Source organism: Chitinimonas sp., from assembly GCF_036568685.1.
Classification (GTDB): Bacteria; Pseudomonadota; Gammaproteobacteria; order Burkholderiales; family Chitinimonadaceae; genus Chitinimonas.
On the sequence record NZ_DATCSC010000072.1, the window covers coordinates 1 to 46,311 of the forward strand.

40 protein-coding genes and 1 other RNA gene are annotated in these 46,311 nt (G+C 62.3%); 27 read left to right on the top strand and 14 right to left on the bottom strand.

What is annotated here, in order from left to right:
- Positions 1-124, top strand: a 124-nt coding sequence (locus tag VIM95_RS23390) for an integrase core domain-containing protein (protein WP_414648469.1), incomplete at its 5' end; no start/stop codon positions are given.
- 71 nt (positions 125-195) lie between these two features.
- Here the strand turns inward: VIM95_RS23390 and VIM95_RS11320 are convergent.
- On the bottom strand, positions 196-624 hold the full coding sequence (locus tag VIM95_RS11320) for a hypothetical protein (protein WP_331985700.1): 429 nt from the start codon (positions 622-624) through the stop codon (positions 196-198).
- Between the two features lie 41 nt (positions 625-665).
- The gene (locus VIM95_RS11325) at positions 666-887 is read right to left on the bottom strand and encodes a hypothetical protein (RefSeq protein ID WP_331985702.1); all 222 of its coding nucleotides are present in this window, start codon (positions 885-887) and stop codon (positions 666-668) included.
- A 996-nt stretch (positions 888-1,883) separates the two neighbouring features.
- Here VIM95_RS11325 and VIM95_RS11330 point away from each other — a divergent pair.
- Positions 1,884-2,309 (top strand): hypothetical protein, encoded by a 426-nt coding sequence (locus VIM95_RS11330; protein WP_331985704.1) that lies wholly within the window; start codon positions 1,884-1,886, stop codon positions 2,307-2,309.
- Between the two features lie 351 nt (positions 2,310-2,660).
- Here VIM95_RS11330 and VIM95_RS11335 read toward each other — a convergent pair whose 3' ends face one another.
- The 3 genes from VIM95_RS11335 to VIM95_RS11345 all read right to left on the bottom strand — a co-directional run bounded on the left by VIM95_RS11335 (position 2,661) and on the right by VIM95_RS11345 (position 9,283).
- Positions 2,661-3,701 carry a DUF4917 family protein gene (locus VIM95_RS11335; protein WP_331985706.1) on the bottom strand — a complete coding sequence of 347 codons (1,041 nt, stop codon included), beginning with the start codon at positions 3,699-3,701 and terminating at the stop codon, positions 2,661-2,663.
- A 52-nt stretch (positions 3,702-3,753) separates the two neighbouring features.
- The gene (gene glnE, locus VIM95_RS11340; RefSeq protein WP_331985708.1) at positions 3,754-6,429 is read right to left on the bottom strand and encodes a bifunctional [glutamate--ammonia ligase]-adenylyl-L-tyrosine phosphorylase/[glutamate--ammonia-ligase] adenylyltransferase; all 2,676 of its coding nucleotides are present in this window, start codon (positions 6,427-6,429) and stop codon (positions 3,754-3,756) included.
- A gap of 163 nt (positions 6,430-6,592) precedes the next feature.
- On the bottom strand, positions 6,593-9,283 hold the full coding sequence (locus VIM95_RS11345) for a TonB-dependent receptor domain-containing protein (protein WP_331985710.1): 2,691 nt from the start codon (positions 9,281-9,283) through the stop codon (positions 6,593-6,595).
- Between the two features lie 390 nt (positions 9,284-9,673).
- On the opposite strand from VIM95_RS11345, the gene VIM95_RS11350 reads away from it, so the two are divergent.
- From VIM95_RS11350 to VIM95_RS11370, 5 genes are all read left to right on the top strand, one after another.
- Positions 9,674-13,495, top strand: coding sequence for a YhdP family protein (locus VIM95_RS11350; protein ID WP_331985712.1), 3,822 nt, complete (start codon positions 9,674-9,676; stop codon positions 13,493-13,495).
- A gap of 244 nt (positions 13,496-13,739) precedes the next feature.
- Positions 13,740-14,567: a carbon-nitrogen hydrolase family protein gene (locus tag VIM95_RS11355; RefSeq protein WP_331985767.1), complete on the top strand. Its 828-nt coding sequence runs from the start codon at positions 13,740-13,742 to the stop codon at positions 14,565-14,567.
- Positions 14,568-14,658: 91 nt separating this feature from the next.
- The gene (gene tldD, locus VIM95_RS11360) at positions 14,659-16,101 is read left to right on the top strand and encodes a metalloprotease TldD (protein WP_331985714.1); all 1,443 of its coding nucleotides are present in this window, start codon (positions 14,659-14,661) and stop codon (positions 16,099-16,101) included.
- Positions 16,098-16,574 (top strand): GNAT family N-acetyltransferase, encoded by a 477-nt coding sequence (locus VIM95_RS11365; RefSeq protein ID WP_331985716.1) that lies wholly within the window; start codon positions 16,098-16,100, stop codon positions 16,572-16,574. Before tldD ends, VIM95_RS11365 begins: the two co-directional genes overlap by 4 nt.
- A 243-nt stretch (positions 16,575-16,817) precedes the next feature.
- Positions 16,818-17,435, top strand: a complete 618-nt coding sequence (locus VIM95_RS11370) for a GNAT family N-acetyltransferase (RefSeq protein WP_331985718.1) — start codon at positions 16,818-16,820, stop codon at positions 17,433-17,435.
- A 3-nt stretch (positions 17,436-17,438) separates the two neighbouring features.
- Here the strand turns inward: VIM95_RS11370 and VIM95_RS11375 are convergent, their stop codons facing one another.
- Positions 17,439-18,620 (bottom strand): vWA domain-containing protein, encoded by a 1,182-nt coding sequence (locus VIM95_RS11375; protein WP_331985720.1) that lies wholly within the window; start codon positions 18,618-18,620, stop codon positions 17,439-17,441.
- 134 nt (positions 18,621-18,754) lie between these two features.
- Between VIM95_RS11375 and VIM95_RS11380 the strand changes: the two genes are divergently transcribed.
- From VIM95_RS11380 to VIM95_RS11395, 4 genes are all read left to right on the top strand, one after another.
- The gene (locus VIM95_RS11380; protein WP_331985722.1) at positions 18,755-19,591 is read left to right on the top strand and encodes a ChaN family lipoprotein; all 837 of its coding nucleotides are present in this window, start codon (positions 18,755-18,757) and stop codon (positions 19,589-19,591) included.
- 168 nt (positions 19,592-19,759) lie between these two features.
- Positions 19,760-21,187, top strand: a complete 1,428-nt coding sequence (locus VIM95_RS11385; RefSeq protein ID WP_331985723.1) for a coniferyl aldehyde dehydrogenase — start codon at positions 19,760-19,762, stop codon at positions 21,185-21,187.
- Between the two features lie 10 nt (positions 21,188-21,197).
- A complete protein-coding gene (locus VIM95_RS11390; protein ID WP_331985724.1) occupies positions 21,198-21,749 on the top strand; it encodes a hypothetical protein in 552 nt (183 codons plus the stop codon).
- Positions 21,742-23,370, top strand: coding sequence for a GMC family oxidoreductase (locus tag VIM95_RS11395; RefSeq protein ID WP_331985725.1), 1,629 nt, complete (start codon positions 21,742-21,744; stop codon positions 23,368-23,370). The genes VIM95_RS11390 and VIM95_RS11395 overlap by 8 nt, the downstream gene beginning before the upstream one ends.
- An 82-nt stretch (positions 23,371-23,452) precedes the next feature.
- Here the strand turns inward: VIM95_RS11395 and VIM95_RS11400 are convergent, their stop codons facing one another.
- From VIM95_RS11400 to VIM95_RS11420, 5 genes are all read right to left on the bottom strand, one after another.
- Positions 23,453-23,647 carry a YqaE/Pmp3 family membrane protein gene (locus VIM95_RS11400; RefSeq protein ID WP_331985726.1) on the bottom strand — a complete coding sequence of 65 codons (195 nt, stop codon included), beginning with the start codon at positions 23,645-23,647 and terminating at the stop codon, positions 23,453-23,455.
- Positions 23,648-23,674: 27 nt separating this feature from the next.
- On the bottom strand, positions 23,675-24,307 hold the full coding sequence (locus tag VIM95_RS11405; RefSeq protein WP_331985727.1) for a TetR/AcrR family transcriptional regulator: 633 nt from the start codon (positions 24,305-24,307) through the stop codon (positions 23,675-23,677).
- A 134-nt stretch (positions 24,308-24,441) separates the two neighbouring features.
- Positions 24,442-24,539, bottom strand: an RNA gene (ffs, locus tag VIM95_RS11410) — signal recognition particle sRNA small type.
- A 58-nt stretch (positions 24,540-24,597) separates the two neighbouring features.
- Positions 24,598-25,875, bottom strand: coding sequence for an EAL domain-containing protein (locus VIM95_RS11415; protein ID WP_331985728.1), 1,278 nt, complete (start codon positions 25,873-25,875; stop codon positions 24,598-24,600).
- 114 nt (positions 25,876-25,989) lie between these two features.
- A complete protein-coding gene (locus tag VIM95_RS11420) occupies positions 25,990-27,006 on the bottom strand; it encodes an asparaginase domain-containing protein (RefSeq protein ID WP_331985730.1) in 1,017 nt (338 codons plus the stop codon).
- A 99-nt stretch (positions 27,007-27,105) separates the two neighbouring features.
- On the opposite strand from VIM95_RS11420, the gene smpB reads away from it, so the two are divergent.
- The 4 genes from smpB (at position 27,106) to VIM95_RS11440 (ending at position 31,865) form a co-directional block, all read left to right on the top strand.
- Positions 27,106-27,555 (top strand): SsrA-binding protein SmpB, encoded by a 450-nt coding sequence (smpB, locus tag VIM95_RS11425; RefSeq protein ID WP_331985732.1) that lies wholly within the window; start codon positions 27,106-27,108, stop codon positions 27,553-27,555.
- A 144-nt stretch (positions 27,556-27,699) separates the two neighbouring features.
- The gene (locus tag VIM95_RS11430) at positions 27,700-28,872 is read left to right on the top strand and encodes a GGDEF domain-containing protein (RefSeq protein ID WP_331985734.1); all 1,173 of its coding nucleotides are present in this window, start codon (positions 27,700-27,702) and stop codon (positions 28,870-28,872) included.
- Between the two features lie 74 nt (positions 28,873-28,946).
- Positions 28,947-30,524, top strand: coding sequence for a glutamine-hydrolyzing GMP synthase (gene guaA / locus VIM95_RS11435; protein WP_331985736.1), 1,578 nt, complete (start codon positions 28,947-28,949; stop codon positions 30,522-30,524).
- A 72-nt stretch (positions 30,525-30,596) separates the two neighbouring features.
- Positions 30,597-31,865, top strand: coding sequence for a DUF6445 family protein (locus tag VIM95_RS11440; protein WP_331985738.1), 1,269 nt, complete (start codon positions 30,597-30,599; stop codon positions 31,863-31,865).
- Between the two features lie 8 nt (positions 31,866-31,873).
- On the opposite strand, the gene VIM95_RS11445 is transcribed toward VIM95_RS11440, so the two are convergent.
- Positions 31,874-33,430, bottom strand: a complete 1,557-nt coding sequence (locus tag VIM95_RS11445) for an aldehyde dehydrogenase family protein (protein ID WP_331985740.1) — start codon at positions 33,428-33,430, stop codon at positions 31,874-31,876.
- Positions 33,431-33,723: 293 nt separating this feature from the next.
- Here VIM95_RS11445 and VIM95_RS11450 point away from each other — a divergent pair, with 293 nt between their 5' ends.
- From VIM95_RS11450 to VIM95_RS11495, 10 genes are all read left to right on the top strand, one after another.
- Positions 33,724-33,987: a PepSY domain-containing protein gene (locus VIM95_RS11450; protein WP_331985742.1), complete on the top strand. Its 264-nt coding sequence runs from the start codon at positions 33,724-33,726 to the stop codon at positions 33,985-33,987.
- 87 nt (positions 33,988-34,074) lie between these two features.
- Positions 34,075-34,878 carry a phosphatase PAP2 family protein gene (locus VIM95_RS11455; RefSeq protein WP_331985744.1) on the top strand — a complete coding sequence of 268 codons (804 nt, stop codon included), beginning with the start codon at positions 34,075-34,077 and terminating at the stop codon, positions 34,876-34,878.
- Between the two features lie 7 nt (positions 34,879-34,885).
- Positions 34,886-35,566 carry a response regulator gene (locus VIM95_RS11460; protein ID WP_331985746.1) on the top strand — a complete coding sequence of 227 codons (681 nt, stop codon included), beginning with the start codon at positions 34,886-34,888 and terminating at the stop codon, positions 35,564-35,566.
- On the top strand, positions 35,566-36,900 hold the full coding sequence (locus tag VIM95_RS11465; RefSeq protein ID WP_331985748.1) for an ATP-binding protein: 1,335 nt from the start codon (positions 35,566-35,568) through the stop codon (positions 36,898-36,900). The genes VIM95_RS11460 and VIM95_RS11465 overlap by 1 nt, the downstream gene beginning before the upstream one ends.
- Before the next feature lie 328 nt (positions 36,901-37,228).
- Positions 37,229-37,897 carry a MarC family protein gene (locus VIM95_RS11470; protein ID WP_331985750.1) on the top strand — a complete coding sequence of 223 codons (669 nt, stop codon included), beginning with the start codon at positions 37,229-37,231 and terminating at the stop codon, positions 37,895-37,897.
- 127 nt (positions 37,898-38,024) lie between these two features.
- The gene (locus VIM95_RS11475; RefSeq protein WP_331985752.1) at positions 38,025-39,344 is read left to right on the top strand and encodes a hemolysin family protein; all 1,320 of its coding nucleotides are present in this window, start codon (positions 38,025-38,027) and stop codon (positions 39,342-39,344) included.
- Positions 39,344-40,180, top strand: a complete 837-nt coding sequence (locus VIM95_RS11480) for a ScpA family protein (RefSeq protein ID WP_331985753.1) — start codon at positions 39,344-39,346, stop codon at positions 40,178-40,180. Before VIM95_RS11475 ends, VIM95_RS11480 begins: the two co-directional genes overlap by 1 nt.
- A gap of 8 nt (positions 40,181-40,188) precedes the next feature.
- On the top strand, positions 40,189-40,782 hold the full coding sequence (gene scpB, locus VIM95_RS11485) for an SMC-Scp complex subunit ScpB (protein ID WP_331985755.1): 594 nt from the start codon (positions 40,189-40,191) through the stop codon (positions 40,780-40,782).
- Between the two features lie 81 nt (positions 40,783-40,863).
- The gene (locus VIM95_RS11490; protein ID WP_331985757.1) at positions 40,864-43,080 is read left to right on the top strand and encodes an HDOD domain-containing protein; all 2,217 of its coding nucleotides are present in this window, start codon (positions 40,864-40,866) and stop codon (positions 43,078-43,080) included.
- 206 nt (positions 43,081-43,286) lie between these two features.
- Positions 43,287-43,856, top strand: coding sequence for a phasin family protein (locus tag VIM95_RS11495; protein WP_331985759.1), 570 nt, complete (start codon positions 43,287-43,289; stop codon positions 43,854-43,856).
- 63 nt (positions 43,857-43,919) lie between these two features.
- On the opposite strand, the gene VIM95_RS11500 is transcribed toward VIM95_RS11495, so the two are convergent.
- Together VIM95_RS11500 and VIM95_RS11505 are read right to left on the bottom strand one after the other, a co-directional pair.
- Positions 43,920-44,624 carry a hypothetical protein gene (locus VIM95_RS11500; protein WP_331985761.1) on the bottom strand — a complete coding sequence of 235 codons (705 nt, stop codon included), beginning with the start codon at positions 44,622-44,624 and terminating at the stop codon, positions 43,920-43,922.
- Positions 44,624-45,535 (bottom strand): LysR family transcriptional regulator, encoded by a 912-nt coding sequence (locus VIM95_RS11505; protein WP_331985763.1) that lies wholly within the window; start codon positions 45,533-45,535, stop codon positions 44,624-44,626. The genes VIM95_RS11500 and VIM95_RS11505 overlap by 1 nt, the downstream gene beginning before the upstream one ends.
- 235 nt (positions 45,536-45,770) lie before the next feature.
- On the opposite strand from VIM95_RS11505, the gene VIM95_RS11510 reads away from it, so the two are divergent.
- Positions 45,771-46,064, top strand: coding sequence for a hypothetical protein (locus VIM95_RS11510; RefSeq protein ID WP_331985765.1), 294 nt, complete (start codon positions 45,771-45,773; stop codon positions 46,062-46,064).
- A gap of 99 nt (positions 46,065-46,163) precedes the next feature.
- A partial coding sequence (locus VIM95_RS23395) for a sulfite exporter TauE/SafE family protein (protein WP_414648520.1) occupies positions 46,164-46,311 on the top strand: 148 nt, incomplete at its 3' end.

Genomic DNA, 46,311 nt, shown 5'->3' on the forward strand with positions numbered 1-46,311 from the left:
GCGCGTCGAATACAACACCGAGCGACCACATAGTTCGCTGGGTTACCTGACCCCGACACAGTTCGCAGAGGCTTGCAAACGGGAGCGGGATTTAACAACGGACTCTAAAAGTGGTTCGTACTAAAGATGGGGGCAGGTCACTATCGACCCAATGCGGTCGTTGACTACCTGGGAAAGCGGACGCGACGCCTGCAATTATTGCGCTTCCTGATATAAGAGAAATTCCTCAGCACTTTGCCGGGCAGAGTAAGGCGCGTCTTGATTTTCGGCTATTAACTTTAACTGCTCTAACCACTTGTCCCGGTTTTGCTGCGTTTCACAAGAATTCAGAATTCTATTGACCATCCATACGCTCAAGCTGGTTGGTTTACGTGCAAGCGAGCGGAGCAACTGAGATTGGTATCCATTCATTGCTTCTATTTCGTGAACTAGTGGCCCTGGCGAGCCAAAGTCAGCTTCCGGGAACCGTTCCATGAGCTTGAACATAGGCTCAATGGTTAACTCTCTATCTGGATAGGAGCTGAGATTGCAAAGTAGCTTATTGAGCAGCCAGGCATTATCGTCCTCATCAGACGGTACAAACTGTTCGAGTTCGTTAATTACGTTGCCAATTACTGGAGACATGAGATTGTGGGCCTGCCGCCTAGGTTGGGTGTTGGTGTGAATTACTCATGACCATCTCTATGTTGGATGGGTGTTGGAGTTTCTTGGCAGTTTTTCAAAACCGCATACTTTCCATCCACCTTAGCAACGAGAGATATTGGAAATGAAGTATCGCCTTGATTCAACGAGATGCGAACCTCCAGGTCTTGGTTTTCAAAAGTACGCAGCTCAGAAATTAACTGGGCAACCGTCTTTCCTCGACTTGTCCATTCCGGATTAGCCATGAAAATTTCCAATGTATGTGAATGAGGAAAAAACAGGGCTCATACAATTAGCCCTTTCGTACACATCCGTTTGAGTGACCGCTTTGCGTCAAAGTTGTCGAGCGGCCGCTGTTGGCCGAAGCCTGTCTCAACCTGCCCTGCACCTCAAGGACTGCTTAGCAGGCGATACCTGACCTTGAGCGATCCCTAACCGGGTACCCGATTACATCCTCCATTTGGGGGACGGCAACCGACCCGAAGCGGAAGGTCAACGCCCACCAATTGCGGACACTCAAAGTATAACGTAGGAGGTGGCGTGCGGCCGAGGTGCCGAAGGCACGAAGGGAACCTAAGGCGCAGCTTTGGTCCATCACGTTGACCGCAAGGTTAGCTTCATTTCTGAATACTTCTATACGATTTTCGCATCCAACTTGGATAGCTGGGATTTGGAGCGAAAAGACTTTCCTCGAATCGGGCGACGATATAGGACATTTCTAATTCTTTTTTGGTAACGATGGATTTGTTGGCACGAAAATTCGCAACGGCTGCTTTGTGAAAAGCACAGAATATTGCCCAGGTCATTAATTTGTGCCATTCACTCCATCCATCCGTATGAGACTCTGCACTATTCCAGATGCGGGAAAGCTGCGGGAAATAACCACCGCTCCCGTCTCGGAGTTCACCATCCGAGATATCGATCTGAGCCGGCCAGAAAAGTGTGGCTTGTCTAAATATTCTCGAGAATTTCATGACGGCAGGGAAAAGCTGTGTAAATGATCTGTCTGATGGGCCAGCAAAGCCCTAAATGGCTGCTTTGCGGCAACATCCCGGAACTTCCGCTCATGGCCGATAGCGGCCACCGCACTACTTTGCCACAAAGCGGACGTCGACGGCGCAGCTGTGGGTTTGACCGACCTTTTCCGGCTAGGTAGCCTGAGGGTCTCCCGCCCTGCGGCTGCACACCCACGCGCCAACGGCGCAACCGGGCAAAGACCCCCACCCAGCTCCCCCGATACCATGCAAAAGCGATTCGCAGTTCTCCTTGTCGCACTCCTCTTCGCACAGGCCACCGCCGCCGAACGCATCGCCACCGACTTCCGCTGCATGACCGGCGGCCCGAACGGCACCATCCACCTGGAGTGGCGAACCATCACGGACACGCCGACGAATTGGGTTGTCGCCTACGTCAAATACAAGAACGCCAAAGCGCCCATCACGCTGGCATTCAAATCGATACAGTCCATCGAGATGGCCAAAGACCGGCCTTCGGAAAACACGACCACCTGGCAGGAAATCGTCGGTGGCAAGATCACCGGCGAGTACGAAATCGTCACGCAGGGCGCAAGGGTCTACGGCTTTCGCTACACCAACGCTCGCAACAGCCAGGTCGTGGAATTTGCCGAGGACATCGCCGCATACAAGGACGATCGCTGCCAGTGGTAGTAGCAGCACGCCTAGGCCAATGCGCAATGGATCTCGATTGAGGCCTGGCGGTGACACTCACTGCTGGTTGATGGGAAAATCGGGGCCAAGTCTTGCATTTTGCACTATCTAGATGCGTGCAAATTACGAGACCAGACCCCAATTTATGCTATCTGGAAGCCAGAAAAGTCATGAACATCGCCGAATCGGATTGCATCTGCGATGAATTCCTGGGGCCGGGTATGGTGCTGAAAGATATGCCGCAGGGTGCGAGCTGATGGTGGCAGTAATCTTTGATACTAACAAAAGAAACGCCTTTGGGCGGCTTTTGGTTGGCATATCATCTTGGTCGTTGATGCATGACTAGCTTATTCAGCTTCCCCATACGTCCGCTGATTTCGCATCAAACATTTTTACTTTTGCATGAAACTTGGTCTGAATTGATTCGATGTGTTTGGCATCGTTGTCGGAGTATACCCCAATGTAAATGCTCCACAATTTTGGTGTTGATTTTGACTGATAATGCGTTGCTCTGTTCAGGGTCTCAATTATGTGTTCATCATAGGGGCCGAAATTAAAGCCAAAAGTTACAAGTGACCCATCGATCTGGGATAGTCGATCAAGACAGAAGGAAAGGTATCTATTATGTCTGATGTGATTTAGTTTATCGTCCCCGCTGCCAGCAGTAACAAAGATCGGGTAGCTTCCGTTGTTAAGTCGGTGCTTAATATTTTCCAATAAATATCCGCTTTGGTCGTATTGCTCCTTAATGATGTCTGCACCATTGTCAAATATGTGTAAGGCTCCGTGCAAATAGTGAATATTTTGCTTGGAGGCGTTTGGTCCCCAGATCAAATCTGACAGAATGGCATCTTCGCCCTTGGTGTATTCAATTGGGTTTTCTATTTCCTGGCCAAATCCATCAATTGGATTTTGAACTCCTTGTCGCATGAGGACCCAGTATAAAAGTAGGTCATAGTTTGTCGTAAAGACTTGACCGCCACTGGATAGGAATAGATTTAGGAATTTTGCGCAAGAGATGCATTGTTCTTCTGGGATTTTATATACATGGTCAGGATGTAGTTCGTGAATGGAATTTAGTAGGCCATTTTTTAACTTTTGGCTTGCTATTTTTATTTTTTCCTGCAGTGAAGGATCTGAGTCAAACGCTTCTAAAAGAGCAAGAGTTGTGTCGAGTTGCTGCATGACTAGTTCAAAATTCTTGGTTTTTATTGCGTCAAATAATTTATTTATTAATACATCTTCTTTGGAGATTAGAAAGTCGTAGAGAGCGTTATAAGAAAATATTTTATGGTCGTAGGCCATGCTAAAGCCATTGCCCATAAGGAGAGATGTTGGTCTTTTTTTCTTTTGAAGCGAGGTGATAACTTCTTGAAAGCTCATAAGGTCCATTGCTTCTCCTGGGGTGTATAAGCGGGAGCTTGCTTGAGGTGTGGAAAATTTTTTAATCAAACACCAAATGCCACAAACACCTCACCGCCTCACAAGCCGGTGCCACCGCCGCCAGTGCCTCCTCACTTGGCGCCGTGCCATTCAGCCGTGCCTTGTGCTGCAGATTGCGTAGCTGGCGGTAGGCCTCCTGCGCAGCCTCGGCGAGGTTGGCGGGGATCAGGCTGGCTTCTGCCGTGGCCTTGAGCAGGGCGATATTGCCGCTGTTGGCGAGCAGGGCCGGCAGGCGGTGGGCGTAGGCCAGGACCAGGTATTGCACGATGAATTCCACATCCACCAGGCCGCCACGGCAGTGCTTTACATCGTCATGCGTCGCCGGGTGGGTCTGCAGCATCTTGTCGCGCATGGCGACCACTTCCTCGCCTAGCTTGTTGGCGTCGCGGCGCTGGCTCAGTATTTCGCGGCGGACTGCCTCGAAGCGCTCGCCGACGGCTTTATCCCCGGCCGCATAGCGCGCCCGCGTCAGGGCCTGGTGTTCCCACACCCAGGCGTCTTCCTGCTGGTAGTGCGCAAAGGTGGCGATGCTCGACACCATCAGTCCCGATGCCCCATTGGGCCGCAGGCGCAGGTCCACTTCATAGAGCGAGCCGGCGGCGGTGAGGGTGCTGAGCCAGCTCATCAGCCGCCGTGCCAGCTTGGCGTAGAGTTCGGCGGCGTCCGGGTGCTCGTCGTCGTAGACAAAGATCAGGTCCAGGTCCGAGCCATAGCCCAGCTCCTTGCCGCCGAGCTTGCCGTAGCCGATCACCGCAAAGCGGGCGGTATCGATATGCCGGCCCGGCAGCTCGGCCCAGGCCCGCTCCAGGGTGACCGAGAGGATCAGGTCGGCCAGATCCGAGAGATGGTCAGACAGCGTGGTCAGCGTGTACTGGCCAGCGAGATCCTGGGCGCAGAGGCGGAACACCTGCTGGTGCTGGAAGTGCCGCAGCACATCCATCTCGGCCTCGGTGTCGCCGGCGTGCAGCGCCAGCTCGGCGCGCAGTTGCTCGCCCAGGCGCGGCCAGTCCGGCGGTGAGTAAAGCAGCCGCGCGTCCAATAGCTCGTCGAGCAGGATGGGGTGGCGGTGCAGATAGTCGGCCACCCAGGGGCTGGCGCTGTGCAGCGCGGCCAGCCGGCTCAGGGTCTGCGGGTGTTCGGCCAAGAGCGCGAGGTAGGATTCGCGCCGGGCGATGGCATCCAGAAAGCGCAGGATGCGGCTCAGGGTTTCGTCCGGGTTGGGCTGGCGGGCGCAGACCTCCACCAGTGGCGGGATGAGCGCATCCAGCCGGCGGCGGCTCTTGTCGGCCAGGGTCTGGTAGCGGCCACCTTGGGCTATGGCGGCCAGCAGCCGTTCCATCTCGGCCGGCTGGTGGTAGCCCAGCGCGGCGAGCTTGTCCTGGCCGGACTGCCCGTCGGCGATGCCCAGCCACACGCCGGCCAGCGGGTGCACCGCGTCGCCCTCGGCCTGCGGCAGGGCAAAGATCTGTTCAAAGTGGCGCGATACGGTATTGCGGTGGCCATCCAGCGCGGTCATGAACTGCGGCCAGCCGGCGTAGCCCATGCTCTCTGCGATCAAGGCGCGGTCGCCCTCGCCAGCCGGCAGCATCTGGGTCTGGCCGTCGTCCAGGTACTGCAACCGGTGCTCCAGATCGCGCAGGAACACGTAGGCTGCCGTCAGCTCGGCCACGGTCAGCGCTTCCAGCTGGCCCATGCTCACCAGCTCGCGCAGCACCTCGCGGGTGGGGCGTATGCGCAGGGCAGGGCGGCGGCCGCCGCGTATCAATTGGAACACCTGGGCGATGAACTCCACCTCGCGTATGCCGCCGGGGCCGAGCTTGATATTGTCGGCAAAGTCGCGGCGTATCACCTCGCGCTGGATCTGCGCATGCAGGTCGCGCATGGAGGCATAGGCGCCGTAGTCCAGGTATTTGCGGTAGACGAAGGGGGTGACCAGCTGCATCAGCCCGGCGGCGTCGCCACCCAGGCCGTCCGGCCCGGTGATGGCGCGGCCCTTGATCCAGGCATAGCGCTCCCACTCTCGGCCTTGCGTGAGCAGGTAGTTCTCCAGCGCGGCAAAGCTCGATACCAGCGGCCCGCTGTCGCCAAAGGGGCGCAGCCGCATGTCCACGCGGAACACAAAGCCGTCGGCGGTCACGTCGTGGATCAGCGCGATCAGCCGCTTGCCGGCACGGGCAAACCACTCGTGGTTGGAGATGGGGCGGGGGCCGTCGGTCTCGCCGTCCTCGGGGTAGACAAAGATCAGGTCGATATCGCTCGACACATTGAGCTCGCGCCCGCCGAGCTTGCCCATGCCCACCACGATCAAGCGCTGCACCTCGCCGCTCTCGGCGCCGATGGGCCGGCCATGGCGCTCGTCGGGCCGGGTCACGCACTCCAGCGCGGCCAGGATGGCGACTTCGGCCAGGTCGCTGACGGTGGTGATCACTTCGTCGAGCTGCGCCAGGCCCAAGAGGTCGCGGCTGAACACCCGCGCCATCACCGCCTGCCGCAGCTTGCGCAGCGCCGGCTTGAGCGTGGCGTCGTCCGCGCCCTGCGGCAGCATGGCCTCCATCTCCGTTCGGCTGAAGGGGTGCTGCAGCCTGGTCTCCAGCTCCGCTTGCAGGGCTGGCTGGGCGGCGAACAGGCGCTGCAGGTAGCGGCTATGGCGGATGGCGTTGTCTAAAGGCTGGCTCATGACCTGAACGGCGATCCTCTTGCGGACCGCTTCGTAGCGGTTGGGTGCTCCATCATAGGGCGAGCCGTGTACCGGGCGAAAGGCCCGCTTGGCTCCAAGCCGCATGGAGCATGAAAAAGGGCACCCGCAGGTGCCCTCAATCCGGCTTGGTCTTGCTACGTCATCAAGCGCCAAAGTGGTAGTTGAATTCCACCCAGCCCTGCCGGCCGTGCGGGCTGTAGTTGCCTACCGGGTAGAAGGGCCAGCCACCGCTCAGGTCCTCGCGGACCTTGTCGAACACGTTGTTGACGATCACCGAGACCGAGGCCCGCTGGTTGATCTTGTAGCTGGCGCTCACATTGGCCAGCGCATAGGGCGTCAGCCTTGCGGTCTGGGCCCCGTTGGGGATGCTGCCGTAGCGGGTGACCTGCAGGGTGCTGGCCCAGTCCGCCTTGGACCAGCTCAGGCTGCCGGTGAACTTGCTCGGCCAGTCGGTGTTGTCCAGCGAGTTCAGGTAGTCGGTGTACGGGTCCTTCTCAAACTGGCGGTAACGGTGGCTCAGCACCTTGGTGTAGTTGCCGCTCAGGGCAAAGTCGCCCAGGCTGTCCCACTTCCAGCGGTAGCGTGCGGTCAGGTCGATGCCAGTGGTGCGCTCGCTGGCGGCGTTGATCGGGTTGACCATCACCTCGCGGATCACATTGGGGTTGAGCACGGCATTGGCCGGGTTGCGGTGTACGCGGGCCAGTGCATCCAGGCACAGCACCGAGTTCGGGTCCTTGGCGCCGGTGCGGCAATCGGCCTCGTCACGCAAGATGGTGTCCGAATCGAGGTTGGTCACCAGATCATTGATCGCAATATGCCAGTAGTCGATCGAGGCATCAAAGCTGCGGCTGGGCGACCACACCAGGCCATAGCCGAAGGACTTGCCGTTCTCCGACTTCAAATCCTTGCTGCCGGTCTGCACATAGTTGGCACCGGGCGACATGTCCTTGAACTCGCAGTTGTCCAGCGGCTGGCCGGCCAGCTTGCAGCGGTAGTAGTCGGTGCTCGATGAGTAGTAGCCGCGGGTTTCGGCGGCAAAGATGTAGTTCATGTCCGGTGCGCGGAAGCTGGTGGCGTAGTTGCTACGCAGCAGCAGGCTGCTGCTGGGGCGGTACTCCAGCCCGGCGTTGTAGGTGAACTTGCTGTCGTTGCGGCCGGCAAACTCGTAGTTGTCGTAGCGGCCCGCCAAGGTGGCGTTGAGCTGCTTCAAGAGTGGGATATTGAACTCGGCCCCGGCGGCGTAGCGTGAGCGCTTGCCGCTCACGTCCTGCGCGCCAGCGGTGTTGTAGTAGATGCCCTGGCCCAGCTGCGGGTCGGGCTTGTTGCTAAAGCCCTGGCTGCCAGCCTCCAGCAGGGTGGCCAGCTTGAGCGCACCGGCCGGCAGGTCCAGCAGCTCGCCGTTGGCGCTCAGGCTCAGGGTCTGGGTCCAAGCCTTGTTGCGGCTTTCGGACGGCGCCACCAGGCTGTTGAATTCCGCCGGGGTGAGCGCGCGGTTGAACCGCGCCGGATCGGGGGCGTAGATCGCCACGCCGTCGCTGTCCACGCCCAGCTTGGGGCCGAGGTAAAAGCTGTCTATGCCAGCCAGGAGGCGCTGGCGGCGGTCGGTGCTGATATAGGACGACGCGCTATAGGCCGCCTCGTAGCCCCAGGTGGTGCCGTCGATATCGCCCCGCACCCCGGCGCTCAGGCTGGTGGCGCGATCCTTCCACTGGCGGTTGAAGCGCTCGGCGCTGCCAATCTCCTCGGGCGCAAAGCGGCGGCTCCATACCTCGTAGGCCTGGGTGTTCTGGTTGTAGATGTAGCCGTTGCCGGCCAGGTCCGAGGTCCAGCTCGGGCCGCGGGTATTGTTCTTGGTACGGTTGAGGCCCACCGCCACATCGCCGAACAGGGTGGTATGGGCGTCGAGCGTGTAGTTCAGGCCCAGGTAGCCGTTCTGGCTTTCGTTGCCGGTCTGGGTGGTCCAGTAGTCCGGGCTGGCGCGGCCGCTGGCGCAGTAGCTACCGCTCTTGCCAGTGAACTTCTTCACGCTGCCTTCAAACGCGCTGGCCAGTATGTTGCAGCTATCGCCCGGGTCCACGTAGCGGCCGGTGTCGAGGTTGCGGCGGGACCAGATGCTGGTGGGGTTGGCGCCGTGCAGGGTAGTGTCGGCCATAAAGTCGCGCTGGCGGCTCCAGATCGGGTCGCGCTGGCTGACTTCCAGGCCGTAGATCAGGCTCAGCTTGTCAAAGTCGCTGCCGCCGCTCAGTTGCAGGCGTTGGTTGGCACCACCGCCACGCTCGGTGGTGCCGGCCTTGAGGTTCAGGTCCAGGCCGCTGGCGTGTTTTTTCAGCACGATATTGACCACCCCGGCGATGGCATCCGAGCCATAGATGGCCGATGCGCCGCCGTTGAGTATCTCGATCCGGTCGATCAGGGCCGAAGGGATGTTGGCCAGATTGACGAAGTTGGTGCCGCCCTCATAGGCGATGGGGTAGTCCGCCAGCCGCCGGCCGTTCACCAGGATCAGGGTGTGGTTGGGCCCAAGCCCGCGCAGGCTGATGGCATTGGCAGCCGGGGTAAAGGTATTGCCAAAGTCGGCACCCTGGGTGAAGCCGGTATTCTGGGTCTGCCCGCTCAGCGCATCGAAGACATTCTTGTAACCCTGCTTCTCGATCTGCTCGGCGGTGATCACGGTCACGCTGGTCGGCCCCTCCTGGCTGGCGCGGGCAATGCGGGAACCGGTGATCACCACCTTGTCGGCGGCGGGTTCGGCGTTGTCGGCCAGGGCGGTCAGGGGTAGGGCGGCGAGGGCGAGTGCGATCGTACTCAGTCGGTTAGCTTGATTTAGGCGCATGGTTACTCTTTTCGTTGTGCGTCGAGTCGGGATGGGGTGGGCTGCTTGTAGCAGCCATAAGTGCGCGCCATGGCTTGTAGCCTTGCTGTGCGGCACTTACTGCATTGCACAATATCAGTGGGTTTTAATTTCCTTTAATTATTTGTGATTGTAAAAAATCTAACTTTTTGGAATATATGACCAATCCCGGTCTGCCCCTGGGCGGCTTGGCAAAATGCACATGGGGCAGATCGGAACGCCATCCTGTATAGGCGGTCTATGTACTGATAGCGCGGGCTTTTGTGGCAAATGTGCCAAGCCAGGCAAACAGCCAAGACGGCTGCGGGCCACCCCGCTAGAATCGCAGCCCTTGCAGACCCTCACCCAGTGCCTCCGCGGGCATGTTCCGTCTTGAATCCGACTGCCCGTCCCCTCCTGTCCTTCCTCAAGCCCGCCGGCCGGCTTTGCCTGGGCGTGCTGCACTGGCACGGCCGTCTCTTGATCTGGCTGCTGGGCATCGCCTTGCTGATCTGGCTGGCAGCCGCCGCCTGGCTGCAGTGGTGGTTCTTTCCCCACCTTGAGAGCTACCGCCCGCGTGTGGTGGCGGAGCTGAGCGAGCGCAGCGGCCGGCCGGTAGCGATCGCCAGCATCCAGGGTGGCTGGCGCGCCTGGCTGCCCTATCTGAGCCTGCGTGGCCTGGAGCTCAAGCACGAGGATGGCCGCCCGGCGTTGGCGCTGGACGAGGTCGATGCGGCACTGGCCTGGTGGCCGCTCCTGATCGGTGAAGTACGCTTTGCCCGCCTGACCGCCCACCGCCCCAAGCTGGAGCTGACGCGAGATGCCGGGGGCGTCATCCGGCTGGCCGGGCTGCCGCTCAATGCCAAGGACAACCAGGACAGCGCCCTGGGCAACTGGGTGCTGCGCCAGCACGACATCGCGATTGTCGATGGCACGGTGACCTGGCAGGACGCCCTGCGCGCCGCGCCGCAGCTGCAACTGGAGCATGTGGACTTCAGCCTCAGCAACCAGCTGTTCGGCCGCCACCACACCCGTCTTTCTGCCACGCCGCCCGCGGCGCTGGCTGCGCCCTTCCAGCTTGAACTCAGCTGGTGGGGGGACGACACCGCCCAGTTCGCACAATGGCGCGGCAAGCTTTCCACCTCGCTGCAGCAGGTTGATCTGGCCGCCTTGGGCCAATGGCTGCCGTACCCGGTCGACGTCCGGCGTGGCAAGGGGGCACTGCGGCTCAATCTCGATTTTATCGGCCTGCAGCCCAAGGGCCTGGATGCCGAGCTGGACCTGCAGGCGGCCAGCCTGCGCCTGGCTCCCGAGCTGGCACCGCTGGATCTGGACCGCCTGGCCACCAAGATGCGCTGGCTCGATCAGGGCAAGGAGCGCCAACTGGCGCTCAGCGATATCAAGCTCGCTGCAGAAGGTAGCCAGCTGCTGGATGGCAGCCATGCCGGCCTGGTCTTGCGTGGCGATGGTGGCAGCGTGGAGTTCGAAAGCCTGACCTTCCCGCGCCTGAGCAATCTCATGCCGGCCATTCCCCTGCCACAGAGCGTGCGACAGCAGCTGCGCGGCACGCAGCCCACCGGTCGCATCGACAAGCTGCGCGCCAGCTGGCAGGGCAACTGGCAGTCGCCCAAGAGTTATTCCGGCCAGATGGCCTTTACCGGCCTGGGTCTGGTCGCACCGGCGCCCATGCCTACACTGGGGCCGCTGGACGGCGACCTGAGCGTGGATACGCAGGGTGGGCGCCTGTCGGTGCGTGGCCAGAATTTCCGCCTGCTGGCACCTGATGTGTTCGAGAGCCCGCTGGCACTGGACAAGCTACAGCTGGCGCTGGACTGGACCCGTTCCGGCCGCAGCTGGACGGTGAACCTGCGCGACTTTGCCGCCAGCAATGCCGACGTGGAAGCCACCACCACGGCCACTTGGCAGTGGCCGGGTGAAGGATTGGGGGCGCTGACCCTGAACGGCAAGGTGGCCCGCCTGACCGCAAACAAGGTGGCCGACTACCTGCCGGTGAGCCTGGGACCGGATACCCGCGCCTGGCTCAAGGCCAGCCTGACGGCGGGTGACGCGCGCGACGCCACCTTTGTGCTCAACGGCCCGCTGGCCGATTTCCCCTTTGCCGATGGCAAAAAGGGCGTCTGGGAAGTGGTGACCCAGGCGCGTGGCCTGACCCTGGACTACAGCCCGGGCTGGCCGGCGGTGAAGCAGCTGGATGGCGAGGTGCGCATCAAGGGCAACCGGCTGACCGTGCAGGCCGGGGGGCAAATACTGGGCACCCATATCGAGCATGCCAGTGCGGTAATCGAGGACCTTGCGCACAGCAACAGCGTGCACGTCGAAGGCGATGTGAAGGGCAGCAGCCCGGAGTTCTTCCGCTTTATTGCCCAGAGCCCGCTGGACAAGACGCTCGGGGGCCTCGGTAGCATGGCACGCTCGGCCGGCGACGGGCGACTGGGGCTCAAGCTCGACATCCCCTTCGACAATGCCGACAACACCCGCGTGGCAGGTGTCTACCGTATCAGCGGCAACCGTTTGCAACTGGGCGATACCATGCCCGAGTTGACCGATTTGCACGGAGAGGTGCGCTTCAGCGAACAGGCGGTGGCCGCCAAGGGCCTGCAAGCCAATACCCTGGGCGGCCCGGTGAGGGTGGACCTGGCGACCGCCCCTGGTGGCGCGGTGCAGATTGCCGCCGTTGGCCGCATGGACAGCACCTTGGCGGCGCGTCGCTATGGCGTGCCTTATGCCGACCGCCTGAGTGGCAGCAGCGACTACAAGGTTGGCGTGAGCCTGCCCAAGCAAGGTTGGCAGTTGAACGTGGAGGCCCCGCTCAAGGAGACCCGCATCGACCTGCCGGCGCCGCTGGGCAAGGCCGTGGGCGAGGTGCGGCCGCTGCGGCTGAACCTGGACGCCAACGACAAGTCTGAACAGTGGAAGGTGGCGTTGGCCAGCATCGTCAACGTGGAGTTGCTGCGCAGCCCCGGCCCCACCGGCTGGCATACCGAGCGCGGCGAGATCCATATCGGCGCCGGGCTGCCCAATACCGCCAACCGCGGCCTCTGGCTGACGGTGAACCTGCCCGAGTTTGCGCTCGACCCCTGGATCAAGTTCTTCGATGCGCCCGCGACCGGCGCTAGCGAGCCTCCCTCGCTGGCGGGGCTGGAGTTGCGCACCGGCAAATTGGTGGTGGCCGGCAGCCAGCTCGACGAAGTCATGCTGCGTGCGCTGCCTCAGGCCGACGGCGCCTGGCGCCTCTCGGGCAGCAGCAAGCAGATCGAGGGTAGGGCGGATTGGTCGCCACAGGGCAAGGGCAAGCTGCACGCTCGCCTGGCTCGGCTGGTGCTGCCGTTGCCAGAGGTTGGCGATGCCAAACCGGCCGCCAGGAGCGAGCAGCGGCAACTGCCAGCACTGGACATCACGGCCGACGATTTCCGTTACAAGAACCATGCACTGGGCAAGCTTGAGGTAAAGGCGCAACAGCAGCGCGACAACTGGTTGATCGACGGTCTGACGCTGGAGAATCCCGACGGACGGCTCGCCATGCAAGGCGTGTGGCAGCCCACGGGGGAGGATAACGGCACGCGGGTGAAGGTCGATATCGCCTCGGATAACGTGGGCAAGCTGCTGGGCCGCTTTGGCTATGCCGAGACCATGCGTAGCGGCAGTGGCTCGCTCAAGGGTGACCTGGCCTGGCGCGGTTCGCCCCTCTCGCCCGACTACCCCAGCCTGAGCGGCAACCTCACGCTCAAGGCCGAAAGCGGCCAGTTTGCCAAGATAGAGCCCGGTGTGGGGCGGCTCTTGGGCATCCTCAGCCTGCAGTCGCTGCAACGCCGGCTGACCTTGGACTTCCGCGACGTCTTCAGCGAGGGCTTTGCCTTCGACCGTATCGAGGGCGATAGTAGGATCGTGCGTGGCGTGATCTCGACCGACAACCTGGTCATCGTGGGGCCTGCGGCGCAGGTGCTCTTCCGCGGCGAGGCAGATATCGCCCGTGAGACACAGAAACTGCGCGTGCGCATCGTCCCCACGGTAGGCGACAGCGTGGCGGTGGGGGCCGGCGTTGCGCTCGCCAACCCGGCCATTGCAGTAGGTGCCTTTCTGCTGCAGCGCGTGTTCAAGGACCCACTCGGCCGGCTGGTTGCTTATGAATATGACATCACAGGGCGCTGGGACGATCCGCAGGCGGTGCGGGTCGGGACTTCAGCTACCAAATAGGAGCCGCTGACAAAACCCAGCGTAGCGATTCTGACTTCCCCGCAAGGAGGAGGCCGTGGTTGTAAGGTGCTGAAGCACCAACAACCACGCTCAGGCGTGCAAGCGCAGACAGTACGGTTAGTACGGCAAGCTTGCACAACAACGTCAGAAGGGTTTTGTTAGTGGCTCTAGGGCGCCCTACCCGAGAGGGTAAATAACAAGGAGTACACCTATGTCGACCCGTGCCCATTCCACTCAAAAGACCATGACCGGCGCACTTGGCGAAGGCGGGCTGCGCGTCGCCGCCGTGCAGATGGCCTCCGGCCCCTCGGTCGCGGCCAACCTGACCGAAGCCGAGGTGCTGATCAAGCTGGCCGCCAAGCAGGGTGCCAAGCTGGTGGTATTGCCTGAATACTTTGCCATCCTGGGCCTCAAGGACACCGACAAGGTCGCGGTACGCGAAAAACCGGGTGAGGGCCCCATCCAGGAATTCCTCGCCAAGACCGCCAAGAAGCTGGGCATCTGGCTGGTGGGTGGCTCGGTGCCGTTGTGGACCGAGGACCCGAACAAGGTCAAGAACACCACCCTGGTCTTCAACGACCAGGGCAAGCAGGTGGCCCGCTACGACAAGATCCACCTGTTCGGCTTTGAGATGGGCGCCGAGAAGTACAAGGAAGAAGCCACCATCGAGGCCGGCGACGAGATCGTGGTATTCGATTCGCCCTTTGGCCGGGTGGGTCTGGCGATCTGCTACGACCTGCGCTTCCCCGAGCTCTTCCGCCGCATGCAGCCGGTAGACCTGATCGTGGTGCCGGCTGCCTTTACCGAGACCACCGGCCGCGCCCACTGGGAAACGCTGGTGCGCGCCCGCGCGATCGAGAACCTGGCCTATGTGGTCGCCTCGGCCCAGGGCGGCTTTCACCGCAATGGCCGCGAAACGCACGGCGACAGCATGATCGTCGATCCTTGGGGCATTGTGCTGGACCGCCTGCCACGCGGCTCGGGGGTGGTGGTGGCCGAGCTGGACCAGGACTACAAAGCCCGCTTGCGACAGAGCCTGCCAGCGCTGAACCACCGCGTCCTATCCTGTTGAATTCCAGACTGACTGGCCCAAGGTCGGTCAGGCACCCAATTCGAGTGCGTTTGCCGCTAAGGCGGCGCACCAACCGACTAGAAGAGCCACTATGAGCCAGAGCGCCCTCGCGACCGCCGACCACTACCTCTTGACCCCCTATGGGCTGGATGATGCCGCCCTCGACAAGGTGTTCGGCGAGATCATGTCCCACCAGGTGGACTATGCCGACCTCTACTTCCAATACAGCCGCGCTGAGGGCTGGAGCCTGGAAGAGGGCATTGTGAAATCCGGCAGCTTCAATATCGACCAGGGGGTGGGCGTGCGTGCCATCCAGGGCGAGAAGACGGCCTTTGCCTATTCCGACGATATCAGCCTGGCTGCGCTGCAATCGGCAGCGCACGCCACCCGCGCCATCGGCTACCAGGGTGGTACCGGCAAGGGCGGTGTAGCGCGGCTGGGTAACGGTCGTGACCTGTACCGCCCGCTCGATCCGATCGCGAGCCTGAGTGAGGCCGACAAGGTTGCCCTCCTGGAGCGGCTGGAGAACTACGCCCGCAGCCTGGACCCGCGCGTGATCCAGGTCATGGCCAGCCTCGCCGGTGAATACGAGGTGGTCTATATCGCCCGCCATGATGGTCACCGCGCTGCCGACGTACGCCCGCTGGTGCGCGTGGGGGTGCAGGTGATCGTGGAACAGAACGGCCGGCGTGAATCGGCCCATGTGGGTGGCGGCGGTCGCTATGACTACAGCTACTTCAATGACGAGGTCCTGCAGGGCTACGCCCGCGAGGCGGTCCGCCAGGCCGTGGTCAACCTCGATGCCCGGCCGGCGCCGGCCGGTGAGATGCCGGTGGTGCTGGGCAGCGGCTGGCCCGGCATCCTGCTGCACGAGGCCATCGGCCATGGGCTGGAAGGCGACTTCAACCGCAAGGGCAGCTCTGCCTTCGCCGGTCGGGTGGGCCAGCGGGTAGCGGCCAAGGGCGTGACCGTGGTGGACGACGGCACCATCCCCGACCGCCGCGGCTCGCTCAATGTGGACGACGAGGGCAACCCGACCCAGCGCACCGTGCTGATCGAAGACGGCGTGCTGCAGGGCTATCTGCAGGACAACCTCAACGCCCGCCTGATGGGCGTGGCGCCAACCGGCAATGGCCGGCGCGAGAGCTATGCCCACCTCACCATGCCACGCATGACCAATACGGTGATGATGAATGGCGACAAGTCGCCCGAGGAGATCATTGCCTCCATGAAGCGTGGCCTCTATGCCGTGCAGTTCGCTGGCGGCCAGGTCGATATCACCAGCGGCAAGTTCGTGTTCTCTGCCAGCGAGGCGTATTGGGTCGAGGACGGCAAGATCCAGTACCCGGTCAAGGGTGCAACCTTGATCGGCAACGGCCCGGACGTGCTGACCAAGGTAGGCATGATAGGCAACGACCTCAAGCTCGACGCCGGGGTGGGCACCTGCGGCAAGGAAGGCCAGAGCGTGCCGGTGGGCGTGGGCCAGCCCACGATCCGCATCGACGGTGGCCTGACCGTGGGCGGCACGGCTTGAGCGCCGTTACCCTGCGCGCCATGGATGCGGCGAGCTTCGCCGCTTTCCAGGCCTGGAGCACGCCGGCCTACGCCGCCAGCAATATCAAATCCGGCCGCTGGACCGAAGCCGAGGCGCCAGCCAAGGCCCAGGCCCAGGTGGCGCAACTGCTGCCGCAAGGGCGGGAGACGCCCAACCATCACTTCTTCGATGTGATCGATACCGCCGGGGCGGCGGTAGGCGTGCTCTGGTTCGCCCTCAACCCTGGGCTCGCCGGTGCGCAGGCCTGGGTCTACGAGATCATGATCCAGCCTCAGTACCGCGGCCAGGGTCTGGGCCGCGCCACCATGCAGGCCTTCGAGGCCGAGGCACGCAACCTGGGCGCCACCAGCCTGGGGCTCAACGTCTTTGGCTACAACGAGCCGGCGTTGGCGCTCTATCGCAGCCTGGGCTTCCTTCCCACCGCCATCCAAATGGCGAAGCAGCTCGCCTAGTGCCGAAATCGCACAAATGAACTGGCCTAAGCTGTCGCTTCCCCTCCACAGGGAAAGCGCAGCATAGTTGGCCGTGCGGCACATAGGGTTGCTGTGTTGCAACATGGCTCGGTTTGCCACATTGCAATACCTTCAGGCTGTCTGTAGATAGTCTTTTGTGCGGCGCACAAAGCCCATAAGGCCACGCCGTACGGAGGCAGCACGGCACCGCTTTCCCCTACCGGAGAATGCCTGGAGAACGCCATGTCCGCGATAGATACGCCTGAAACCGAGTTATTCCTGGTCAGCCAGCTGCACCGCAGCGATGCGCCGGCCATGCTGGAGCACCTGTTGGGCCTGGGCGAGGCCGACCGTACCCAGCGCTTCAACCAGAGCTGCGGCACTGCCGCGATCGAGCACTATGTTGCCGGGCTCGAATACGACCGCGACGCCCACTACGGCGTCTGGCTGCCGGAGCGGCAGCGCCTGATCGGCCTTACCCATCTGGCCATAGATAGCCAATACCGCTTTGCCGAGATCGGCGTCAGCGTGGATGCCGGCTTCCGCCGCCGTGGCGTGGCCAGCCGCATGCTCAAGCGCGCCATCCTGCACGCCTGCAATCACGGTGTGGCCGAGGTGGTCATGTACTTTCTGCCTTACAACACCGAGCTGATCGAGCTGGCGCGGCGGCAGGGCATGCGCTTGAGCGTTGGTAATGGCGAGGGGATTGCCCGCCTGGCGGCTAGGGAGCCCAGTGTTGGCAGCCTGGCGGCAGAGTGGCTGGAGAGCATGGGTGAACTGACTACCCGCAGCCTGCAGCACCTGGCCGACGGCAGCAGCGAGGCTGGCGAGCAGTTCAAGAAAGCACTGCGGGCCGAGTAGGCCTTAGTTGCTGGTCTGCAGCTTGCGCATCGCAGCCTCCAGGCCGGCCGGCGTAAGCGGGAACATACGGTTGTCCATCAGCTCGCGCGTCATGCGTAGCGATTCGGTGTAGTCCCAGTACTGCTCGTCGACCGGGTTGAGCCAGACGGCGTGCGGGAAGTGCGCCAGCAGCCGCTGCAGCCAGACCTGGCCAGGTTCCTCATTCATATGCTCGACCGAGCCGCCGGGGTAGCTGATCTCGTAGGGGCTCATGGTCGCATCACCCACGATGATGAGCTTGTAGTCGCTGGGGTAGGTATGCAGCATATCCAGCGTGGGTAGCCGCTCGCTGTGGCGCCGCCGATTGTCGCGCCAGACCGATTCATAAAAGAAATTGTGGAAGTAGCAGTGCTCCAGGTGCTTGAACTCGGCGCGTGCTGCCGAGAACAAGCCCTCGCAGACTTCGATATGGTCGTCCATGGAGCCGCCTACATCCAGGCATAACAGCACTTTGACCGCATTGTGCCGCTCATGGGCGAACTTGAGGTTCAGCCAGCCGCCGTTGTCGGCGGTGGCGCGGATGGTGCCGTCCAGGTCCAGGGTGCTGGCCTCGGCCTGGCGGGCAAATTGCCGCAAGCGCCGCAAGGCGACCTTGAAGTTACGGGTGCCCAGCTCGCGCCGGTCGTCAAAGTCCTTGAACTCGCGCTGGTCCCAGACCTTTACGGCGCGCCGGTGGCGCGAGCCATCCTGGCCTATGCGTATGCCTTCCGGGTTGTAGCCATAGGCACCGAAGGGGCTGGTACCGCCGGTACCTATCCATTTGTTGCCACCCTGGTGGCGCTCCTTCTGCTCGGCCAGCCGCTCCTTGAGCGTCTGCATCAGCTTCTCCCAGCCCAGCCCCTTGAGCTGCGCCTTTTCTTCCTCGCTCAGCTGCTTTTCCACCAGCTTGCGCAGCCAGTCCTCGGGTATGGCGGTTTCCAGGTTTTCGAGCAGGCTCTCCACGCCCTGGAAATACTGGCCGAAGACTTGGTCAAAGCGGTCGAAGTACTTTTCGTCCTTGATCAGCACCGCACGGGCCAGGAAGTAGAACTCATCCAGGCTGCCGCTGACCACGCGGGCGTCCAGCGCTTCCAGCAGGGTCAGGAATTCCTTGACCGATACCGGTAGCTTGGCGTCACGCAGGCGGTAGAAGAAGTCGATCAGCATGGTGGAGCGTAAGGGGAGGGGACGGCCCGTATTGTCCCCGCGCCAAGCCATCCTGTCATCGCTCAGGGCATGGCTTCACGACAAGGCGTCTTGTAGATAATAATGAGAATCATTTTAATATTTGAGGTGGTACCGTGCCTGCTCTGCGCCTTATTCCCGTACTGGCTACCAGCCTGGTGTTCGTTGGCCTTGCCGGCTGCGCTACCGTCCCGAGCGCTGAGCCGGGGCTGGCGCAAGCCGAGGCTGCCATGCAGGGTGCAAACTGGGTGTTGCTGGGTGAGGTGCACGACAACGCCGCTGTCCATGAGGCGCGCTATGAAGCACTGCGCCGAGCGGTCGAACGTGGCTGGCGGCCTGCTATCGCCATGGAGCAGTTCGACCGTGAGCGACAGGCCGATCTGGACGCTGCCCGCAAGCAGCGCCCGCACGATGCCGGCTACCTGATCGCCCAGGCCAGCCCCGCCAAATCCTCCTGGAACTGGGACTACTACCGCCCGGTGGTGGCCTTGGCCCTGCAGTACGACCTGCCCATCGTTGCGGCCAATCTGTCGCGCACAGACGCCAGCAAGGTCGCCAGGCTGGGCTATGCAGCTGTGCTGCCCGAGCCGCTGATCAGCCGCTACCGGCTGGACCAGCCGCTCGATGCCGCCTTGCAGGCCGGTCAGCGGGATGCCATAGACCGTGGCCACTGCGGCCAGCTACCTGCCGCGGTGCTGGACGGCATGGTCAAGGCGCAGGTGGCGCGCGATGTGGTCATGGCCGAGGCGCTGCGACCCTACCGTGAGCGCGGTGCCGTACTGCTGGCCGGGAACGGTCACGTAAGGCGTGATTTGGGCGTGCCGCGCTGGCTTGCAGGTACGCTGTCGGTAGGCCTCGTGGAGCAGGCCGATGCCCAGGCCTATGACCGCAGCCAGCAATTTGCTGCCGCCCAGCGCGACGATCCCTGCGCCGCCTTCGGCAAGCGCTCCTGATCTTTCCGCCCTGTTGCGCGGCCGATACGGGTAGATCGGCTTGGCGGCTGGTGCGCAGGCCGGCCTGTCGTGCTTTTTCAAAAATCGAGCAAACGCTCGACAGGCCTGTGTCCCGCTGTTTTAGAATGAGTGCATGACAAGACGCCCGAGCGACGGGCGGAGGACGACATGCACGCCCAATTCGAGCCCCACGACAGCCAGGCCGAGAAGACCCGTTTGCTCACGCTGTTTGAGCGTCAGCGCGCGGCCTACGCTGAGCAACCCTTCCCGGGCGAGGCGCTGCGACGCGACCGCATGGCGCGGCTACGCAAGATGCTGCAGCAGCATACGGATAACTTCTGTGCTGCCATCGCGGCCGATTTTGGCCACCGCTCGGTGCACGAGACCCGCGCCATGGAGCTCATGCCCACGCTCTCCAGCCTGCGCCATGCCGAAAAGCATCTGCGCCGCTGGATGAAGCCGCAGCGCCGTGGCGTCTCCATCTGGTTTCGCCCGGCCAGTAATACCGTGGTGCCACAGCCCCTGGGCGTGGTCGGCATCATCGTGCCCTGGAACTATCCGCTGCTGCTGGCTGCCCGGCCGCTGGTATCGGCCTTCGCCGCCGGCAACCGCGCCATTATCAAGATGTCTGAATTCACCCCTCGCTTTGGCGAGGCACTGCGCCAGGCCTTCAGCGAATACTTCGATGAGACGGAAGTCGCCGTGGTCAACGGCGGCGTCGAGGTGGCGCAGGCCTTCTCGGCCCTGCCTTGGGATCATCTGTTGTTTACCGGCTCGACCGCGGTTGGTAGGCAGGTCATGCGCGCCGCGGCCGATAACCTGACCCCGGTTACCTTGGAGCTGGGCGGCAAGTCACCCACCCTGGTCCATGCCGACTTCCCCATCGAGACTGCCGCCCAGCGTATTCTCTACGGCAAGTGCCTCAACTCGGGGCAGACCTGCGTGGCGCCGGACTATGTGCTTCTGCCCAAGGGCAAGGAGGCCGAATTCGAAGCGGCCGCCCGCGCCTCGGTACAGCGCTGCTACCCCAATATTGCCAGCAACCCGGACTACACCAATGTGGTGAACCACCGCCACCTGGACCGCCTGCGCGGCTACCTGAAGGACGCTGAGGAAAAAGGCGCCCGCGTGGTGCCCCTGGCCGACTGCGACCCTGCCAGCGGCAAGCTGGCGCCCACTCTGGTGTTTGGTGCGACGGACGAGATGAAGGTGCTGCAGGACGAGATATTCGGCCCCATCCTGCCGGTCCTGGCCTATGACACGCTGGACGAGGCCATAGGCTACGTCAACGCCCGCCCGCGGCCACTGGCGCTGTACTACTTCGACTATGACAACAACCGTATCTCGCAGGTGCTCAGCCGTACCATCTCGGGCGGCGTGGGCATCAACGAGACCATCCTGCACTTTGGCCAGGACGACCTGCCGGTTGGTGGAGTAGGGGCTTCCGGCATGGGCAATTGCGATGGCCGCGAGGGCTTTGAGACCTTTTCCAAGCTCAAACCGGTCTTTGCCCAGTCCCGCCTCAACGGCATGAAGCTGTTCTACCCGCCCTACGGCAAGCGGATAGAGACGCTGCTCAAGCTGATGTTGCGCTGAGGCCATGAACATGAACCGCCGCCAATTGCTCAAGACCGGCGTGGCCGGCGCCGCGCTGCTGGGCGTCGCCCGGCTGGCCTACGGGCCGCTGCAGCCCGATCCGCTCTACCCGGCGTCCAGCGGGGCCAGCTTCCAGGTGCTTGATGCGCAGAGCCGCACGGCGCTGGCGGCCATTGCCCGGGTCATGCTCAAGGGCGCCTTGCCCTCGGTCCCGGCCGAGTACGCGGTCGCGCTGGAGGAGGTGGTGCTGGGTTGTGACAAGGCCATCGCCAGCCTGCCGGGCACGGTACAGCAGGAGGTACGTGACCTCTTGGCCATCCTCAACGGCCGGCTCAGCCGGCGCTGGCTGGTGGGTGTCACCCGCGACTGGTCCAGTGCCTCGGATGAGGACATTGCCCACTTCCTGACCCGCTGGCGTTATTCCTCCCTTTCGCTCATGCGCAGCGGCTACCAGGCCCTGCACCAGATCATCTTCGCCGCCTGGTACGGCAACCCCCGTTCCTGGGTCGGCATCGGCTATCAAGGACCTCCGCCCTTTATGAAGGACTACTGGCATGCCTAAGGACATCATTGCCGAAGGGCTGGCCAGCGGCGCCTGGGATGTGCGCGACGCCGCGACGCTGACCGCAGACCAGCAGCTCGAAGCTGACGTGGTCATCGTCGGTACCGGCGCCGGTGGCGGCGTCGCCGCCGAGATACTCAGCAAGGCTGGGCTCAAGGTGCTGCTGCTGGAAGAGGGCGGCCTGCACTATGCCTCGCGTGACTTCAAGCTCAGCGAGGCCGAGGCCTACCCATCGCTGTATCAGGAGTCGGCCGGCCGGCAGACCCGCGACAAAGGCATCACCATCCTGCAGGGCCGCACCGTGGGCGGCTCGACGGTGGTGAACTGGACCTCCAGCTTTCGTACGCCGGTCACCACGCTCTCGCATTGGCAGAGTCACTTTGGCCTGCAGGACCTGACCGAGTCGGCGCTGGCGCCCTGGTTCCAGCGCGCCGAGCGGCGGCTCAATGTGATCGACTGGCAGGTAGAGCCCAACAAGAACAACCAGGTGTTGATGGATGGCGCCGACCGTACCGGCATCCATTGGGCCAAGATCCGCCGCAACGTCAACGGCTGCCTGAACCTGGGCTACTGCGGCATGGGCTGCCCCGCCAATGCCAAGCAGTCCATGCTGGTCACCACCATTCCCACGGCATTGGCCCAGGGGGCGGTGCTGATCAGCCGGGCCAGGGTCGAGCGGGTGCTGCATGAAGGTGGCAAGGCGGTCGGTGTGGAAGCCGTCGCCATGGACGCCGCCGGCATCCAGCCCAAGGGTGTGCGCTTGACCATCAAGGCCAAGACCGTGGTGCTGGCCGGTGGTGCCATCAATACCCCGGCGCTGATGCTGCGCTCCGGCCTGCCCGACCCGCATGGTTTGATCGGCAAGCGGACCTTTCTGCACCCGGTCAATATCTCGGGCGCGGTCATGCCCTTCAAGGTCGAAGGTTGGAGCGGCGCGCCACAGAGCATCTATTCGGACCACTTCCTCGACACCATGCCGGTGGATGGCCCCATCGGCTACAAGCTGGAAGTGCCGCCACTGCATCCGCTCCTGGCTGGCATCACCATGAGCGGCTTTGGCGACAAGCACCGCCACCTGATGGCCCGCTTCGACCGCCTGCAGGTGATCCTGGCGTTGATGCGCGATGGCTTTCACGAAGGCAGTCAGGGTGGCACCGTGGGTCTCAAGGCAGACGGTACGCCACTGCTCGACTACCCGATCAGCGACTATGTCTGGCAGGGCATGCGGCATGCCTACCTGACCATGGCCGAGCTGCAATTCGCCGCTGGCGCCAACCGGGTGCTGCCCATCCATGAAGACACGCCGTCCGAGGGCTACGCCAGTTGGGCCGAGGCGCGCGCCAGCATCCGATCGCTGCCTTTGGAAGTGCTGCGTGCCAAGGTGGTGTCTGCCCACGTCATGGGCGGTGCCGGCATGGCGGCCAAGCCTGAGCAGGGGGTGGTGAACAGTGAGGGGCGCTTCCATCTGCTGGACGGGCTCTACGTGATGGATGGCTCGGTCTTCCCGACCTCCATCGGTGCCAATCCGCAGCTGTCCATCTACGGCCTGACTGCCCGCAATGCCAGCCGCCTGGCTGAGCAATTGACCGGTAGGCCTGCGGTCTGGCCTGCATCCGTTTGAGTACCGGTGCCGGTAGATCCAACAAAAAAGCCACCTCTGGGTGGCTTTTTTGTTGGATCTAAAGAATACGAGAGGTCACGAGTTAACCCCGGCGCCCCAGGGCAGCCTCGATCTTGCGGTCCGTTTTATATTGCGACAGCGAGTAAACCGCCCAGATCGCCGCGGGTATCCAGCCCAGCACGGTGATCTGCAGGATCAGGCAGATGATGCCGGCAAAGGGACGGCCGATGGTAAAGAACAGCAGCCAGGGCAACAGCAGGGCAATCAGGAGACGCATTACTCACCTTTCGGGTTGTCGTTCGGGTCAACTATTGCGGTAGCGTGCCTCGATTGCCTCGAACTTGTCCAGATAGTCGGGTTTGACGTAGGGCTTGAACAGCGACAGCACCTGGCGTGCGCCGATCTTGCCGGTCTCTTCGCTGATCGGGCGGTCGGGGTGGATGGTCTGCTGGAAGGCAAACCAGAATTTCACCACCAGCCAGGTATTGGTCGCCAGTGGCACGATCTCGGTGGGCTTCATGTCCATGAAGCCGATGGCAGCGAACTGCCCCAGGGCCTTGGCCAGAATGGGGCCCAGCTCGTTCTTGACGTAGCTGTGGTAGTCGTCGCGCAGCTGCGGGCTGCGGCTGAAGAGGCCCGGCAGGTCGTAGAACATGAAGCGGTATTGCCACATCGCAGCAAAGGCGGCGTCCAGGTAGCGGCCCAGGTCGTCCGGTTCCAGCAGGCGATGCTCGGGTATGCGCAGATGCTCACGCATGTACTCCAGATACATGAGGAAGATCTGGTAGACGATCTCTTCCTTGTTGCGGAAGTGGTAGTACAGATTGCCAGGGCTGATGCCGAGATGGGCCGCGATATGGTTGGTGGTGATAGGACGCTCGCCGTGCTCGTTAAAGAGCTGCAGGCTTTCCTGGATGATGCGGTCGTAGGTCTTCATGGCCATCGCCAATACGTAAGAATGACGTAAGTTTACTACGTCCTGAGCAGAAACTCTAAAATGCCATTGGCAACGACAAAATCACGTCGGCCCTGGGTGGGTGGACATGCTCAAGAAACTGACAGGAAGGGGAGGGTGGCGAGCCCGACCCCCGGCACTTGCCTGCATCGCTGTGGCTGCTTCCTTCCGGACCTGACCAGGTTCACGACTTGGCAATGCGGGGAGACCCGCCATGGTGTGACAACATTCGCCGCCAATGCAACGAACGGCGCCATTGTAACACCACCCGCTCAGGCCGTCGAATCCCGCCAATGGATATCGCCGCAAAGCACGTGGGGCTTGCCATCCAGCATCAGGCCCAGCGACAGGGTCACGCATTGCTCCTCACCCACGATGGAGAGATAGGGGCGCGAAACCTGCAGTTCACCAAAGCGCTTCATGGCTTGCCGGAAGTAGTGCCGGCGCGACCAGATGGCGCCGCGTGCATCGTCCAGGGGCGAGAAGCGCGGCATGGCGCCATCGCTGTCGGCCACGCCCGAGAGATTGGCGCCGACCTGGCGCCCTTCGGCATCGAGCAGGAAGCAGCGGATGGCCGCAGCCTCTGCCATGAAGGGCAGCGCCGCGATATCGAAAGCCTCGCCCTCGCCTAGCCGGGCTGCACCCTTGAGCAGTGCTGCGCTGTAGGGGGCCAGCTGTTTCTGGGTATGCTCGATTTCACCGCGCACGTGGCTGTTGAAGTGCTGCCAAAGGCTGTCGAACAGCGGATGGGGCGGCTCGGCCGGCGCGAGGCCAGGACCAGGACGGGCGAAGTAGTAGCCCTGCACCAGGTCACAGTCGGCCTCCAGCGCCAGCAGCGCTTCGGCCTCGGTTTCTATGCCCTCGGCCAGAACCAGCGCGCCAGCTTCATGCAGGAGGCTGACAAGGCCTGGCAGGATCAACCGTGCCTTACGGTTCTCGGCTGCATCGGCAATCAGGGTGCGATCGAGTTTCACTATATCCGGCCGCAAGCGCCAGACCCGGTCCACATTGGAGTGGCCGGCGCCGAAGTCGTCGATGGCGATCAGGCAGCCAATATCGCGGAAATAGTCCACCGCATGCGATAAGGAGCGGTGGTTCTCGATTGCGGTCTCCAGCACCTCGACCACCACCCGTTCGGGTGGCATGCCCAGTTGCGCCAGCATCTCGGGGAAGAAGCGCCCGTACTGGCCTGCGTGCGAGAAGGCATTGGGCTCGGCGTTCAGGAACAACCAATGTGGCGGCTCGCCGGCACTGGCCAGGTGATCCAGGAAGTTGCGGGTGTGCAATAGGCGGGACAGGCGGTCCAGCGTCACCAACTCGGGCTCGGAGCGGGCCGAGGCAAATACCGTGTAGGGGGACAGCGCCTTGCCGACCGATGTCCAGGCCCGCATCAGCCCTTCGTGGCCGACCACGCGCTTGTGTGCGAAGCTGTAGATCGGCTGGAAGTGGCTATGCAGCACGAAGCCTGCGTGGTGGGCAACATGCTGGGCGCCATGGCACTCCAGCAGGCCGAGCAGGGCGTCGAGTTGATAGGGGGCGAGATTGGACATAAGCGGTTGCTGATTTTATACGAATCAACAGGCCGCTGGTTCAAACGGACGTTCGTTTGAAATGGAGTGTGGGTTTCCAGCCCACCCCGCCGGTGGCGGGGCAGGCATGTCGGCTCAGCGTGGCGTCAGCTCACCGCGCAGGCTGGTGCTCAAGAGATCGTCAGGCCCCAGTATCTGTTTGGGCTGCGAGAGCTGGTAGTAGAGCTTGCTGAGGGCGGCTTCCGGCGTCATGTCCTGGCCCGAGATCAAGCCGGCCCGTGAGAGGACTGAACCGGCGGCGTAGCTGTCGCTGACCTTGCCCGATACGCATTGGGTGACATTGACGATCACCACGCCGCGCTCAGTGGCGGCGGCAAAGGCCGCCAGCAGGGCCGTGTCGGCGTCGGGTGCGTTGCCCGCGCCATAGCTCTCGAGTACCACGCCGGCCAGATCATCGCTCAGCAACAGCCGCTCTATCATGCGTACGCTATAGCCGGGGTAGAGCTTGAGGCCGGCGATATGCAGGCCGGCATCAATGGTATGCAGGGCGAACGGGCCACGTGGCGCTGGCAGGCACAGCGCCGGGTTGAACTCGGCGTGGCCCTGCACCCGCCCCAGTATGGGGTAGTTGGGCGAGCCAAAGGCGCCGATCTCTGCCCCCCACAGCTTGCGCGAGCGGTTGCCGCGCAAAAGCTGCCGGTTGAAGGCCACGCAGACTTCGTGCAGCTGGGGCTGGGCCGCCCAGTGGAAGGCATCCACCAGGTTCTGCTCGGCATCGTTGGGGTGCTCGCTCAAGGGCACCATGGAACCGGTGACGATCACCGGCTTGCCCAGGTTCTCGAGCATGAAGCTGAGCGCCGAGGCGGTGTAGGCCAGGGTATCGGTACCGTGGATGATCACAAAGCCATCGTAGTCGGCATAGCGGGCGGCAATATCGGCCGCCATGGTGTTCCAGTGCTCGGGCCGCAGGTTCGAGGAATCGATCAGCGGTGCGTATTCCTTGAGCGTATAGGCCGGAAAGCCGGGCGTGCGCGCGGCAATGCGGGCGAGTTCGGCGGGTAGATGGCCAGGCGTAGGGGCATAGCCATTGGGGCCTGCCTGCATGCCGATGGTGCCACCGGCGTAGATGACGAAAAGACGCTGCTGAGGCATGTTAGGGTAATATCCGCGCTTTGAATTGCGACGCTTCGTGTCGGTCGGCCAAGAAGACTGCGCCGGACTTTACCGCGTCATCCACTCTGTTTCCAGCCAATGTCCATCGTCGATAACCGCAAAGCCTTTCACGACTACTTCATCGAAGAGAAATTCGAAGCCGGTCTGGTGCTCGAAGGCTGGGAGGTCAAGTCCATCCGTGCCGGCAAGGTGCAGATCAAGGAGGGCTACGTCATTCTGCGTAATGGCGCCTTCTATCTGATCGGCGCCCATATCTCGCCACTGACCAGCGCCTCCACCCATGTGCTGCCGGACCCGACCCGCAGCCGCAAGTTGCTGCTCAACCAGGCTGAGATCAACAAGCTGATCGGCCGGGTGGAGCGTGCCGGCTATACCCTGGCGCCGCTCGACATGCATTTCAAGGCGGGTCGCATCAAGCTGCAGATTGGCCTTGCCAAGGGCAAGAAGCTGCACGACAAGCGCGACACCGAGCGTACCAAGGACGCGCAGCGTGAGATCCAGCGCGCGATGAAAACGCGGCAACGTTAGGAGCATGGGTATCGACCCAGGGACAACAGCCACCTCTGAGTGGCTGTTCGTTTTTGGGCGTCGCTTACCTTGGTAGGCAGGTTATTGGCTATAACGGGGGTGAACGCGTCCTGGCCATACCGGCCGCCATCGCGATGCCCAGGCATGACCCAACCACATATACCTACCCTGATCCTGGCTGAATCCCTGATGCTCTTGCAGCTCAGCGGACTGGTCTATCTGATCGGCCAGCGGGTGCGGGACATCATGCAAGGCCCGCGAGCCTGGTCGGCCGGCTTGCTTTGCTACGCCCTGGCACAGTTCTGCCTCAGCATGGAGTGGAACGATGTCCCCGAGGCGGCCTTCCTCACCGACTTTCTGGCCAGCCTTGGTTGTGCCAGTTTTTTGATCGGGCTTTATGACTTTACCGAGCGGCCGCGCCGCTGGCGGATGCTCGGTAGCCTGCTGGTGGCTCACGTGCTGGGGGTGCTGACGCTTAAGCTCCTCACCGACGACGAGATGGCACGGCTGGTCATGTTTTCCTTGATCCAGTTCCTCTTCAGCCTCGCCATCCTGTCGGCTCTCAGGCTGCATGTGCAGGTAAAGCGGCGGCTGGGCATACGGCTCTTGCGGGGCTTGGCCTACAGCTGGGCGGCGGTGAATCTGTTCCGGTTGGTCATACGCCTGTTCTATCCCTTGCACGGTAGCAGTGGCTTCGATATCCGCGAGCTGGTGTTCTTTATCCTGGTGCTGTTCTTCGGCATCTGGCTGGCACTGGCCTGCCTCCTGCTGATCCATGAGCGTATCGCTGCGGACCTGCTCTTTGCCACCAAGCGCGACCCCCTGACCGGCTGTCTTAATCGGCGCGGCTTTGCCGAAGCCCTGCAGGCCGAGGGCAAGCGCCTGATCCGCAATTGGGCGCCGACCTCCATGCTGGCCATCGACTTCGACCATTTCAAGCAGCTCAATGATCGTTATGGCCATGCCGCCGGTGACGAGGCGCTGATCCAGTTCTCCGCCATGGTGAGGGAAGAGCTGCGCGATGTAGACATCTTCGCCCGCCTGGGCGGCGAGGAGTTCGCCATCGTACTGCTCAATGCCCCCGAGGCAGGTGCCCGCATCGTGGCCGAGCGATTGCGCAAACGGGTCGAGGATCTGGTGCTGCATACCGCCAGTGGCCCCATCTGGTTCACCGCCAGCATCGGCGTGGCGGTATTGGCCGAGTATGAGAACGATCTCGAGCCGCTGCTGCATGAGGCCGACCGGGCGCTCTACGAGGCCAAGCAGGCTGGCCGCAACCGCGTGGAGATTTTCCGCGAGGCAGCGGTGCCTGCCTGACCGGGTGGCAGGCGGGTGGGCTTGCCGGCCAAGCTCCTGTAAAATCCGGTTTTTGCAAGGAAAGCCGCCCGCCCATGGACAAAATCCTCATCCTCGACTTTGGCTCGCAAGTTGCACAGCTGATCGCCCGCCGCGTGCGCGAAGCCCATGTCTACTGCGAACTGCACCCGTACGACATGCCGCTGGCCGACATCAAGGCCTTCGGCCCCAAGGCCATCATCCTGTCCGGCGGCCCCAATTCGGTCTACGAGAGCGATTACCAGGCCGACGCCGGCCTCCTGGCCCTGGGCGTGCCTGTCTTGGGTATCTGCTACGGCATGCAGTGGATGGCCCAGTCGCTGGGTGGCAAGGTCGAGGCCGGCACGACGCGTGAGTTCGGCTATGCCGAGATCCGCGCCCGCGGCCATTCCCAGTTCTTCAATGGTCTGCAGGACCGCACCAACGAAGCCGGCCACGGCCTCTTGGACGTCTGGATGAGCCACGGTGACAAGGTCACCGCCATGCCCGAAGGCTTCAAGCTGATCGCCGAGACCGCTTCCTGCCCGGTCGCCGCCATGGCCGATGAAGACCGCAAGTTCTACGCCGTCCAGTTCCATCCGGAGGTCACCCACACCAAGCGCGGCACCGACATGCTGCACCGCTTCGTGCTGGGTATCGCTGGCGCCCAGCCTAGCTGGACCATGCCCAACTACGTCGAAGAAGCGGTCAAGAAGATCCGCGAACAAGTCGGTAACGAGGAAGTCATCCTAGGCCTCTCTGGCGGTGTCGATTCCAGCGTGGCTGCAGCCCTGATCCATCGCGCCATTGGCGACCAACTGACCTGCGTCTTTGTCGACCACGGCCTGTTGCGCCTCAATGAAGGCGATATGGTCATGGACATGTTCGCCCGTGGCCTGGGCGTCAAGGTCATCCGCGTCGACGCCAGTGCCGAATTCATGGGCCACCTGGCCGGCGTGACCGACCCGGAAGCCAAGCGCAAGATCATCGGCCGCGAGTTCGTCGAGGTCTTCCAGCGCGAATCGGCCAAGCTCAGCAACGCCAAGTGGCTGGCCCAGGGCACCATCTACCCGGACGTGATCGAATCGGCCGGCAGCAAGACCAAGAAGGCCCATACCATCAAGAGCCACCACAACGTCGGTGGTCTGCCCGAGACATTGAACCTCAAGCTGCTTGAGCCGCTTCGCGAACTCTTCAAGGACGAAGTGCGCGAACTGGGCGTGGCCCTGGGCCTGCCGCACGAGATGGTCTACCGCCATCCCTTCCCGGGCCCGGGCCTGGGCGTGCGTATCCTCGGCGAGGTCAAGCGCGAGTACGCCGAGCTGCTGCAACGCGCCGACGCCATCTTCATCGAAGAGCTGCGCAACACCCGCGACGAACACAGCGGCAAGACCTGGTACGAGCTCACCTCGCAGGCCTTCGCCGTGTTCCTGCCGGTCAAGTCGGTCGGCGTGATGGGTGATGGCCGTACCTATGAGTGGGTTGTGGCACTGCGCGCCGTGGTGACCAGCGACTTCATGACCGCCCACTGGGCCGAGCTGCCTTACTCGCTGCTGGGCAAGGTATCCAACCGCATCATCAATGAGGTGCGCGGCATCAACCGGGTGGTTTACGATGTTTCCGGCAAGCCGCCGGCAACCATCGAATGGGAATGATGGCTGGGATCTGATCCCCTCTGGCCCGACGCGGCCCGCCTGGTGCGGGCCGTTTTCTTTGCAGGAAGCGCGATGAGCAAGGCACAACAACTGGTCGAGCAAGGCCTGCTGCTGCACCGGCAGGGTAGGGCGCGGGAGGCGACCGGCTACTTTCAGCAGGCCTTGGTAGCACAAGCCGGCTTTGGCCCGGCGCTGTACTACCTGGGGCTGAGCATGGCCCAGCAGGGCATGGCCGACATGGGCAGGGCCATGGTGGAGCAGGCCTTGGCAGCGGGTGAGGACCACGCGGACCTGCGTTTGGACCTGGGCGCCATGTATGAACGACGGGGGCAATGGGAAGTGGCGGACCGGCACTATGCTCGGGCCTGTGAGCTAGGCCCCGACCGTAGCCACGCCTGGGAGGGCAGGGCGCGGGTTGCCGCGCGACGCGGTGAGGTAGAGACCGCCGAGCAGGCCTTGACGCAGTTGGTGGCGCTGCAGCCCGATCATGCACCCTTCCGCCTCGCGCTGGCTCGCCATGCTTGGCAGCAGAACGACGTAACGGCGACCCGGCAGCATTTCAATACCCTGTTGGCAGCAGAAGCTGGTGTATTGCAACAGGCTTACCTGGGCTTTGCCGAGCCTGAAGGTGCGGCGGATCGGCCCGATCCCTACGACCAACTGCAACGGGACGCCGCAGCGGGTGAGAGTGAGATACGCGCCGTGTTGGCTGGGGCGGATCTGGTGATTCTTGATGACTTCCTGCCTGAGCCGGACGCAGTCAGGGCCTGGGCCGCGGAACTGAGTTACACCGAGCAGGGTGGCAACTACCCAGGCCGCCAGACCGGTCCCTTGCGCTGTGACGAGCTGATGCAGCAAATTGCCAACCGGCTGGGGCGGCGCATCAAATGGTCATCGCCCGATAATGGCGTGGTCCGCCTGACCCTGGCAGACGCCACGGCCCGTAACGATATCCATGTCGATGACGAGACGGCCATCGAGACTCAACGCTACGCTGCCGTACTCTATCTGACTCGACCGGAACATTGTCAGGGTGGTACCAGCTTCTGGCAGCATCGCGCCACCGGCTGGCTTCGGCGACCAGATGAGGCAACCCTGCGTGCCGCGGGCTATGCGGACTTCCGGACATTCCTGCGGCGGGAGACGCCGCTGGGCGAGCCGCGGCCCTTCGAGCAGGTCACGGCCTTGCGGGCAGGCTGGCAGCATCTCTTCACGGTGCCTATGCGCTACAACCGGCTGGTGCTCTACAAGGGCCACCACTTCCATGCCGTGGACAGCGTGTTCGGCCATGATTTTGGCGATGGCCGGCTCACCCGTCTCATGACTTTCGAGACCTGGTAGCGTTCACCCTAGCTCTTGAAGCGTACGCCCTGGGCCAGCGGCAGCTGGCTGCCGTAGTTGACGGTATTGGTGATGCGGCGCATGTAGTTCTTCCAGGTATCCGAGCCGGACTCACGACCGCCGCCGGTCTCCTTTTCGCCGCCGAAGGCGCCGCCGATCTCGGCGCCGCTGGTGCCGATATTGACGTTCACGATGCCGCAGTCCGAGCCCGAAGGGCCAAGAAAGGCCTCGGCCTCGCGCAGGCTGTCGGTGAAGATGGCGGAGCTGAGTCCCTGGCCGACGGCGTTGTTGAGATCGATGGCGTCCAGTAGCTCTTCATAGGGCATGACGTAGAGCAAGGGGCCGAAGGTCTCCTCCTGCACGATGGGCAGATTGCCCGGCACCCTCACCAAGGCGGGGCGCACATAGTGGCCCAGCAGCGGTACCCCCTGCTCGACCTTGTTACCCCCGGTAATACGCTGGCCGCCTTGCTGTTCCACCGCTTGCAAGGCTTGTTGGAGGCGCCAGTAGGCATCGGCGTCGATCAGTGGGCCGACCAGCACGCCTTCCTGGCTTGGATCACCGACCTGCAATTCGTCAAAGGCCTGTGCCAGTCGTTGAGTCAGCGGTTCAATCACGCTGCTATGCACGATCAGCCGGCGCAAGGAGGTACAGCGCTGCCCCGCCGTACCTGCAGCAGCAAAGACGATGGCACGGACTGCCAGTTCAAGATCGGCACTGGGGGTGACGATCATGGCGTTGTTGCCACCCAATTCCAGCAGAGAGCGTCCCAGCCGGGCGGCAACGGTCTGGGCCAAGGCGCGGCCCATGGTGGTTGAGCCGGTGGCGGATACCAGCGGCAGCAAGGGGTGGGCGGCGATACGCTCCCCGGCTTCGCGCTCGCCCAGAACCAGCTGGCAGAGGTGGGCGGGTACCACTTCGCTCATCTCATCCACTGTCTCCTCGACCAGGCGTTGCAAGGCAACGGCACACAGCGGGGCCTTTTCACTGGGCTTCCACACGATGGCATCGCCACATACGAGGCCCAGCATGGCATTCCAGGCCCAAACCGCCATGGGGAAATTGAAAGCGGTGATGACGCCGACTGCACCGAGCGGATGCCACTGTTCCATCATGCGATGCTCGGGCCGCTCGCTGGCGATGGTGAGACCATGCAACTGCCGCGACAGGCCTACGGCAAAGTCGCAGATGTCGATGCACTCCTGCACCTCGCCTTCTGCCTCGCCGCTGATCTTGCCGATTTCCAGCGTCACCAGGCTGGCCAGGGCAGACTTGCGCTCGCGCAGCCGCATGCCAATACGGCGGACCAGCTCTCCACGCAAGGGCGCCGGAACCATGCGCCATTTCAGATAGGCGCCGTGTGCCGCTTCAACGGCATGATTGACCAACCCCGCCGTGGCGGGTGCGTAGCTGCCCAAGATGGCACCGTCGATGGGTGAGCGTATGGGCCGCACGGGTGCATCGGCATAGTGCGCTGCACCGGCAACCAGGGCCGAAGGCCAATAGGGCTCCGCCGCGAGATCGGAGAGGTGCAGGTCGGCGATCAGGTCTCGGGGCAGGCTCATGGCAGCTCCTGGTTGGGCTTGACGGGGCGGGCTGCATGCCCGAGCCCCTGCGGCCAGCATAGCGCTTAGGGAAGCGCTGCAAAAGTATCGGGGCCGCGGTGTGGCTTCCGATATCTTTTGCGGTGCTTCCCCTGACTGATCTATCTCCGGCCTTCTGGCCTGTTCGCGCTTTTTATATAAAATGCCGCGCGGCCAGTTTATGCCCCACGCCGGGGCCGGCATTTCGGCACCATTAAGGTTGTGCTAAGAATTGCCCGTTTAAATCACGCCAAAGTCGCCGTTTGAAAACCATCATGTCCCTTTTCCGCCCTCTTATTGCTGCCCTCTGCCTGATCGGCGCCGCCCATGCCGCTCCGGAGTGCACGTCCGAATCGCGCAGCCATTGGCTGAACGAGACGGTCTTCAAGAGCCAGTTGCGGCATCAGGGCTATCAGGTCAAGAAATTCAAGGTGGTCAAGCGCTGCTACGAGATTTACGGAACGGACAAAGCTGGCCGCAAGGTAGAGGTCTATTTCAACCCGGTGAACGGCGCGGTGGTGAAGAGTCGCGTTGATTGAGGCTAGTCACTCTGGGCGTTGCTACCCGGATTGTTCATACTCTTGGTTGGACGCTTGGCTATCTGCCCATTTTGATATGAGTTATTGATGCGTTTTCCGATTCTGCGTAATGCCCTGCCGTTCCGGCGTCCCGCCATGCAGGCCGCTGGAGGGGGGGCTCTGGAACAGTCTGCTGATGTTTGGCCGCAGACTGGCGAGTTGGCTGTTTCCGAAGCCCGTCTGCTGCGCCGCGCCTGGGCCTTGATGCTGGTAGCGGCCGTTGTCCTGCTACTGGTATTTACGTTGACGCCGCTCGATTACCTGCTGGCCGACCGTTATTACCTGTCCGATGGACATTTCCTCGGTCAGGGCAACTGGTGGCTGGAGACCTTCAGCCATGTGTTGGTCAAGCGTGCTGGCATCCTGGTATTGGTCCTGGTCTGGCTGCGTGTCATCGCGGGCTATGTCCGGCCGGCCTGGGCGGCGGACCGTCGACGCTGGCTGGCGGTCGCGCTGGCCATGTCCTTGGCGCCGGCTACTGTCTCCCTGCTCAAGCCGATCAGCGGTCTGCAATGTCCCTGGGACCTGACCCGCTATGGTGGTCAGGCTTGGGATCATGTCTCCTGGTTGACGCAGCAATTGGGTGTGCGGCGCGGTGGCTGCTTCCCCGCCGGCCACGCCACCAGCGGTTTTGGCTTCTTTGGCCTGGTGCTACTCTACATGGGCCGCGCGCCGCGTAAGGCCTACACGGTAGGGGGGCTGGCCCTTATGGGTGGCTTGTCGCTGGGCTGGGGGCAGCAGATGCGTGGGGCGCATTTCCTCTCGCACACGCTATGGTCGGCCTGGGTGTGCTGGGCGGTTTGCCTCGCCATATTCGGTGTGATGGGTCTGCATCGCGCCAACAAGGAATAAGCTGCCTATGCGCATCTTGCTGGTGGAGGACGATGTACTGCTTGGTGATGGCTTGCGTACCGGCCTGGCTCAGGCAGGCTGCACGGTGGATTGGGTACGCGATGGCGTCGCGGCCGATACGGCGCTACTGGCCGAGCACTATGCGGCAGTCGTGCTCGATTGGGGTTTGCCGCGACGCGATGGCCTGTCACTGATCCGAGGTCTGCGGCAGCGTCGCAATGCCACACCGGTGCTGATGCTGACAGCGCGTGACGCGCTGGAAGACCGTATCAGCGGGCTCGATGCCGGGGCCGACGACTATCTGGTCAAGCCGGTCGCCATTGCCGAGTTGGCAGCGCGGCTACGTGCCTTGGTTCGTCGTTCGGCAGGTCGCAGTGAACCGGTCTACCGCCACGGCATTCTTGCTCTCGACCCTGCCAAAAGGCGCACCACTTTGGGTGATAAGCCGTTGGAACTCTCCACCCGCGAATTTGATCTGCTGGCCTTGCTGATCGCTCAGCCAGAGCGCCCTGTATCGCGCGAGCAGATCGAGAACGCGCTGTACGGTTGGGGTGAAGAGGTGGAGAGCAATGCCATCGAGGTGCATGTACACCATCTGCGCAAGAAGCTCGGTAGCGACTGGATCAAGACCTTGCGCGGTGTCGGCTATCTGCTGGACCCGAGCAAGGCGCAGGACAAGGCACCCTGATGCGCTTCTGGCCCCGCCAGGCCTCGCTGCGTCGGCGGCTGATCCTGCTGCTCCTGGGGGTGCTGGCACCGGTTTGGCTGTTGTTGGCACTGGGTGCCTACCTGCTGATGCTGCAAAAGGTCGATACCATGTTCGACCACCAGCTGGAGCGCGTCGCCGCCACGCTCTTTTCGCTGGATCTGGAGCACATGAAGGCGGCGGAGGATGCACCTGGTTTTCACGTCTTTGACGATGAAGACTCCTTTCCGGCCTATATCTGGTCTGCTGACGGCCAGTTGCTGTTTCGTACCGAATTCGCCCCCAAGCTGGCTTTCAATCCTCATCCTCAGCGCTTCCAGACCGAAGAGACCGAGGAGGGGCGTTGGCGCGTGATTCGGGTGCTGGATGCCGATGATGGCAAATGGCTGGTCGTGGCACGCCCCTACAAGGATAGGGCGCTGCTGGCACTGGATCTGGCCGCGACTTTGGTCTTCCCTTGGATACTGTGCCTTATCGTCATGGTGGCACTGGTCTGGCTGGCGGTAGGCAAGGGTTTGACGCCGCTCTACGAATTGTCGCGCCAGATAGCCGGACGACGACCGGATGATCTTTCACCAGTTGCCGCGGCGGCTACTCCCTCCGAAGCACAATCGCTGGTGGAGGAGATCAATCTCCTGATGAGCCGCGTGGACGGTGCGCTGGAGAAGGAACGGCGTTTTACCGCCGACGCCGCGCATGAATTGCGTACGCCACTGGCAGCTATACGCGCACAGGTGGAAGTGGCCGAGGCGGCGGAGGATCGCAGTACCCGCGAGCATGCCCTCAGTCAGGCGCGCAGAGGGGTGACCCATGCCGGCCGGGTGATCGAGCAACTCTTGACCCTGGCAAGACTGGACCATCTGGATGGCTTGGCGTCTGCCGGCCCATGCGATCTGGTGCAACTGGCGCGGGAAGAGCTGCTCGACTGTACCGCCATGGCGCTGTCCAAGGGGGTGGAGATCGCCCTTGAGGGCGAAGGGGTGATCGAGCGAGGGTCGCCCGACCTGCTGCGTCTGGCCATCCGTAACTTGCTCGATAACGCCATTGGTCATACTCCGGCAGGCGGGCTGGTGACGGTGACCGTGGCGCAGATCGATGCTCACTATTGCACGTTGACAGTCCTCGATACCGGTAGCGGTGCAACGCCGGAAACCTTGCAACGCCTTGGTGAGCGCTTCTTCCGTGGTGGAGCGAGTCGGCCGGGCAGCGGCTTGGGGTTGTCCATTGTCAGCCGTATCGCGGCCTTGCATGGCGGCCGCCTGCAGTTTGCAAGCCCGGCGGGCTTTGAGGCCAGCCTGTATCTGCCGCGCCAATAAAGCTAATGCACAGCTTGCCTGGAACAAGCATGTGGGTGACGTGTGGATAAGATGGGCAAGGCCATGATCCGGCAGGACTAATCATCACTGCCTAAATTTTAGGCGGGCAATGTGCGGCGTACACATCTAGGCGGGACAAGCCTGTGCAAGACCTGTGTACAAATGGGCTAACTACCTGATCGCACGCTATTTGTGGGTACTGCCTGTTTTTTACGCAATCCGGCGGTCGTCGGCAGCGATACTGCCTTGTGGCAAAGCCCCATTCACAAGTGCGGCCGCTGCTGCCATCATCCGGCCGTCTCCTACTACGCGCCCGGCGCCTGCAGCCATGGTTTATGACCTGATCGAGTTCACCAAGAGCATTCTGCTGGTGCTGACCGCGCTGCTGCCCATCATCAATCCGCCGGGGGCCGCACCCATCTTCCTGACCTATACCCAGGGTAGCAGTGACAAAGAGCGTAAGGCCATTGCCAAGCGCATCGCCATCAATAGCCTCTTCATGCTGCTGGGCGCCATGTTTATCGGCACCTATCTGCTCAAGTTCTTCGGTATTTCCTTGGCGGTGGTGCGTGTCGGCGGTGGTCTGGTCGTTGCGCTGGCGGGTTGGCGGCTTCTGGATGCAGAGGACCACAGCGCCGAGCAAAGCCAAAATCAGCCTGCACCCAAGAACAATCTCAAGCGCGCCTTCTTCCCGCTGACCTTTCCGTTCACCATCGGGCCTGGTTCGATTTCGGTCGCCATTACCTTGGGCGTGGCCTTGCGCAGCCGTGGCGGTATCGATGCCTTGAACCTGGTCGGCGGTGTGATCGGCATTACCCTGTTGTGCCTGATCGTCTACTACTGCTATCGCTTCGCCAACCGCTTGCTGGATCGTCTGGGCGAAACCGGCATCACGGTGTTCCTGCGCCTCTCCGCGTTTATTCTCTTGTGCATCGGGGTGCAGATTTTCTGGAACGGTGCATCGGAACTGCTGCGTGGATTGATGACCGGGGTGTAGCGCTAATGCCGAAAAACTGCGGCTTGGACTGAATAATCAGTGCTTTAGCTGCTTTTCCGGCACGCCGATCCGCGATTATGGGTGATGGCTGGTACACTAGCCGCTTCGTAACAACGCCCCACGCATAATGGAGATAGCCCTTTTACTCGGACTGATATTGCTCAATGGCGTCTTTGCCATGTCCGAGATTGCCCTGGTCACCGCTCGCCGCGCCCGTTTGCAGATATTGGCCGAGTCGGGGGATGCCGGTGCGCGCGCTGCAATTCAATTGGGCGAGAATCCCACCCGCTTTCTTTCCACCATGCAGATCGGCATCACCTCCATCGGGGTGTTGAACGGTATCGTCGGTGAATCGGCCCTGGCCGGCCCCTTCGCCATATGGCTGCGCGGCTTGGGCATGGCACCCGAGGCAGCCCAGTGGCTGGCATTGGGCCTGGTCGTGCTCAGCATTACCTATGTCTCCATCATCCTGGGGGAGCTGGTACCCAAGCGTATCGGCCAGATCAATCCCGAGCCCATCGCTCGCCTGGTGGCCCGTCCAATGCAGTGGCTGGCGACCATTACCAAGCCTTTCGTTCGCCTGTTGACCGCTTCTACCGAGCTGATGCTGCGTACCTTGGGCGTACGTACCGATCAGACCAATACCGTCACCCAGGAAGAAATCCACGCCCTGCTGGCAGAAGGTTCCGAATCCGGCGCCATCGAGCAGCAGGAGCACGAGATGGTACGCAATGTGTTCCGCCTGGACGACCGCCAGATCGGGTCCTTGATGACACCGCGTTCCGAAATCGTCTATCTGGACCTGGCCGATGAGCGCAAGGTCAACCTGGAAAAGATCGCCGATACCGACCACTCGCGCTACCCGGTCTGCCGTGGCGGTCTGGATGAGGTGCTGGGCATCGCTACCGCCAAACAGATCCTTGGTCAGACGCTGCGCGGTGAGCAGGCGGACTTTGCCAGCCACCTGCAACAGGTGGCCTATGTGCCAGAGACGCTGACCGGCATGGAGTTGCTGGAGAACTTCCGCTCGACTTCGGTGCAGATGGCGCTGGTGATTGACGAATATGGGGAGATCCAGGGGCTTGTGACCCTGCAGGATCTGCTCGAAGCGATCACTGGCGAATTCAAGCCGCACGATATTGAAGATGCCTGGGCGGTTCAGCGCGAAGATGGCAGCTGGCTGCTGGACGGGCTCATTCCCGTGCCTGAGCTCAAGGACAAGCTGGAGCTGCGCGAGGTACCGGAGGAAGACAAGGGCCGCTACCACACCCTGGCCGGCATGATCATGCTGCTGCTGGGTCGCCTGCCGCAGACTGCCGACAAGCTCGATTGGGGCGGATGGGTATTCGAGGTGGTCGACATGGATGGCAAACGCATCGACAAGGTGCTGGTCAGCCGTGATCCGAGTGCCGATGAGCCGGTTGCCACCGAGCCCGGTGCCGATTGATGAATCAGCCGGCTGAGCCGCTGGAGCCGGCTGCACCACTGGGCGCCACTACGCCGCTTGCGCTGGTTTTCGGCCAGCCGGTTACCGAGTTGCCGCAGGATCTCTATATCCCGCCCGATGCCTTACGCATTATGCTGGAGCGTTTCGAGGGGCCGCTGGACCTGCTGCTCTACCTGATCCGTAAGCAGAACCTCGATATCCTCGATATCCCCATGGCTGTGGTCACGCGCCAGTACATGGACTATGTCGAGGCCATGCGGGTGCATAGGCTGGAGCTGGCCGCCGAGTACCTCTTGATGGCGGCCCTGCTGATCGAGATCAAGTCCCGCATGCTGCTGCCGCGGCCCACTGCCGAGGCGGGTGAGGAGCACGACCCTCGTGCCGAGCTGGTCCGCCGCTTGCTTGAGTACGAGCAGATGAAGCTGGCGGCTTTCGAGCTGGACCAGTTGCCGATCGCCGGGCGCGATTTCAGCTGGGTATCTGCCTGGTTCGACCGTGAAATGGTGGTCCGGCTGCCTGAGGTCACGCCGGTAGACCTACGCCAGGCATGGATGTCGCTGCTGGCCCGCGCCAAGCACACCAAGCACCATACTGTGCGGCCGGACGAGTTGAGCGTGCGCGAGCAGATGGGGGAAATCCTCAAGAAGCTCACCGGTGGACATTTCCTGGAGTTTTCCCAGCTGTTTGATACTTCGCGTGGCGCGCCTCTGCTGGTCGTCAGCTTTATCGCCGTGTTGGAGCTGACCAAGGAAGGTCTGATCGCGGTCAGCCAGAGCGAGCCCTACCAACCCATCTATGTCCGGCTGGCAGGTAGCGAGCCGGCAGTCGAACCCTGACCCAGGCCATGGAATCCGTACTGCACGAACGGCAGCATCTGCAAACCGTGATCGAGACCGCCTTGCTGGTGGCTAGCGAGCCCTTGAGCGTGCATGACCTCAAGAAGCTGTTCGCCGAAGAGCTCAAGGCCGAGCTGCTCAATGAGGTGCTGGAGGCCATCCAGCAGGCCTGGCAGGGCAGGGGGGTGGAACTGGTACGTCTGGCCAGCGGTTGGCGCTTTCGTGCCCGGCTTGAGTACCAGCCCTACCTCGACAGGTTGAGCCCGGAAAAACCACCGCGTTATTCGCGTGCGGTGATGGAAACATTGGCCATCATCGCCTACAAGGGGCCACTCACCCGCGGCGAAATCGAAGAGATCCGCGGTGTGACGGTCTCCACCAATATCGTCAAGACCCTGGAAGAGCGTGGTTGGATCGAGGTCGTTGGTTACCGGGAGACGCCTGGCCGGCCGGGGCTCTACTCCACCACGCGTGCCTTCCTGGACGATCTGGGCTTGAAGAGCCGGGCCGAGCTGCCACCCTTGGCCGAGCTCGGGCAATTAGTGCTGCCTGATGGCGCCGAGCAGCAGGGCGATGGTACCTTATCCATTGAAGCGGCCTGATAGCGAGCGTTTTATGGCGTCCTCTGCTAGGCTGGTACTGGGCAGAATAAATATATTCGGTACTGGTGGAACGGCGCCGACATGGATGAGACGGTCTACACGCTGATAGCCGAGGATGGCTATACCTGGTTGGCGCATGCCGAGGATGGGCACCTTGCTTTGCTGGTGCCGGACCCCGGCATCGGCTCCGCCATTTATCCCTCCAATCCCAACCACCCCCTCCTGGCCACGCTGGAAGGCGACGCCGAAATCGACGGCGAGCGCTGGTTGGCCTATCGCTGGGCGGTAGGCGGCAGCCTGGCCGCCCGGCTCAATAGTGGCCCGCTGCCGGTGGATGATGCGCTGGAACTGATCCTGAAACTGCTCGACGCCACGCTGCACGCGCGGCTGCTGGGTATGGGGTTGGGGCGTATCGATGCCACGAGGGTGTTGCTCGGCACCGGAGGTACGGTCAGCCTTGCCGTGGTGCTGCCGCCAGAGGCGCATAGCGAGCGGGCCCTGCAGGATATGGCGGGTTTGCTCTATCACATGCTGGCAGGCAAGCGCCCGGTGCTGGACGAGCAAGGCGTTGCGCAGCCACTGCTGTCGGTGCAACCGGATATCCCCGCGGCTTTGGCAGCTGTCGTACATGGCGGTCTGGGCGATGGCACCGCGCCAAGGCAGGAGAGTCTCCTGGCCTTCCGCGCCGCCCTGCAGCACTACCAGCAGACGGCTGGTGGCGTGGACGAAGTGCCGATCGAAGACGATGGCCTGACCGGCCAGCTCTTGCGGCGTATCGAGAATACCGATGACTTCCCGGCGCTTTCGCGCGCCATTGGTGCGATCAGCCGTATTACTGACGGCGACACGGAAAAGCTGCAGGCGCTGGCCACGGTCATCCTGCGTGACTTCTCCTTGACCAACAAGGTACTGCGGCTGGCCAATTCTGCCAGCTACGGCCAGTTCGGTGGAGCCATCAGCACCATCTCGCGGGCGGTGATGGTACTGGGCTTTGGCACCGTCAAGGCCCTTGCCATGACCTTGGTGCTGATCGAGCACCTGACCAACAACGAGTACGCTGGCGAGCTCAAGGACGAGGTGGCCCGCGCCTTTTTCTCCAGCCTTTTGGCGCGCCAGTTGGCCGAGCGCAGCGGTTATCGGGACCTGGAAGAAGCCCGCGTTGCCGGCATGTTCCATCTGCTGGGCCGATTGCTGGCCTTGTTCTATTTTCATGACGACACGGTCACCATTGCCCGCCTCATCGCTTCCGGTGAAGAAGAAGAGGGAGCGGTACGACGCACGCTGGGAGTGAGTTACGAAGAGCTGGGCATGGGTGTGGCGCGTGCCTGGAACCTGCCGGGCAAGCTGGTGACCAGCATGGCGGCAGAATCCGGCAAGCCGCGGCCGCCACGGCACGACGGGGATTGGCTCAGGCTGTTTGCCAATGCGGGCAAGGCCATGATGCGTGCCGGCCTGGCCGACAATGAGCAGGATCGCTACAAGGGCTTTTTGCAGATCCGTGATCGCTTCGGCGAGAGTCTGCGCTTCAGCGAGCGAGATTTCCGGGTGGCGATGGACGACGCATTGCGCGAGACCTTGCGCGAAGCGACCATCTTTGGCCTGGAGGCCCAGTCCGGCGGCGTGCTGGCGCGCTTGCGCCAGTTGGCAGGCCTGCCGGCGATAGCGGCTGCCGTGGATGCGCCCGCCGCGCCGACGCCTTCTGCGGGTGCCGAAGAGGTGGCGCTTGCTCCCGTCGCTGCCGAGGTGCTGCCACCACAGGATCGCCCCTTGGTGGTCGAGGCACTGGCCAGCTGCGTGCAGGATGTGACCGAAACCCTGGTTGGCGATTTCCGTCTCAACGATCTGCTGCGCATGATATTGGAAACTCTATACCGTAGCCTGGGCGTGGACAGGGTGTTGATCGCCACCCGTAGCGTGCAGCGCAATGCCATCGTCGGTCGCTTCGGCTTTGGCGATGATGTCGACAGTTTCCTGGGCCGCTTTGCTCTGCCACTGGACGATAGTGCGGATGTATTCCGGGTGACGCTGTCGCAAAACCTGGACGTATTGATCGAGGACGTGGACAACGCCGCCATTCGTGACCGTATCCCTGCCTGGTTCAAGAGCAGTGGGGCAGGCAAGACCTTTTTGCTGATGCCGGTCGTGATCGACCGCAAGATCGTCGGCCTCTTCTATGCCGACCGGGCGGTGGCCGGCAGTTTGCAGTTGGGGCAGCGCGAGCTGGCACTCTGCAAGACCCTGCGCAACCAGGCCATTCTGGCCATAAGGCAGAAGACGCCACCGGCCACGCTGGGCTGATTGCGACGCCGCATTGGGCTTTTTGCTCTAGACAATAAGAATATGTTTATAAAGAGAAAAAAGGAAATTAAATTTTTGTGCAACGCAACAAACTGCTTGACTTGCGCAAAGTCGCGCGCCCATAATGGTTTCCATGCTGCAGTGCGCAAATATATATTGTCCTGCGGCTATACCCATACCGATAGTCAGTTCAGGAGAAGACCTTTATGTTCGCCACTTCGGATTTCGCCGCAATCGGCCAGGCCCAGCTTGAAAAGTCGATCCGCCTGTCCCATATCGCCCTGTCGGGCGTCGAACGCTTTGTCGCCCTGCAACTCGATGTCGCTCGGGAAATCCTGGCCGACAACACCAGCACCGCCAAGGCGCTGTCGGAAGTGAAGGACGTGCAAGGTCTGATCACGCTGCAGCAGCAACTGTCCCAGCCCGCCGTCGATAAGGCCCTGGCTGTTGCCAAGAGCGTGTACGATGTTTCCAGCAAGTCGCAAGCTGAGCTGGGTGCCTTCGTCGAAGACCAGGTCGTTGAATTCAACAAGGGTCTGGTTTCGACGCTGGACAAGGCCGTCAAGCAAGCGCCGGCCGGTTCCGAGATCGTTGTGTCGGCCGTCAAGACTGCTGTCGCTACGGCCGCTTCCGCTTACGACACCGTGACCAAGACCGCCAAGAAGGTCAGCAGTGATTTCGCCGAAGCCAGTGTTGCCGCCGCCGAGACCTCGGCCAAGGCTGCTGCCGGTGTGGCCAAGAGCACGGCTCGCAAGGCTGCTGCCGCCACTGCCTGATTCGCTACCCGGTAAGGCAAAAAAGCCACGCTATGCGTGGCTTTTTGTTTTTTGCGCTCGGACCTAGTTGCCTGGCTGGTGTTGGTAGAGCCAGAGCAATAGCGCTGCCAGCTTGCGGGCGGGCGAGTCGTTGGCCTGGCTGTTGGGGGGAGTCAGGGCAAAGACCGGGGGGAGGGCATGGACTGGTTGATAGTGTTCGTCTGCGCTGGCTACCAGATAGTCGCTTGCCAATTGTGCCAACCGTGCCGAAAGTTGGTACTGGCCTTGCCAGAACGGGTCCAAGCCGCTGGCCGGGTTGGCCAGAAAGAGCGGCGCCAGCCCGGCGAGGCCGCCACCGCATTCACTCATCACCTGTGTCATGAACGTCGGCGCGGAAATGCCGCCGGCATGCAACCAGGCGCCCGGGCTTGGTGCCAGTGCATCCAGTATGGCTTCCGCACGGTGGATCAGTTCGGCTGGGCCGCCTGCCATCAGCAAAAAGCCATGCTCCACCGCAAAGGGGCTGGCCTGCCAGGATAGGCCCACGCAGGGACTGGCCTGTACGCTGGGCCGGCTGGTCAGTAGCAGATCTGCCTCGCCGACAGGCAGCTGACGGTCCGATGCGACCAGCCATAGGCGCGGTGCTGGCAGCCAGGCTGCTTCGTCGAGGCTGGCGAGGGCTTGCCAGCCCTTGCCACTTTCCCCACCAAGTTGATATCCCGACCAGCCTTGGTGCGCCAAACGAGCGGCCAGCTCGGCACTGGGGTCGATCAGGATCAGCGTGTTCACTACTTGCTGCCTTCACATAGGCGGCGTTGCACCTCGGCATTGCCCAAGTGATCCAGGAACCAGCGCAGGGCATTGCCACGTGATTTGGTTGGCCAGCCGATGAATAACTGGGGACGGGGTTTGGGTTCCTCCACTTCCAGCGCGATCAGCTCACCGCTGGCTATATAGGGAGCAGCAAGGCGCTCGGGCAGGTGGCCCACGCCCAGCCCGGCCAGCTGCGCCGCCAACTTATCGCGCTGCGTGGAGACGCTGAGCGTAGGCTGACCGGTAAGCAGGCCAGAGGTACGCGGCGCCAAGCTGCGCGAGCTATCCGCCACGCTGACCGCACGGTGGGCGCGTATGGTCTGCATCGGTATGGGCTGTGGTTCGCGCGCCAAGGGGTGAGTGGGGGCGACCGCCAGTATGAAGGTCACGCTACCCAGCGGCATGCTCTTGAAGCCCCCACCGGGCGGGGCTTCATCCGGGGCGCCGATAGCGAGGTCCGCCCGGCCGGTGTAGAGCGCGTCCCAGGTACCGCCATAACCCTCGTGCGAGAAGCGCAAGCGAGTGGCTCCGCCGATACGGTCAAAGGCGGCGACCGATTCGAGCAACACTTCAAAGTCGACCAGATCCCCCACCGCGATGCGCAACTCGGGCTCCCAGCCAGTGGCGACGCGCTTGACCCGCGCTTCCAGGGCTGCTGCGGCATCGAGCAAGGGACGGCCTTCTCGCAACAGTTCCTGCCCCGCCGGTGTCAGCCGGGCCCGGTGGCCACTGCGATCGAAGATCAATACATCCAGATCTTGTTCAAGCTTTTGTATGGTGTAGGTCACGGCCGAAGGGACGCGATGCAGCTCCGCGGCGGCGGCGGCAAAGCTGCCTTTGCGTTCAATGGCATCCAATACGATCAGTGCATCTAGCGATAAGCGCATTACCAATTATCCAAATACCGGCGCGGGTCTGCGGGCCGCGCCAACAACCCGATTATGAGCGAGCCAGGCCAGCTTGCAGGATATTTCATCGGATTTATTGAATGCTTGCTGCGGCGCAGCATGAAAATATGTCGTAGGTTGTTGATCGGTAGGGGTTTTCTGGAATTTTTTGCGGGAGTAGGATGCGTTGCAGGACCGGCGTTAGATCGGGACAAAAAACATGGAGACATACTGCATGAAACTGAAGTCGATTCTGGTTTTATGGCCTTCGTTTCTCGTGGCCGGTATTGTGAACAGTCTGTTTTTTACCTTGTTCGACCCCCTGGAATTGATGGTCAACGGCGACCCCATATTCGATAGCCGCGTGCTCGCCTATTCCACTGGTTTCTTTGTCTGCTGGTTGTTTGCAGGTTTGTCGAGCGGACTGACCCTGTTCTTCGAGCGTGATGGGGCAGAGGTCAACAAGTATTGCCCGGTCGACTTCAGCAAGCCACGGGCTCAGGACGAGGGCGGTACACTCGCTCACTAGTTCTGCCTGGTTTGAGCGGTCGCGCAGGGGAGGGCCACGGCAGCCCCTTCGTATTGGGGCGGGCTCGCCAGTACCAGGCGTCCTTGCTAAGCTGCCGCCATGTTTTCCTCTTCCTGGTCGCTGACCCTTGCCGGCTGGTTGCTGGCGGGTTTTCTCGGCGGCGTGCATTGCCTGGGCATGTGCGGCGGTTTGGCCGCAGCCTTGGGCCTCCATAGCCAAGGCGTACGTCGGCTGCCCTTGCTGCTGG

Excerpts from the sequence above, each read along its gene's own strand:
- tldD (WP_331985714.1), top strand. The coding sequence starts at position 14,659 with ATGAGCCAGAGCGCCCTCGCGACCGCCGACCACTACCTCTTGACCCCC.
- VIM95_RS11370 (WP_331985718.1), top strand. The coding sequence starts at position 16,818 with ATGTCCGCGATAGATACGCCTGAAACCGAGTTATTCCTGGTCAGCCAG.
- VIM95_RS11395 (WP_331985725.1), top strand. The coding sequence starts at position 21,742 with ATGCCTAAGGACATCATTGCCGAAGGGCTGGCCAGCGGCGCCTGGGAT.
- VIM95_RS11460 (WP_331985746.1), top strand. The coding sequence starts at position 34,886 with ATGCGCATCTTGCTGGTGGAGGACGATGTACTGCTTGGTGATGGCTTG.
- VIM95_RS11355 (WP_331985767.1), top strand. The coding sequence starts at position 13,740 with ATGACCGGCGCACTTGGCGAAGGCGGGCTGCGCGTCGCCGCCGTGCAG.
- VIM95_RS11495 (WP_331985759.1), top strand. The coding sequence starts at position 43,287 with ATGTTCGCCACTTCGGATTTCGCCGCAATCGGCCAGGCCCAGCTTGAA.
- VIM95_RS11325 (WP_331985702.1), bottom strand. The coding sequence starts at position 887 with ATGGCTAATCCGGAATGGACAAGTCGAGGAAAGACGGTTGCCCAGTTA.
- VIM95_RS11375 (WP_331985720.1), bottom strand. The coding sequence starts at position 18,620 with ATGCTGATCGACTTCTTCTACCGCCTGCGTGACGCCAAGCTACCGGTA.
- VIM95_RS11475 (WP_331985752.1), top strand. The coding sequence starts at position 38,025 with ATGGAGATAGCCCTTTTACTCGGACTGATATTGCTCAATGGCGTCTTT.
- VIM95_RS11405 (WP_331985727.1), bottom strand. The coding sequence starts at position 24,307 with ATGAAGACCTACGACCGCATCATCCAGGAAAGCCTGCAGCTCTTTAAC.
- VIM95_RS11455 (WP_331985744.1), top strand. The coding sequence starts at position 34,075 with ATGCGTTTTCCGATTCTGCGTAATGCCCTGCCGTTCCGGCGTCCCGCC.
- VIM95_RS11420 (WP_331985730.1), bottom strand. The coding sequence starts at position 27,006 with ATGCCTCAGCAGCGTCTTTTCGTCATCTACGCCGGTGGCACCATCGGC.
- VIM95_RS11430 (WP_331985734.1), top strand. The coding sequence starts at position 27,700 with ATGACCCAACCACATATACCTACCCTGATCCTGGCTGAATCCCTGATG.
- VIM95_RS11390 (WP_331985724.1), top strand. The coding sequence starts at position 21,198 with ATGAACCGCCGCCAATTGCTCAAGACCGGCGTGGCCGGCGCCGCGCTG.
- VIM95_RS11415 (WP_331985728.1), bottom strand. The coding sequence starts at position 25,875 with ATGTCCAATCTCGCCCCCTATCAACTCGACGCCCTGCTCGGCCTGCTG.
- VIM95_RS11480 (WP_331985753.1), top strand. The coding sequence starts at position 39,344 with ATGAATCAGCCGGCTGAGCCGCTGGAGCCGGCTGCACCACTGGGCGCC.
- VIM95_RS11400 (WP_331985726.1), bottom strand. The coding sequence starts at position 23,647 with ATGCGTCTCCTGATTGCCCTGCTGTTGCCCTGGCTGCTGTTCTTTACC.
- VIM95_RS11335 (WP_331985706.1), bottom strand. The coding sequence starts at position 3,701 with ATGGACCTTATGAGCTTTCAAGAAGTTATCACCTCGCTTCAAAAGAAA.
- VIM95_RS11470 (WP_331985750.1), top strand. The coding sequence starts at position 37,229 with ATGGTTTATGACCTGATCGAGTTCACCAAGAGCATTCTGCTGGTGCTG.
- VIM95_RS11450 (WP_331985742.1), top strand. The coding sequence starts at position 33,724 with ATGTCCCTTTTCCGCCCTCTTATTGCTGCCCTCTGCCTGATCGGCGCC.
- smpB (WP_331985732.1), top strand. The coding sequence starts at position 27,106 with ATGTCCATCGTCGATAACCGCAAAGCCTTTCACGACTACTTCATCGAA.
- VIM95_RS11440 (WP_331985738.1), top strand. The coding sequence starts at position 30,597 with ATGAGCAAGGCACAACAACTGGTCGAGCAAGGCCTGCTGCTGCACCGG.
- VIM95_RS11490 (WP_331985757.1), top strand. The coding sequence starts at position 40,864 with ATGGATGAGACGGTCTACACGCTGATAGCCGAGGATGGCTATACCTGG.
- VIM95_RS11385 (WP_331985723.1), top strand. The coding sequence starts at position 19,760 with ATGCACGCCCAATTCGAGCCCCACGACAGCCAGGCCGAGAAGACCCGT.
- VIM95_RS11510 (WP_331985765.1), top strand. The coding sequence starts at position 45,771 with ATGAAACTGAAGTCGATTCTGGTTTTATGGCCTTCGTTTCTCGTGGCC.
- guaA (WP_331985736.1), top strand. The coding sequence starts at position 28,947 with ATGGACAAAATCCTCATCCTCGACTTTGGCTCGCAAGTTGCACAGCTG.
- VIM95_RS11465 (WP_331985748.1), top strand. The coding sequence starts at position 35,566 with ATGCGCTTCTGGCCCCGCCAGGCCTCGCTGCGTCGGCGGCTGATCCTG.
- VIM95_RS11330 (WP_331985704.1), top strand. The coding sequence starts at position 1,884 with ATGCAAAAGCGATTCGCAGTTCTCCTTGTCGCACTCCTCTTCGCACAG.
- scpB (WP_331985755.1), top strand. The coding sequence starts at position 40,189 with ATGGAATCCGTACTGCACGAACGGCAGCATCTGCAAACCGTGATCGAG.
- VIM95_RS11345 (WP_331985710.1), bottom strand. The coding sequence starts at position 9,283 with ATGCGCCTAAATCAAGCTAACCGACTGAGTACGATCGCACTCGCCCTC.
- glnE (WP_331985708.1), bottom strand. The coding sequence starts at position 6,429 with ATGAGCCAGCCTTTAGACAACGCCATCCGCCATAGCCGCTACCTGCAG.
- VIM95_RS11505 (WP_331985763.1), bottom strand. The coding sequence starts at position 45,535 with ATGCGCTTATCGCTAGATGCACTGATCGTATTGGATGCCATTGAACGC.
- VIM95_RS11445 (WP_331985740.1), bottom strand. The coding sequence starts at position 33,430 with ATGAGCCTGCCCCGAGACCTGATCGCCGACCTGCACCTCTCCGATCTC.
- VIM95_RS11320 (WP_331985700.1), bottom strand. The coding sequence starts at position 624 with ATGTCTCCAGTAATTGGCAACGTAATTAACGAACTCGAACAGTTTGTA.